This window comes from Streptococcus thoraltensis DSM 12221 (genome assembly GCF_000380145.1).
Lineage (GTDB): Bacteria > Bacillota > Bacilli > Lactobacillales > Streptococcaceae > Streptococcus > Streptococcus thoraltensis.
In genome coordinates this window covers 1-57671 of sequence record NZ_KB904588.1, presented here as the reverse complement: position 1 = coordinate 57671, position 57671 = coordinate 1, and the positions used below count along the sequence as shown (strand labels likewise).

At 38.7% G+C, this 57671-nt stretch carries 48 protein-coding genes, 1 tRNA gene and 4 pseudogenes (1 of these 53 running past the window's edge); 21 read left to right on the top strand and 32 right to left on the bottom strand.

What is annotated here, in order from left to right:
• Nucleotides 1-439: pseudogene (locus A3IA_RS0103095) on the bottom strand (sucrose-specific PTS transporter subunit IIBC); its annotated part reaches 939 nt to the left of the window's first position; the annotation flags it as partial.
• A 309-nt stretch (nt 440-748) separates the two neighbouring features.
• Between A3IA_RS0103095 and A3IA_RS0103090 the strand changes: the two are divergent.
• From A3IA_RS0103090 to A3IA_RS12920, 4 genes are all read left to right on the top strand, one after another.
• Complete coding sequence (locus A3IA_RS0103090) at nt 749-2188, top strand: sucrose-6-phosphate hydrolase (protein ID WP_018379881.1); 1440 nt, start codon at nt 749-751, stop codon at nt 2186-2188.
• Nucleotide 2189: 1 nt separating this feature from the next.
• A complete protein-coding gene (locus A3IA_RS0103085) occupies nt 2190-3155 on the top strand; it encodes a LacI family DNA-binding transcriptional regulator (RefSeq protein ID WP_018379880.1) in 966 nt (321 codons plus the stop codon).
• Nucleotides 3156-3823: 668 nt separating this feature from the next.
• On the top strand, nt 3824-6964 hold the full coding sequence (locus A3IA_RS12230) for a polysaccharide lyase family 8 super-sandwich domain-containing protein (RefSeq protein WP_018379879.1): 3141 nt from the start codon (nt 3824-3826) through the stop codon (nt 6962-6964).
• A gap of 589 nt (nt 6965-7553) precedes the next feature.
• Nucleotides 7554-7727, top strand: a complete 174-nt coding sequence (locus A3IA_RS12920) for a hypothetical protein (RefSeq protein WP_018379878.1) — start codon at nt 7554-7556, stop codon at nt 7725-7727.
• 243 nt (nt 7728-7970) lie between these two features.
• Here the strand turns inward: A3IA_RS12920 and A3IA_RS0103070 are convergent, their stop codons facing one another.
• The 7 genes from A3IA_RS0103070 to A3IA_RS0103040 all read right to left on the bottom strand — a co-directional run bounded on the left by A3IA_RS0103070 (nt 7971) and on the right by A3IA_RS0103040 (nt 15072).
• Nucleotides 7971-8972 carry a LacI family DNA-binding transcriptional regulator gene (locus tag A3IA_RS0103070; RefSeq protein WP_018379876.1) on the bottom strand — a complete coding sequence of 334 codons (1002 nt, stop codon included), beginning with the start codon at nt 8970-8972 and terminating at the stop codon, nt 7971-7973.
• Between the two features lie 214 nt (nt 8973-9186).
• Nucleotides 9187-11094, bottom strand: coding sequence for an alginate lyase family protein (locus tag A3IA_RS0103065; RefSeq protein ID WP_018379875.1), 1908 nt, complete (start codon nt 11092-11094; stop codon nt 9187-9189).
• Between the two features lie 66 nt (nt 11095-11160).
• Complete coding sequence (locus tag A3IA_RS0103060) at nt 11161-11976, bottom strand: PTS system mannose/fructose/sorbose family transporter subunit IID (protein ID WP_018379874.1); 816 nt, start codon at nt 11974-11976, stop codon at nt 11161-11163.
• Nucleotides 11963-12829 carry a PTS mannose/fructose/sorbose/N-acetylgalactosamine transporter subunit IIC gene (locus A3IA_RS0103055; RefSeq protein WP_018379873.1) on the bottom strand — a complete coding sequence of 289 codons (867 nt, stop codon included), beginning with the start codon at nt 12827-12829 and terminating at the stop codon, nt 11963-11965. Before A3IA_RS0103055 ends, A3IA_RS0103060 begins: the two co-directional genes overlap by 14 nt.
• A gap of 37 nt (nt 12830-12866) precedes the next feature.
• Nucleotides 12867-13358, bottom strand: a complete 492-nt coding sequence (locus A3IA_RS0103050) for a PTS sugar transporter subunit IIB (protein ID WP_018379872.1) — start codon at nt 13356-13358, stop codon at nt 12867-12869.
• A 79-nt stretch (nt 13359-13437) separates the two neighbouring features.
• Nucleotides 13438-14634, bottom strand: coding sequence for a glycoside hydrolase family 88 protein (locus tag A3IA_RS0103045; RefSeq protein WP_018379871.1), 1197 nt, complete (start codon nt 14632-14634; stop codon nt 13438-13440).
• A 3-nt stretch (nt 14635-14637) separates the two neighbouring features.
• Nucleotides 14638-15072: a PTS sugar transporter subunit IIA gene (locus A3IA_RS0103040; RefSeq protein WP_018379870.1), complete on the bottom strand. Its 435-nt coding sequence runs from the start codon at nt 15070-15072 to the stop codon at nt 14638-14640.
• Nucleotides 15073-16598: 1526 nt separating this feature from the next.
• Between A3IA_RS0103040 and A3IA_RS0103030 the strand changes: the two genes are divergently transcribed.
• From A3IA_RS0103030 to A3IA_RS0103015, 4 genes are read left to right on the top strand one after another with little or no spacing between them, the layout of a single operon-like run.
• The gene (locus A3IA_RS0103030) at nt 16599-17411 is read left to right on the top strand and encodes a gluconate 5-dehydrogenase (RefSeq protein ID WP_018379868.1); all 813 of its coding nucleotides are present in this window, start codon (nt 16599-16601) and stop codon (nt 17409-17411) included.
• Between the two features lie 14 nt (nt 17412-17425).
• Nucleotides 17426-18064 carry an RpiB/LacA/LacB family sugar-phosphate isomerase gene (locus tag A3IA_RS0103025; protein ID WP_018379867.1) on the top strand — a complete coding sequence of 213 codons (639 nt, stop codon included), beginning with the start codon at nt 17426-17428 and terminating at the stop codon, nt 18062-18064.
• Between the two features lie 27 nt (nt 18065-18091).
• Nucleotides 18092-19099 carry a sugar kinase gene (locus tag A3IA_RS0103020; protein ID WP_018379866.1) on the top strand — a complete coding sequence of 336 codons (1008 nt, stop codon included), beginning with the start codon at nt 18092-18094 and terminating at the stop codon, nt 19097-19099.
• Nucleotides 19100-19110: 11 nt separating this feature from the next.
• A complete protein-coding gene (locus A3IA_RS0103015) occupies nt 19111-19746 on the top strand; it encodes a bifunctional 2-keto-4-hydroxyglutarate aldolase/2-keto-3-deoxy-6-phosphogluconate aldolase (RefSeq protein ID WP_018379865.1) in 636 nt (211 codons plus the stop codon).
• Nucleotides 19747-20411: 665 nt separating this feature from the next.
• Here A3IA_RS0103015 and nusB read toward each other — a convergent pair.
• The 6 genes from nusB to uvrA all read right to left on the bottom strand — a co-directional run bounded on the left by nusB (nt 20412) and on the right by uvrA (nt 26789).
• Nucleotides 20412-20846, bottom strand: coding sequence for a transcription antitermination factor NusB (gene nusB / locus A3IA_RS0103005; RefSeq protein WP_018379863.1), 435 nt, complete (start codon nt 20844-20846; stop codon nt 20412-20414).
• Entirely contained in the window at nt 20833-21228 is a 396-nt protein-coding gene (locus A3IA_RS0103000; protein ID WP_018379862.1) for an Asp23/Gls24 family envelope stress response protein, read from the bottom strand. The genes nusB and A3IA_RS0103000 overlap by 14 nt, the downstream gene beginning before the upstream one ends.
• An 80-nt stretch (nt 21229-21308) precedes the next feature.
• The gene (gene efp / locus A3IA_RS0102995) at nt 21309-21869 is read right to left on the bottom strand and encodes an elongation factor P (protein ID WP_018379861.1); all 561 of its coding nucleotides are present in this window, start codon (nt 21867-21869) and stop codon (nt 21309-21311) included.
• 95 nt (nt 21870-21964) lie between these two features.
• The gene (locus A3IA_RS0102990) at nt 21965-22429 is read right to left on the bottom strand and encodes a deoxycytidylate deaminase (protein ID WP_018379860.1); all 465 of its coding nucleotides are present in this window, start codon (nt 22427-22429) and stop codon (nt 21965-21967) included.
• 9 nt (nt 22430-22438) lie between these two features.
• On the bottom strand, nt 22439-23503 hold the full coding sequence (locus A3IA_RS0102985) for a M24 family metallopeptidase (protein WP_018379859.1): 1065 nt from the start codon (nt 23501-23503) through the stop codon (nt 22439-22441).
• 463 nt (nt 23504-23966) lie between these two features.
• Nucleotides 23967-26789, bottom strand: a complete 2823-nt coding sequence (gene uvrA, locus A3IA_RS0102975) for an excinuclease ABC subunit UvrA (RefSeq protein ID WP_026217531.1) — start codon at nt 26787-26789, stop codon at nt 23967-23969.
• 440 nt (nt 26790-27229) lie between these two features.
• Between uvrA and A3IA_RS0102970 the strand changes: the two genes are divergently transcribed.
• The 3 genes from A3IA_RS0102970 to A3IA_RS11740 all read left to right on the top strand — a co-directional run bounded on the left by A3IA_RS0102970 (nt 27230) and on the right by A3IA_RS11740 (nt 29693).
• Nucleotides 27230-28174 carry a magnesium transporter CorA family protein gene (locus A3IA_RS0102970; RefSeq protein ID WP_018379856.1) on the top strand — a complete coding sequence of 315 codons (945 nt, stop codon included), beginning with the start codon at nt 27230-27232 and terminating at the stop codon, nt 28172-28174.
• A gap of 536 nt (nt 28175-28710) precedes the next feature.
• Nucleotides 28711-29382, top strand: coding sequence for a DUF1129 domain-containing protein (locus A3IA_RS0102965; protein ID WP_018379855.1), 672 nt, complete (start codon nt 28711-28713; stop codon nt 29380-29382).
• Between the two features lie 23 nt (nt 29383-29405).
• Nucleotides 29406-29693, top strand: coding sequence for a transposase (locus tag A3IA_RS11740; RefSeq protein ID WP_018379854.1), 288 nt, complete (start codon nt 29406-29408; stop codon nt 29691-29693).
• A 119-nt stretch (nt 29694-29812) separates the two neighbouring features.
• Here A3IA_RS11740 and rpsR read toward each other — a convergent pair whose 3' ends face one another.
• From rpsR to rpsF, 3 genes are read right to left on the bottom strand one after another with little or no spacing between them, the layout of a single operon-like run.
• Entirely contained in the window at nt 29813-30052 is a 240-nt protein-coding gene (gene rpsR / locus A3IA_RS0102955; protein ID WP_000068665.1) for a 30S ribosomal protein S18, read from the bottom strand.
• 37 nt (nt 30053-30089) lie between these two features.
• The gene (locus A3IA_RS0102950) at nt 30090-30578 is read right to left on the bottom strand and encodes a single-stranded DNA-binding protein (RefSeq protein WP_018379853.1); all 489 of its coding nucleotides are present in this window, start codon (nt 30576-30578) and stop codon (nt 30090-30092) included.
• 11 nt (nt 30579-30589) lie between these two features.
• Nucleotides 30590-30880, bottom strand: coding sequence for a 30S ribosomal protein S6 (rpsF, locus tag A3IA_RS0102945; RefSeq protein WP_018379852.1), 291 nt, complete (start codon nt 30878-30880; stop codon nt 30590-30592).
• Nucleotides 30881-31420: 540 nt separating this feature from the next.
• Here rpsF and A3IA_RS0102940 point away from each other — a divergent pair.
• Nucleotides 31421-32278: an SDR family oxidoreductase gene (locus A3IA_RS0102940; protein WP_018379851.1), complete on the top strand. Its 858-nt coding sequence runs from the start codon at nt 31421-31423 to the stop codon at nt 32276-32278.
• 291 nt (nt 32279-32569) lie between these two features.
• Here the strand turns inward: A3IA_RS0102940 and A3IA_RS0102935 are convergent, their stop codons facing one another.
• On the bottom strand, nt 32570-33400 hold the full coding sequence (locus A3IA_RS0102935) for an AraC family transcriptional regulator (protein ID WP_018379850.1): 831 nt from the start codon (nt 33398-33400) through the stop codon (nt 32570-32572).
• A 123-nt stretch (nt 33401-33523) separates the two neighbouring features.
• Here A3IA_RS0102935 and A3IA_RS0102930 point away from each other — a divergent pair, with 123 nt between their 5' ends.
• A complete protein-coding gene (locus A3IA_RS0102930; protein ID WP_018379849.1) occupies nt 33524-34933 on the top strand; it encodes an MFS transporter in 1410 nt (469 codons plus the stop codon).
• Complete coding sequence (locus tag A3IA_RS11735; RefSeq protein WP_018379848.1) at nt 34926-35813, top strand: alpha/beta hydrolase; 888 nt, start codon at nt 34926-34928, stop codon at nt 35811-35813. The genes A3IA_RS0102930 and A3IA_RS11735 overlap by 8 nt, the downstream gene beginning before the upstream one ends.
• 61 nt (nt 35814-35874) lie before the next feature.
• Here the strand turns inward: A3IA_RS11735 and A3IA_RS0102920 are convergent, their stop codons facing one another.
• The gene (locus A3IA_RS0102920; RefSeq protein ID WP_083902708.1) at nt 35875-36417 is read right to left on the bottom strand and encodes a TetR/AcrR family transcriptional regulator; all 543 of its coding nucleotides are present in this window, start codon (nt 36415-36417) and stop codon (nt 35875-35877) included.
• Nucleotides 36418-36547: 130 nt separating this feature from the next.
• Here A3IA_RS0102920 and A3IA_RS0102915 point away from each other — a divergent pair, with 130 nt between their 5' ends.
• The gene (locus tag A3IA_RS0102915; protein ID WP_018379846.1) at nt 36548-37516 is read left to right on the top strand and encodes an NAD(P)H-dependent flavin oxidoreductase; all 969 of its coding nucleotides are present in this window, start codon (nt 36548-36550) and stop codon (nt 37514-37516) included.
• A gap of 9 nt (nt 37517-37525) precedes the next feature.
• Nucleotides 37526-38890 carry an NtaA/DmoA family FMN-dependent monooxygenase gene (locus A3IA_RS0102910; protein WP_018379845.1) on the top strand — a complete coding sequence of 455 codons (1365 nt, stop codon included), beginning with the start codon at nt 37526-37528 and terminating at the stop codon, nt 38888-38890.
• Nucleotides 38891-39502: 612 nt separating this feature from the next.
• On the opposite strand, the gene A3IA_RS0102905 is transcribed toward A3IA_RS0102910, so the two are convergent.
• Nucleotides 39503-39575: transfer RNA gene (locus A3IA_RS0102905), tRNA-Thr, on the bottom strand.
• Between the two features lie 1078 nt (nt 39576-40653).
• Between A3IA_RS0102905 and A3IA_RS0102900 the strand changes: the two genes are divergently transcribed.
• Both A3IA_RS0102900 and mutY read left to right on the top strand, forming a co-directional pair.
• The gene (locus A3IA_RS0102900; protein ID WP_169333469.1) at nt 40654-41133 is read left to right on the top strand and encodes a LemA family protein; all 480 of its coding nucleotides are present in this window, start codon (nt 40654-40656) and stop codon (nt 41131-41133) included.
• 55 nt (nt 41134-41188) lie between these two features.
• Nucleotides 41189-42337, top strand: coding sequence for an A/G-specific adenine glycosylase (gene mutY / locus A3IA_RS0102895; protein ID WP_026217530.1), 1149 nt, complete (start codon nt 41189-41191; stop codon nt 42335-42337).
• Nucleotides 42338-42432: 95 nt separating this feature from the next.
• Here mutY and A3IA_RS0102890 read toward each other — a convergent pair whose 3' ends face one another.
• From A3IA_RS0102890 to A3IA_RS0102850, 9 genes are all read right to left on the bottom strand, one after another.
• The gene (locus tag A3IA_RS0102890) at nt 42433-43074 is read right to left on the bottom strand and encodes an HAD family hydrolase (RefSeq protein ID WP_018379842.1); all 642 of its coding nucleotides are present in this window, start codon (nt 43072-43074) and stop codon (nt 42433-42435) included.
• A 145-nt stretch (nt 43075-43219) separates the two neighbouring features.
• Complete coding sequence (locus A3IA_RS0102885; RefSeq protein ID WP_026217529.1) at nt 43220-44263, bottom strand: zinc-binding dehydrogenase; 1044 nt, start codon at nt 44261-44263, stop codon at nt 43220-43222.
• Between the two features lie 603 nt (nt 44264-44866).
• Complete coding sequence (gene nmlR / locus A3IA_RS0102880) at nt 44867-45220, bottom strand: stress response transcriptional regulator NmlR (protein WP_018379840.1); 354 nt, start codon at nt 45218-45220, stop codon at nt 44867-44869.
• 55 nt (nt 45221-45275) lie between these two features.
• Nucleotides 45276-45836, bottom strand: coding sequence for a DapH/DapD/GlmU-related protein (locus A3IA_RS0102875; protein WP_018379839.1), 561 nt, complete (start codon nt 45834-45836; stop codon nt 45276-45278).
• An 80-nt stretch (nt 45837-45916) separates the two neighbouring features.
• On the bottom strand, nt 45917-46741 hold the full coding sequence (locus A3IA_RS0102870; RefSeq protein ID WP_018379838.1) for an SDR family oxidoreductase: 825 nt from the start codon (nt 46739-46741) through the stop codon (nt 45917-45919).
• Between the two features lie 22 nt (nt 46742-46763).
• Entirely contained in the window at nt 46764-47282 is a 519-nt protein-coding gene (locus tag A3IA_RS0102865; RefSeq protein ID WP_018379837.1) for a mycothiol transferase, read from the bottom strand.
• Nucleotides 47283-47291: 9 nt separating this feature from the next.
• Nucleotides 47292-48818 (bottom strand): ABC transporter permease/substrate-binding protein, encoded by a 1527-nt coding sequence (locus tag A3IA_RS0102860; protein WP_018379836.1) that lies wholly within the window; start codon nt 48816-48818, stop codon nt 47292-47294.
• Nucleotides 48811-49539, bottom strand: coding sequence for an ABC transporter ATP-binding protein (locus A3IA_RS0102855; RefSeq protein ID WP_018379835.1), 729 nt, complete (start codon nt 49537-49539; stop codon nt 48811-48813). Before A3IA_RS0102855 ends, A3IA_RS0102860 begins: the two co-directional genes overlap by 8 nt.
• On the bottom strand, nt 49532-49987 hold the full coding sequence (locus A3IA_RS0102850; RefSeq protein WP_018379834.1) for a MarR family winged helix-turn-helix transcriptional regulator: 456 nt from the start codon (nt 49985-49987) through the stop codon (nt 49532-49534). Before A3IA_RS0102850 ends, A3IA_RS0102855 begins: the two co-directional genes overlap by 8 nt.
• A gap of 186 nt (nt 49988-50173) precedes the next feature.
• On the opposite strand from A3IA_RS0102850, the gene A3IA_RS0102845 reads away from it, so the two are divergent.
• A complete protein-coding gene (locus A3IA_RS0102845; RefSeq protein WP_018379833.1) occupies nt 50174-51214 on the top strand; it encodes an LLM class flavin-dependent oxidoreductase in 1041 nt (346 codons plus the stop codon).
• A gap of 424 nt (nt 51215-51638) precedes the next feature.
• Nucleotides 51639-52672, top strand: a pseudogene (locus tag A3IA_RS12470) (IS3 family transposase).
• Between the two features lie 172 nt (nt 52673-52844).
• Here A3IA_RS12470 and trxA read toward each other — a convergent pair.
• Both trxA and A3IA_RS0102830 read right to left on the bottom strand, forming a co-directional pair.
• Complete coding sequence (trxA, locus tag A3IA_RS0102835) at nt 52845-53162, bottom strand: thioredoxin (RefSeq protein ID WP_018379831.1); 318 nt, start codon at nt 53160-53162, stop codon at nt 52845-52847.
• Nucleotides 53163-53271: 109 nt separating this feature from the next.
• The gene (locus tag A3IA_RS0102830) at nt 53272-54309 is read right to left on the bottom strand and encodes an oxidoreductase (protein ID WP_018379830.1); all 1038 of its coding nucleotides are present in this window, start codon (nt 54307-54309) and stop codon (nt 53272-53274) included.
• Between the two features lie 332 nt (nt 54310-54641).
• On the opposite strand from A3IA_RS0102830, the pseudogene A3IA_RS13650 reads away from it, so the two are divergent.
• Nucleotides 54642-55637: pseudogene (locus A3IA_RS13650) on the top strand (IS110 family RNA-guided transposase).
• 275 nt (nt 55638-55912) lie between these two features.
• Here A3IA_RS13650 and A3IA_RS12465 read toward each other — a convergent pair.
• A pseudogene (locus tag A3IA_RS12465) lies at nt 55913-56896 on the bottom strand (IS110 family RNA-guided transposase); the annotation flags it as partial.
• Nucleotides 56897-57671: the final 775 nt, after the last annotated feature.

The window sequence follows — 57671 nt, the reverse complement described above, 5'->3', positions numbered from 1 at the left end:
CTTCTTGAGTTGTTCCAAACATACCCAAAATAGTATCGTTGTTGATAGCACCACGGATACCCATGAAAAGACCAGTCGCAACGATAGCTGGAAGCAATGGAACAAAGACGTCACCAAATGTACGAATGGCACGTTGGAAAGCATTACCTTGTTTAGCGGCTTCTTCTTTTTGCTCACCAGTTGATGAAGTTGGAAGTCCTAATGCGACAACTTCATCATAAATTTTATTGACAGTACCTGTACCAAAGATGATTTGGTATTGACCTGAGTTAAAGAAAGCTCCTTGTACTTTTTCAATGCCTTCGGTTTTGGCTTTATCGATCTTTGATTCATCGTTAACCATCACACGAAGACGTGTCGCACAGTGGGCAACACTTTTAACGTTATCACGGCCACCAAGGGCAACGATGACTTCTTCTGCAATTTGCTTGTTATCCATTTGCAAAAAGACTCCTTTTTTATCATTTTCTATTTAAGTTTAGTGAAAGCGTTTCACATCACACAATCATTTTATCAGATTTCAAAAATATGTCAAGCGTTTTGCAGAAATTGTTATTTTTTGACAGTAAAACATTGATTTTTAATGCGAAAACGTTTACTATATAATTGACATAATTTGACAGAAAACAACAATTCGTTTTTTTGTCACTGTTGCTAATAAAACAGAAAGGATGATGTGTTCATTCGACAACCGTCTACTGAACACGGAGCTAGTCGCACAACTGCTTAGCTCTGATATATCTTACTTATGAATTTACCTACAGAAGTCCGTTATCGCCGTTACGAGGATTGGACAGAAGATGAAAAAAATAAAATTGCTGAAAATAAAGCAAAATCACCATGGCTTGCTAGCTACCACCTAGAGCCAAAAACTGGGTTATTAAATGACCCCAATGGGTTTTCTTACTTTGATGGCAAGTTCCAGCTCTTCTATCAAAACTGGCCGTTTGGCGCTGCCCACGGCTTAAAACAATGGGTTCACACTGAATCAAGTGACCTTATCCACTTTAAAGAAACAGGAATCACACTAGAACCTGATCATGCTCATGACAGTCACGGCGCATACTCTGGTTCCGCCTATGAAATTGACGACAAGCTCTTCCTCTTTTATACGGGGAATGTCCGCGATGAAAACTGGGTTCGCAATCCCCTTCAGGTAGGCGCTTGGATGGATAAGGATGGTCATATTGAAAAATTTGACAAAGTTCTCATCCAGCAACCACAAGATATAACCGAACATTTTCGTGACCCCCAAATCTTCAACTACCAAGGACAATTCTATGCCATTGTAGGCGCTCAAAACCTTGATAAAAAAGGCTTCATCAAACTGTATAAAGCTACTAATAATGACGTTAATAACTGGGAATTTGTGGGAAATCTTGAATTTGGTGGTACTGGTTCAGAATACATGATTGAATGCCCAAATCTCGTCTTTGTTGACGGGCAACCTGTCCTCCTTTACAGCCCACAAGGTTTAGATAAATCTGAACTCAATTATGACAATATTTATCCTAACACCTATAAAATATGTCAATCGTTTGACACAAATTCAGCCCAGCTTGTCGGAGCATCACCAATTCACAATCTAGACTACGGTTTTGAAGCCTATGCGACACAAGGTTTTAATGCACCAGATGGTAAAGTTTACACTATCAGCTGGATTGGATTACCAGATGTCGACTATCCTACTGATCAATACGACTACCAAGGAGCTATGAGTTTGGTTAAGGAACTCTCAATCCGAGACGGCAAACTCTATCAATACCCCGTTCCAGCTATGAAGGATTTACGATTGGGAGCCAAAACCTTGTCCAATCTATCTAGCAGTCAAAACACTTATGAACTGGAAGTAACCGTTCCTGCAAATGATAAATCCCAGCTAATTCTATTTTCTGATGAACAGTTAAATGGTCTTAAAATCACAATTGATACTATCCAAGGACAACTTGTTGTTGATCGCTCTTCTGCTGGTCAACAGTATGCTATCGACTTTGGTCGCAAACGTCAATGTGACATTGAAAAAACAGAGACAAAACTCAACATTTTTGTCGATAAATCAATCTTTGAAATTTTTGTTAACGATGGTGAAAAAGTCTTTACCGGCCGTGTCTTTCCAAGCCAAGACCAATCTGGTATTCAAATTCAAGAAGGGCAAATTAGCGGTAGCTACTTTGAATTAAACGTCTAATATGGTCGCAAAACTCACTGATGTTGCACAACTAGCTGGCGTTAGCCCGACTACTGTTTCACGCGTTATCAATAAAAAAGGCTATCTCTCACAAAAAACCATCGACAAAGTCCATCAAGCCATGCGTGAACTGGGCTATAAACCAAACAACTTAGCGCGCAGTCTGCAAGGAAAATCCCCTCAATTGGTCGGCTTGATTTTCCCTAATATTTCCAACATTTTCTTTGCACAATTGATTGAGCATTTGGAAATTCAGCTTTTTGAAAAAGGCTACAAAACCATTATTTGTAATAGCCAGAACAATCCTGTCAAAGAAAAAGAATATTTAGAAATGCTATCTGCCAATCAAGTAGATGGTATCATCTCATCCAGCCACAATCTAGGTATTGAGGATTATGAAAAAGTCGAAGCGCCCATCATTGCTTTCGACCGTAACCTTGCTCCTCATATCCCCATCGTGTCTTCTGATAATTTCGAAGGTGGCAAACTCGCAGGGCAACTCCTAAAAAAAGCGGGATGTAAACATACTATTATGATTGCGGGTAATGATAATTCTAACTCTCCAACCGGATTACGCCAACTAGGCTTTATCTCTGAACTAGGAAAGGAAACGCCAGTCCATCACATTCCGCGGGAGTTATCAACCCTAAGGCGAGAAATGGAAATCCGCTCCATTATCGCCAAAGAAAATCCAGACGGCATCTTTACTTCTGATGATTTGACAGCCATTCAAGTGATTAAAGTTGCTCAAGAGATGGGCAAGCAAATTCCTGAGGATTTAAAACTTGTTGGGTATGATGGAACGGACTTTATTGAACAGTACTATCCACAATTAACAACCATTAAGCAGCCCATCGAAGATTTAGCTAGCCTCATGGTAGACGTCTTAATCAAGAAAATTTCCGGTCAAGAAACCAGTCGAGACTATGTTTTACCGATTAGTTACTCTGCTGGTAGAACGGTATAAAAACAGAGAAAGACAAAATCAATAATTCCGAGCGTTCGATGTTGTCCCCACCTCCGCAAAAGTCAATCTCGTAAAGAGAGTTTGAATCGGAAAATGAACTGAATTAAGGCTCACATCATATATACATCGCATATCTAGCCTATAAAAACTAATAAACTCAACGCAGATTGGAGAAAAGTCCATTTTGGACTTTTCTCCAATCTTTTTTCTTTGTAGCCAAAAAACTAGAAATAACAACCTTTCTATAGTCAAATGAATTAACTTTCAGAACAAGGGACAGAAAAGACGCAGAGCAGTACTTGATACTCTTCGAAAACCAAAAGCAAACCTTGTTGACTGGCTTTGACCAACACCAGTTCTATCATCATCGGCGGCGGCTAATCTGCTTTTGATTTTCAGTGAGTATGAGTAGGGCAAGTCGACAGTGATCATGTATCAAGTTTAATTCAAAAGGCTACACATGAAAATTAACAAAACCAACACTGTACTGCCAATCACGAAGACTAGTCTCTATCCCCCATCTACTAGCATAGAGCTTTTTAGACAGAAAGTTTACCGTTTTACTTTATTTTTCTTATATTTACCTTAAAATATATTTACAAACGCTTACAAAAGAGGTATACTGATGTTTGTAAACCGGTTTAATAAAATCTATCGGGAGGATTTTTATGTCACAACACCGTCACCAACACAAGAAAATCATGCTTTATTCCACAGTTGTTCTAGGACTTTTTCTCATCTCACTCAACGAAAAGGTTCAAGCTAATGACCTCTCCAACATCCCTTCTACTACTGTTGAAAACATGCAAACAGTAACGCCAGCTCAGGACAGCCTTCATCAAGCTGATAGCAGCCCTGAAGTTCCTGCAACCACGGAAGCTATCAGCCCTGAAGCTCCTACTGATGTCCAAGCTAACCCAGCAACAAGCCCTGATACCGAAACTGAAGCTGTTCCTAGCAATCTCACGCAAACGTCTGAAACTAGCGACAGTCCAGTTGTAAACGAGGTATCAGACCTTCCAAGCGCTGCTAATAAACAGCGCACTAATTACGATCAATTACTCAAGGACTGGAATAGTACCATTGCAGGTAATGATGTCTATGATGATAAGAATCCCTACATGGTAGCCTATCATAAAAAGTTAGAGGAGACCGTTGATAAACATATTGCTGATTACAATAGCGCTCCAGATAGAACCTATCTTTGGAAAGACAAAAGTGATTATAAGATTTCAGCCAATCTAACTGCTAGCTATCGTAAGCTTGAAGATATTGCCAAACAGGTCACTAACCCCAGTTCAAAATACTATAATGATGCAGCTGCCATCGCGCTTGTCAAAAACAGTTTAGAGTTTTTATATCAAAATGCCTATAATGAAAAGACTTATTATCGTCAGGAAAAAGGCAATGCCAGTGTTAACTGGTGGGATTACGAAATTGGCGTACCGCGTGCCATCAATAATACTCTCTCCTTATTAAAGTCGCACTTTACACAAAGTGAGATCACCAAATACACACAGCCTATTGAACATTTCGTGCCAGACCCAACATCATTTCGTACGACTAGCACTAATCCAGATTTTCCAACCTTTAAAGCTGCCGTTGCTAACATGACGGATATGGGGCGTGTCAAGTTGATTGCTGGATTGCTTCGTCACGATGACAAGACAATCGCTGACACTATCAAAGCCATTGAAACCGCCTTTACTTTTGTCACTGAAGGCAATGGGTTTTATCAAGATGGCTCACTGATTGATCATGCTGTCACTAACCCAAAGAGCCCTCTTTATAATAAAGGGCTTGCCTACAACGGTTCCTATGGCAATGTTCTCATCGATGGATTATCACAACTAATCCCAATTATCCAAAAAACGGGTTCCCCCATGTCCAATGATAAAATGAACGTCATCTATCATTGGATCAATGAATCTTTTTTACCACTCATGGCGCACGGTGAACTGATGGATATGACACGTGGACGCTCAGTCAGTCGTTCTAATGCTGAAAGCCATGTCGCAGCTGTCGAAGTCCTTCGCGCTATTTTACGGATTGCCGACATGTCAAATGAACCTCAGAAAACAGCTATTAAATCTAGAGTCAAAACAATCGTATCTGAGGGGCACAGCTTTTATGACACCTTCAAAAACTTAAAAACCTACCGTGATATTCAGTTAATGAAGGAGCTTTTAGAAGACCCTAGCATCCCTATTTTAAAAACGCACAGTTATGTCAAATCCTACAACAGTATGGATAAATTAGCAGTCTACAATGCCCAAAAGGATTATGGGATTGGCTTATCCATGTTCTCAGATAAGACACAAAATTTTGAAGCTATGAACAATGAAAACTTGCGTGGCTGGCATACTAGTGATGGGATGTTTTATCTCTACAATGCTGATTTAGGACATTATAGCAATCACTATTGGGCTACTGTTAATCCTTATAAGCTACCTGGCACCACAGAAACAAACGCTAAACGACCTGATGGAACAGCTAAGAATATCAAAGAGCAGGCAAAAATGGTAGGGATGGGAACCCTTCCTGATGGTGCATTTGTCAGAAGTCATAAGGTTGATGATACAACTGCTATGGCTGCCATGACCTTTACAAACTTCAATAAAACCCTAACTCTCAATAAAGGTTGGTTTGTACTAGATGGTAGAATTGTTTTTGTTGGAAATAATATCCAAAACACCTCCAATGATGAGGCAGCAACAACTATTGAGCAGCGTAAAGAAGATCAGAAACATCCTTATAAGACTTATCTCAATGGAAAAGAAATCAGTCTGACAGATAAAGCTCATGACTATGCTTCAACAAAAAGTGTTTTTCTTGAAACTGATGAAGTCAAACGTAATATCGGCTATGTCTTCTTTAAGCCGACAACATTATCACTGATGAAGGTACTACAAACTGGTAAGTGGTCCGATATTAATGGCAATGATAAATCTGCCACTGCTAATAAGGTTGTTAACAATACCTTTGTCACTATCTCTCAAGCGCATAAAGAAAATGGCGATAGCTACGCTTATATGATTGTTCCAAATATTACTCGCCAAGCCTTTGAAGCATTGCTAGCGAAACTTGATGTCAAACTACTTCAAAATGATAGCCATGCTGCTAGCATTTATGATGCTGCTTCAGGACGTCATCTAACCATTGACTTCAACAAAAAAACCTTTGATGTTCAAACAGTAACGCAAACCAAACCAAGCGACAAAGAAGCTGACGAAGCTAAAGTCCTCGCTAGTGCTGAAGCTGCTGTAACAGACGCTGAGACTGCTGCTAAAGCTGGTAAAGACAAGAAAGTCGCCGTTGAGAAAGATGGGCTTATTAACCCAGCTGAAAAAGCTGACATTGATGGCTTAAACAAGGCAACAATCGATAAAAAAGCTGCAGCAACAGCATTAGTTGACAAATTGTCAGAAGGCAGAGCAAAGGCCACTCTTAAAGCTCGTCTTGCTAAAGTAACAACCTCAAACGTCATTGTTAACGATGCAAACAGTAATGGTAAAGCAGATAATCAAGAAATCGAAAAGCCTGAATCAGAACCAAAACGTCACGACTCAGTGAAAGACGATTCAGTGAAAACAGATCAAACCGTTCTCCCGGCAGCAAGCAAACCCTCTGGACGAGCTCTGTCACCTCAACTAGTCAAAAAATCAACACCATCTCAAATAAAGAGTGACGAGAATTTGCCAAAGACGGGTGAAAGAAATAACCAATTGGCTACCATTTATGGTGGCATAGCAATGGTGCTAGCTGCCTTGTTTACGTCTAGAAAGCGCAAAAGAGATAGCGAAGGTTGATGTCTCATCATTTTATGGCATTAAAATAGCAACGGTTTACTACAGAAAATTAATCAAATGCATTGGATTAAGCAGTGATTCTCAGAGCCAAAGGCATTTGGTAAGCGAAACTACCATGTATAGGGTGGTAATTCCACTGGCGCACCTAATCTCTTGCTTTGATGGCTAGTCCTTCTAGAGAATGAAATCTTGCTTAATTGACAAACATACTAAAATTAGTAGTGAGGGAACCTCCCATCGGAGATTTCCTCACTACTTTTTCTTTATATAGCCAAATGAATTAACTATCAGACAAGGAACAGAAAAGACGCAGAACAGGACTTGATACTCAATGAAAATCAAAAACAAACCTTGTTGACTTGCTTTGATGAAGGCAGTTCTATCTGCAGCGGCGGCTAGTCTGCTTTTAATTTTCATTGAGATTGAGCATGAGTAGGGCAAGTCGAAAGTAACCATGTAGCAAAGATAATGCAAAAGACTATATTAGAATAAAGATGTCTTATCAAGTTGTAAGGCTCTATGGTGCTTGACATTGAGTATCGAAAATGGAATCACTAAAACAGGGAGTCAGTCAAGTCAATGAAGTATTATGCATGCGGTTTTCGGAATTGCTGTGAGTAAAGCAAGTTTAGAAGTAGCTCTTTTGGTCATGGATTTTTCGATTCCAAGTCACGTTCTTGACAAGCCTGTCGCTCATCTGGCTGATAAGCTCACAAAACTAGCTGAACAGTCTTTCTACATATCAAGAAAACCTCTCCAATGATTGAAGAGGTTAGCTATTATGCTGGTGAACGATTAAGACTTTCTAAACGCAGGCAAACTGCTTTAGACAAGATGGGGAAACTGGCTCAATCTTTACCTAAATTTAGTTGCTGGTGAAAGTAGCTTTTATAAGTCACACTGTTTCTGGCATTCAGATACGACGTCTTGACCTAACAGCCAGCCATCTGACTATATTTATTGGGGCTAAGTCAAAGAGAGCTGAAACAAGTGATTGTTAAGATATTTACAGAGTTGAACCTTTCCATTCAATATTACAATCAAAGATTTTTTGTTTTTCTTCAGACCTTGCTCCTTCTACTTCACTAATCAATATTTCAGCTGCTTCACGCCCTTCATCATAGGCAGGCTGAACAATCGTTGTTACTGTCGGAGATGAAAAATTTGTCCATTCTAAATTATCGAAACCAACTAAACCAATCTGTGGCATTTCAAATTTCAACTTTTTCATGACACCAAACACCATATGTAGCGCCCAACAATTAGGAACAAAAACCAAAGTGTTATTTGATCGATTGATATGTTTGTCCAGGAACTCTTCAACCAAAGCAGCATCGGAATCGTCTTGATTGATAATTAATTTTTGATAATCATAATTCTTTTCAGATAGTGCATCAATAAAACCTGAAGCGCGCTCAATTCTTGTGCTTAATAAACTAGTATCTGCTGTAATCATCACGAAATCGGTATAGCCTTTTTCGATACTGACTTGCACCATATCATAGACAGCATCATAGTTATTCGTTTTCACCCAATTCGTCCGATGTTCATACAATTGACTATCAAAGAACACCATCGCTTTTTCTTTTTCATTAATAATTCTTGAGTATTTCCTAAAATTAGATGTCGGTTGGATGATAAAGCCGTCAACGCCTAAATTAAGCATATTTTCAATGTAATGATCCTCATTTTTAGAGTCGTAATTACTATTACCGATGATAACTTGATAACCCTTTTCTTTGGTAACGGTTTCAATTCCTTTGACAATTTGATTAGAAAAGGTATTTGTTATATCTCCGATTAAGACACCGATTAAATGAGTCCGTTTAGAGTTCATACTCCTTGCAATGACACTCGGTTTATACCCGGTTTTTTGGATAGCTTCTTCAATACGCTGACGAGTTTCTTCTGACATCTTTTCAAATTTGTGATTTAAATAAAATGATACTGTCGTCTTGGATGTCTCTGATAATTGCGCAATGTCAGTTATGGTAACTTTTTTGGGCAAAATTATTCTCCCTCCTCATTTTATTACTATAGTCAAATGAATTAACTTCCAGACAAGGCTCTAAGACACAGAACAGTACTTGATTTTCGAAGAATGTGAGTAGGGCAAGTCGAAAGTGACCATGTATCAAAGTTAATTTAAAAGACTATACTGTCGTATATTATTTAGTATATCACATTTTCACAAGACAAAAACTTAATAAAGTTTGTAATAACTAACTTTTTAATCGAACATATTGAGATTTTTTAACATCAAATACAACTACTTTTCCTCGAACTTTATGACCTTTGATTTTATAGAGTTTATCCCCGGATAGAATATCGTTTAGCATTATCCCGACCAGATAATGATGCTCATTATCGATAATTTCCCAAGCTAAACCATTTTTCAATAGCTTTTCAGAGCCTGTCTGAATTAAAGGCAAGCGTAACACCTGACATTTTTGATCGGCTATCAAGGTATAATCTAGAATCTTATTTTCAAAGGGTATTGTTTTATAAAGTCTCTTGCTGTTTACTAATTGATTGTATTTTTTAGAGATCAAAAAACTGTCCTCACTAAACGAAATATCACTATGAAAATGTAGCTGGTTCACTCGTTGATGATCAATCGTAACATCCTTATCCAAGATAAATTGACTTTCCAACTCATGTGTCCCCGGATAGCTAACGTCGTCAACAATAAGTGTTAAAGGGTTTGGTAATCCTAAGATAAAGCGCCTATGTGTAAACAATTGCCCGTCAACATCAGCTGAGTAATGACCTTCTATCAAAAAAAGGTTATCCTGTCTCGTCAGAGCTACATGGTGCGCTAGTGGATATTTGGCATAACTCCAAGAATCGGTTATCTCTTCTAAGTTTTTGTCTTTGATAAAGCAAGTCGAATGGCTCTTTGAGCTTTTTAAAAAATAGCGCATGGGGTCTTCTCTATAGGTGTAACGTCCTGGATCGATAATAATCGGCACATCACCATCATAGAGGCAGAAACTATTTTGATCGCTATGACTATGAGCGCTGCCTAATGAACCACACTTGAAAAACAAATACCTTTGCGGTTCTTTTGAACACACATGCCCACTACAGTCAAACAGGGCTAGTTGCGCTTGCTCAGGTTCAGCGATAATCTGTTGATAGTGCTGAACAGCTGATTTACCAAAGTACATTAACGTTTCAATATTAACCGTATGATAACCATAGGCTTTTAATCGACCAGACTTGAGAACCAAGGCTGATAAGGTCAATACATCACGAGTATCGGTCACATCACTATCTCCAAATGCTATCTGATGGTGATCTGGTCCCGTCATCATCACTATATAATGAGCCATTTTGTCAAGGACAGGCTTTAAACGTTTTTTACAGTCTGGTACAAAGATGACAAGATCAAGAAGCGCCTTATAAACTTCAACATGATACATAATCGATTGCTCATACTGACTACCATCTTCTAAAATTTGCAATCTTAGTTGTTCTTCTAACTCGGATTCGGCAAATGCTTGCAAATCTGGCATATCAAAGTCCTCTTCAAAATAATACAGCCATGCTAACATTGCCGTAGTCTGAAAGACACCCCAATTGCTTAAACTATACTTTTCAATATAATGTTCCTGCAAATAACGAAGTTGTTTTTTGATGGAAACTAGAATTTTAGTTAATTCTTCTTCCTTTATTAGATGGGCACGTTGTAAGTATAGAACAACCTTCAGCCACACTAAACATCTAATACCAGTATCCAATGGACGACTGGTTAAGGAATTCGGCTTTAATTCAAAATCACAATCAATCCAATGAAACATCATTTCTTTTAACTTATCAATGTAACGATAATCATCTTCAACTAAATGAACAGTCAGAAAGTTAAGAAAATAACTCTGCCTATTTAGCATATAATTCCATTCAGGATCATTTGTTACAGATTGATCCCAACACAACTCCTGTAATTGATAAGGTAGATGACAGGGCTCCATGTCCCAATTACCATTGAATATAAATGTATTGTCCATTATTAAATCAACAGACTCTTTCATAGAATCATACGATTCCTTATGATTTGTTAAAATATACTGTCTACAAAAAGCACTATCATGATTGCTAAAAAACCATTTCGCACGTTCCTTGTTCATAACCTATCCCCCAACTATCCTAAACAAAAAAGGATCAGTCAAAAGTCCAATCCTTTTTCTATCCTATTACGCAAGCACACCTAACCAGCTACCAATAATTCCGATAATAACTGTTAAGATAACCAATTTATAGGTTGACCATTTTTTATTTTTGATAAGATAAAACATTAGTAACGTATAGAGAACTGGTAACATCGCTGGAGCGATTTTATCAAGCATACCTTGGACTGTAACAATTTTTTGAGAAGCACTTGTTACTTTGTCTGGTGCAAATGTGTATGGTATGGTTAATTTTACTTGCGTTGCTGCCAAACTTGAAATAACGGTAACCCCAACAATGTTAGCTGCCCGCGAAATAACTGACATCTGCTCACTTAGTTTGTCAATAAATGTTGTTCCCAATTTATAACCATATAAACCAGTTACAAGTTTGATGGTGGTTAGGATAAGGTTCATTGCAACAAAGAAGATAATCGGTCCTATAACCAGTCCATCAGAAGCTAGTGAGGCTGCAATTGTTGAAAAAAGTGGCGCCAAACAAAATTGCGATAAGGAATCACCTATCCCTGCCAATGGCCCCATAAGAGCCATCTTGATACCTCGAATTTCATCTTGTGGGCGTTCATTTTCTAACATCGCCAAATGCAAACTCGTTACAAATGGCAGAAAATGTGGGTTCGTATTATAAAATTCCACGTTTTCTTCTAAAGCTGCTGTCAATCCTGCCTTATCATTACCATAGTATTTTTTTAGAGCTGGGTACATGACATTCGTATAACCTAACCCTTGATAGTTACTATAATTAAAACCATTTTGTAAATAAAATGCGCGTAAAGCTGTTTTTGTGTAATCACTTTTTGCTAATTTTTTAGATCCAGTCATCTTGTGCCTCTCCTTCAGGTTTTGATTCTACCACTGCATTAGTAGGTTTTCTAAAGACATCAATTAAAGCAAATATTGTTGCAATCAAAGCCACACCAATTGTAGGTACGCCTAAAACTGAAGACGTTGTGACCGCCGTCAACAGCCCATCTTCATTGGCTGTTGGCGTAAGCACTGGCAAACCAAAGTACACCGCTAGAACATACCCCAAAATGATATAAGGAATAAGTTCTTTTTTTGCCATAACAGAGAGAATCATCGCAAATCCAATGGCGGGTAGCATTCTACCTGCAAGCGTTAAACCATTAAGAAGGACTGGTGGAATTAGAGCAAAGAGCTTGGTAAGAGTGTCCATAGATAGGGCACCTGTAATACCAAGTAAGAATCCTACAGCCGCAAAAGCCCAGATAGTGCCATTAGCTGCACGCTTAAAACCGTTTAAATTACCCTGTTGCAGAGCTTTTTTAGCTGCTTCAGGGCTACCAGCAAAAGCCGTATACGTTGCCGTTTGTAGGAATTGAATCCCTACTGCGATTGGTGTTGATAAAGCCAAAGCAGCTTCTGGAGTGATTTTGTCTTTACTTGCTGCCGTTGTAATTGCCATTAGTGTCCCAAAAATCCCCGGACCGATAGGATTAGGGGGTACAGTTCCACCAGCACCGACACCAAATCCCATGTAAGCCAATTCAGAAATAGCACCCGCTGCTAGCGCCGTTGGAATGTCTCCTAAAATAATCCCAACACCCAATGATAGGACAATACAGCGATTGGTATATAAACCAAGCAACATACCGCTAAAGCAAAATGCTGTCCACAAACCAATTAAAATAGCTTGTACAATACTAATATCCATTTTGTTCTCCCTTTATATAGATACTTCTAAATAAGTATTAAATATAATCTAATAAGTCAACGTTAACGCCACCGTCGTTTCCTGCAGGTGTTGACTTTGTATCAAACGTCACTTGATAGTCATGATGAAGTCGTCTTAAATATTCCTTGTCATCCGAGCCTAAAAAAATCGAACGGCTAACTTGCTCTTTACCCTCAGCATTGTGAATGTTACCAATGTTAATAGCTTTAATGGGAACTCCACCTTCTACTAAGCGATAAGCATCTTTTAAATCCTTCACAATGATAAAAATAGTCTGGGCTGGATTTGCTTTATGAATAAGATCAATAACTTTTTGAATGCTAAAAAATCTCAATGCAATGGATTCTGGAACCACTGTTTTCATCAATGTTTGTTGGATGCTATCTTGTGAAACCACGTCATTAGCGACAATAACGGTGTTACAAGATAAAAATTTCACCCATAATTGCCCTTGACCATGAATCAATCTCTCGTCGACACGAGTCATTACAATATTTGGTACTGCCATTTATTCTCCTTTTTAATCCCTTTAAGGATCTCCTCATTTTTTTGTTGCTAAGATTGATAATCTTACCAAGATGATTGATTTACCAGTAAAGCTCCCAATCTTTATAAAACCGAATAAGCGCTTCTAAATAATAGTAATCTCCCCAGATATTTCCTTCATCAACTCCTTTTCCTGAATGCCAAGAATAGACGCCATGTAATAACAATGGTCTTCCTGACTCTATGTCACGATTTGAGTAATGCTCAATGAGACTTCTTAACATTGTATGCATCGCATGCTTATAAATATCCTTATCTTGGTCTACTTCTGGTAGATATTTTAACATCTCATGAATTCCACAAACAGAAATAGCGGTAGCCGATGAATCTCGTGATTGATCTGAGCCGTCGTTAAAGATAAGATCCCAATAGGAGACATTATCCTCTGGTAAGCGGTTTAAGAAATAATTCGTCATCCCTTTAAATAAGGAAATCTGCTGAGGATCTTTCATCTTTCGATAACTCAATGGAATGCCATAAATTCCCCAAGATTGCCCCCTAGCCCAAGATGAATCATCGCTATAACCTTGTCGTGTTACACCTTTAATAGGTTGACCAGTTTGAGGGTCGAAATAGTAGGTATGGAAAGCCGACGCATCATCACGAATGACTGTATTGGCAGAGCTATAAAAGTGAGTTTCTGCTATCTCTTTATACTTCATGTCTCCGGTTTGTTCATAAGCGAAGAAAAGAAGCTGAATATTTAAAAGACAATCTATAATCAAGCGATAATGATCTTGATGACCTAACTCGCCCCAAGCCTGAATAAAACCACCTTTTTCTTGGTACCGTTCGATTAACTTATCTGCAGCTTTTAGAGATGCTTCAAGCGCTGATGCATTTTGATTAATACGATACTCAGCCATGCAAGAAGGGGTGTAGAGAAAACCTAAATCATGATGCTCCAATTCGATTTGCTGATTAACACGTTCCAAAAAGGATAAGACATTAGTGTGAGCTAGGTCTTTTATAGTCTCATCTTGACTGTATTCAAAAGCTAACCACAAACATCCCGTCCAAAAAGCATTCGTCCATTCCGTGTTGTCCATTATTTGATAACAATTATCAAAAGTTGCCGGAGTTGGGTAATTTTCGCCAAAATAGTCAATGTTACATCGCAACTGCGCCAATGCCTGATCAATCGCTGCCTTAACTTCTTCTTTCGTAAGTAATGGTTGAGATAAAAACCTCTCCGTATCCTTGATTTCTTCAATCAAGATATGCTTTATGGTTGGCATGATTTAAATTCCTCCCTCGAATTCAACCTGTTCGTCATCTTCTTTCAAGCACTTTGAAAACTCCGAAATACCTAATTGAGCTGATCCAAGAACTTTTTCTGTCAATGATTCAAGGTCTTGAATATTATCACGTGCAAAGACTGCTTCGATTAGCATTGCTAGATTTAAACCACTTAAGACTTTAATATCCCTATCTTCTTCAGAAACGGATAAGGTTGATGCAACGTTAAATGGTGTTCCCCCTAGCAAGTCTGTCAAAATTAAAATACGCTTGGATTCCCCAAAGGCAGATAGCAAACGATCTTTTAAATCAACCGAAGACATTGAGGGTAAAAAGTCTATTCCAATAATATTTTCTTGTTTCCCCGCAATCAATTCCAAAGAGCTTAAAATACCGCTTGGAAAGTTTCCGTGGGCTAAAACAATAATTTTCGTCATATCTTCTCCTTTTTAAGTTTACCGGTTTACTACGCAGATTAATTATAGCGCTTTCAAAAAGAGCTGTCAATACTTTTTTTGATAAGAATCATTCCTGCTGTTTCGGATTGCTTCACAATTTTCAAATAGCATGTCATGCGTGTTAGCAATCCTTCTATTTTTAAAGGTTATGCGACCGTTTCTGAATAAGTATTTTTGCTTGAACAGCAAATAAGGGCATCATACTCCCTTATTTTTCAGTCTATTTTCTAATCGTCTCTACTAAATACTCAACTAGCCAGTCTGGGCTTTCGGTTCTTGATGGACTTTTCAAGGCAAAGCCAGCCATCGCTAAGAAACTTGTGGCTATTATAGTCTTTTGAATTAACTTTCAGAACAAGAAGTTGAAACACGGACAGTACTTGATGCTCTTCGAAAATCAAAACCAGACCTTGTTGACTTGATATGATGAACTTTAGCTCTATCTGCTATCTGTGTCGCCTAGTCTACTTTTGATTTTCATTGAGTATAAGTAAGCGACCATATCTCGAAGTTAATTCAAAAGACTATAACTATACTAGGCTCATCTTCATCGTCTCTCCAATCGTCTGGTTTGTTGGGCTTGACTATAATGGGCAGAAGAACAGCTGCTTTCTTCTATAACAATGTCTGAAAAAGTGTGCCGCGGTTACCAGTATTTGTTAAAGGACATAGTAGCAATCATTCACTATTTCCTGTCTGTCACAAAAGACCTCTACAAACACACATGCCCAAGAGGAATCGTCAATAGCAACATGAAGGTGGGGTTCATAATTATTGAACCAGAAGCACTGACTGACCTCTCTCTATTTAAGTTTACCTCTCTATTTCTTGCGGGAGTTACTAGGATGTGTTTTTTGAAATTCATCTAGGAAATCCTGAGATTTGGGAAGTGCAATACTTCGCCTCATCTCAATTTGCCTTTCTTTAGCCTCTTCCTCAAGGTTTTTGACAGCTTTTCTCTTAGTCTTAGGCGAGACTAAGCCCATCTTCTGTAGAATAGCTTTCTAACCCGCGTATCGGAGTAGTGAATGGCGTTATCTTCCTCTAAGAATTCATCGAAGCCAAGGATAGTGGGCTTATAAGGATCATAAATGCTATAGTGCACAATAAAGGCTTGTTTGATGTCCTTGACATGGCGTGTGTAGGCTTTCTGCTTCAGTTGCCATGTAGAAAGACTGCTTTTTTTCGGTTACTGGTAACCTAAGATGTGGCGATTAACTCACCTTTTGATAAGCCAAGCTCCAGTGGGACTCGTTTTTCTTTTTCTGCTCGTAGTCAATAAATTCAATGACCTTATTCTCTTTAATTCAGCCATAGTTAGTCCAATATTTTTCATTCTATAAGGTAATAAACAAGATAGTTCTATCTTTGACCTAACTAAAACATTATCACTTTCGAATGATACTTTTTAGAAAACGGTAACATTAAATCATTGACAAAACCGGTTTACCATGTTAGTATTCTTGTAAACGGGTTTACTACTACTTTTTTGGAGGTATCTTAAGATGACACATCATTTTTCAATGGAACATTTTTCGCTTAATGGTAAAATCGCTCTGATAACCGGAGCATCCTACGGCATTGGTTTTTCTATTGCAACTGCATTGGCAAAAGCTGGTTCGACAATTGTTTTCAACGACATTAACCAAGAGTTGGTAGACAAGGGACTTGCCGCCTATAACGAATTGGGAATTACAGCTCACGGCTATGTTTGTGACGTTACCGATGAAGACGGCATTCAAGAATTGGTTCAACAAATTAAAGACGAGGTAGGTATCATTGATATCCTCGTTAATAATGCAGGTATCATCAAACGAACACCAATGTTAGAAATGAATCCTGCTGATTTTCGTCAAGTCATTGATATTGATCTAACAGCACCTTTCATTGTATCTAAAGCCGTTATTCCAGGAATGATAGAAAAAGGACACGGTAAAATTATCAATATCTGCTCTATGATGAGCGAACTAGGTCGAGAAACAGTAGCTGCTTATGCGGCAGCTAAAGGTGGACTAAAAATGCTAACTAAAAACATTGCCTCTGAATTTGGGTCTGCCAATATTCAATGTAACGGCATCGGTCCCGGTTATATTGCAACTCCTCAAACAGCACCCCTACGCGAACTTCAAGAAGATGGTACAAGGCATCCATTTGACCAGTTTATCATCTCGAAAACACCTGCCTCTCGATGGGGAAATCCTGATGATTTAAGCGCTCCAGCTGTCTTTTTAGCAAGTGATGCTTCAAATTTCGTTAACGGACATATTCTCTATGTCGATGGTGGTATCTTAGCATATATTGGTAAACAACCTGAATAAAAAGGAGTACAATCGTGAAAATAGCTTTAATTAATGAAAATAGTCAAGCCGCAAAAAATAACATTATCTTCAATGAACTAAAAAAAGTCGCCGACCAAAAAGGTTACGAACTCTTTAACTACGGTATGTATGGTGAGGAGGGGGAAAGTCAATTGACCTACGTGCAAAATGGTCTTTTGGCATCTATTTTACTTAATAGTGGCGCGGCAGACTTTGTAATCACAGGCTGTGGAACTGGTGTAGGGGCAATGTTAGCTTGCAACAGTTTTCCCGGAGTCGTCTGTGGTTTAGCTGTGGACCCTGTTGATGCTTACCTTTTCTCTCAAGTAAACGGTGGAAATGCCCTATCATTACCATTCGCCAAAGGCTTTGGCTGGGGGGGAGAGCTTAATCTCCGCTATATGTTCGAACGTCTTTTTGAAGAGGAAAAAGGTGGCGGCTATCCAAAAGAACGCGCTATCCCAGAACAACGAAATGCCCGTATTTTAAATGATGTTAAAGCCCTTACTTATAAGGATATCATGACCGTTCTGACTGACATTGACCAAGACTTCCTAAAAGAAACCATTTCAGGAAAACACTTTGAAGACTATTTCTTTTCTAACTGTCAAAATGACAAGATTGCTGACTACTTAAAAGCACTCTTAGCCTGAACCAAACGAAAGGAGGCTTTTCCTCTTATGTCCAAAGTACTTCTATTTGGTGAAGCACTCATTCGTATTAGCCCATCAGCATACCAACCGTTTACAAATCAGGTTCCGACTAATCTGTATTACGGCGGGTCAGAAGTTAACATCGCAAGAGCTCTACAAGGATTTGAGCAAGATACTCGGCTATTGACGGCGCTACCCCGCAATCCGATTGGTAAAACTTTTATGAATTTTTTAAGTTCCAATCATATTGATGTCTCAGCAATTCAACAACTCGATAACCGTTTGGGCATTTATTTCGCTCAGCCTCCTTATGGTTGTCGCCAAGGTGAAATTACTTATGATAGAGACTTGACCTGCCTCCATTATTTAAAGACCGATAGTATTGATTTCGATGCGCTTTTTGATAATGTTAGTATTTTTCACTTTAGCGGTATCACGCTAGCACTAAGCAAAGAGTTAAGGGATATTACTAAATTACTAATCAAAGAAGCTAAAAAAAGAGAGGTATTGCTCTCCTTAGACCTCAATTTTAGAAGCCATCTTATTGATCCACTCGAAGCTAAACATGTTTTTTCAGATTTTGCAAAAAACATTGACATTTGTTTTGGAATAGAGCCACTGATGCTATCAGAAAGCGATACAAGCTTTTTCGATCGTTCTACAGCTAGTCAAGAGGATATTAAAAAACGAATGCTTGACTTAACAAAAGCATTCGACCTGCAAACTATATTTCACACCAGTCGGCTACAAGATGAGTGGGGACGTAATAGCTATCAGGCTTATCTATACAATAAATCAGCACAATTCGTTGTGTCAAAGCAAATAACAACGCCAATCTTAGAACGCATTGGTAGCGGTGATGCCTTCGTTGCTGGCGCACTTTATCAGTTGTTACAAAACGCTGTCCCTCAAGACATCGTCAATTTTGCTGTTGCAGCTGCCAGTCTCAAATGTACTATTTCTGGAGACAATATGTTTGAGTCGCCAGAAAACGTCAAAAAAGTACTTCATCAAACTAATGATATTGTCCGTTGAGGAAGAAGGTTATGATAAAATCTGAAATACTATTAAAACTTGAGCAACAAAAAGTTGTTGTCGTTATAAGAGGAAATACCAAAGATGAAGCTATCCAAGCAGCCAAAGCCTGTATAGAAGGTGGAATCACTGCTGTTGAAGTAGCTTATACCAACTCTGAAGCCAGCCAGGTCATCAAAGCATTGAATGACCTCTACCAAGCTGAACCACATATCATTATTGGAGCAGGAACCGTTTTAGATTCAGAAACTGCCCGATTAGCTATTTTGTCTGGCGCTAAATTTGTTGTATCACCCTCTTTTAATGCCAATACAGCAACCATTTGCAATCGCTATACCGTTCCTTATCTACCTGGATGTATGACTTTATCTGAAATTACAACCGCTCTTGAAGCTGGGTGTGAAATCATTAAAATTTTTCCAGGCGGTAGCTTAGGAACTAGTTTTCTTAAATCTATCAAGGGTCCCTTGCCACAAGTTCGCCTTATGGTGACAGGCGGTGTCAGCTTGACTAATGCCCAAGATTGGTTTAATAGTGGCGCCTCAATCATTGGTATCGGGGGCGAATTTAATCAGCTAGCAGAAAAACAACAGTTTAGTGAGATTACAAAAATAGCTGCTGAATTTATACAGTTAGCTAAAACCTAGAACAAATCGTCTTATCAGCCATATGCAACTATAGCAGATGACGATAACTAAGCGTGAGAGAATCAGATTGGTTCTCTCTTTTGTATAAGTATTTTACAGTCAAATGAATTAACTTTCAGAACAAGGAGTTGAGACACAGACAGTACTTGATACTCTTCGAAAATCAAAAGCAGACCTTGTTGACTTGATTTGATGAGCTTCAGTTCTATCTGCATCGGCATCATCTAGTTTGCTTGAGTAGGGCAAGTCGAAAGTGACCATGTATCAAAGTTAATTCAAAAGACTATAATTCTTCTCTTGAAAATGCCATAACAGTAGCTGATAGAGGTCCTAATAATAACGAAGCTCGTTTGAGAAAGCTAGAGCCCTATTTATAATCTCACGCGGTGTTTTGTCTAAATTTTCGTGAATAGAAAGGTTTATAAGAGAGCTTTCAACTATCTTTTTAAAAGAGTCGCCAATGCTTTTTAAAAACCCGATAGGCTAGAGACTGCTTGACAAATGATTCCATAATAGCAAGTAGTCATCATGACACGGCTCAGGTGTTGGATGAGGTAAAAGTGAACAGGACAATCTCTTCATCAAAATTTCTATGTTAAATTCTACTTGTGAAAACCTTCTAAAAGCCTTCCAAGACTAGCTTGAAAGGCTTTTTTACTATTCAATTATTCAACAATAAATTGGCTCAAGAGACCATTAATGAACTTAGCAGAGGTTTCATCTGAGTATTTCTTAGCAATCTCGATAATTTCATTTAAGGCAACGCGTTCAGGTGTTTCCTCAAAAAACTTAATCTCATACAAACCAAGACGAAGCATGGTCTTATCCGTTAGGGTTAGGCGCTCAATAGACCACCCCTTACGCAATTTTTCTGAAATCAAGGCATCTAATTCACCCTTATGGCTTTCAACGCCATTAACAAGATTCAATAAGAAGGCTGGGACTTCGACATTTTCCTCAGACTCAACTTTCTTGTCATGAAGATAGGCTGATTCAGATGCTTGTAAAAATTCACCACCAAACTCCATGCTAAATAAGGCTTGAAATGCACGTTCACGGAGATCACGTCTTGAGCCAGTAAAACTACTAGTCTTGCTCATTCAAAAAATCCTCGCTGAAGAGACTGTTCAAATCAGGTTTTGGAGTCTTTTCAGGGACAATTCCAACTACATGAACATTTACTTGAGCAACTGTTACTTCAGCCATATCATAAACAGCTGCTTTGACAGCTTTCTGTACAGCGATGCAAACAGCTGGTACACTGACACCATATTGAAGATAGACATAGATGTCGGCAATAACATCACCACTCTCATCATTCTTCAAGTAAACACCGCGACCAAGACTCGCTTTACTTAGCGTATCTGCTGCTTTTTTGTTGTGCAATGAGTGAACACCTTCAACCTTAGTTGCAGCAATCCCTGTAATAACTTCCAATACGCGTGGCGAAATAACGATTTCACCAATATTTTCAGTAATCATAGCTTTTCCTTTCGTCACTATAGTTTAAACAGGTTTTTTCATAGTGAAAAACCTCAACTATAAGTTTCTTTACCTTGGCATTAGGCACGTGAAACGTATGTACCCTCAGCAGTGTTAACAACAAGTTTTTGACCAACTTCGATAAAGTCAGGAACATTAACCACAAGACCTGTTTCAAGAGTTGCAGGTTTACCTGAACCAGTAACTGTTGCCCCTTTGATAGATGGTTGTGTTTCAACGACTGTCAATTCAACAGTTGTTGGTACAGTCACACCAATAACTTCTGTTCCATAGAATTGAATCTTCACTTCTTCGTTTTCTAAAACGTACAGCAATTCATTTTCAACGTTTGCTACTGGGATTTCGTATTGGTCGTAGCTTTCAGTATCCATGAAGAATGCTGTATCATCCATTTTGTAAAGGTATTGAGCAGGACGAGTTTCAATGATTGCTTGCTCAAATTTTTCATCTGGGCGGTAAGTCGTGTCAAATGTTGACCCTGAACGCACATCACGCAATTTCATACGCATGATAGTGTTACCTTTACCAGGTTTATGATGACTCGCATCCAAAACTTTAATCAATTTGCCATCAGATGTTACGAAAGTCATACCTGCTCTAAGCTTACTTGCTTCAATCATTCTATTATTACCTCTTTGTAAAAATTATTTATCACTTCATTTTAGCACAAATACTAGCTTTTGTAAAAAATCAAAATATTTTTCATGGCTTATGCTCACATTTGCGACTCGTCCTCAGTTCCTAGGGTCAATTCAGGCACATCATGTTGAATATAAGCCACACCTTTTTTCTCCAAAAGCTCAATAGCAAATGAATGTGGTCGGTAGTTAGCTTTATAAGTGATTTTCTTTATCCCCGCTTGTAGAAGAGCTTTAGTACAGTTTAAGCAAGGAAAATGCGTCACATAAATCTCAGTGCCATCTGTTGAAATTCCTTCTTTGGCACATTGGATAAGAGCATTCATCTCCGCATGAACCGTTCTAATACAATGCCCATCTTCCATATAATGGCCTGCTTCGTTACAGTTATCTGTCGCTGAAACGCCACCATTATAGCCAGTCGCAATAATGCGATTATTTTTAACCAAAACAGCGCCTACAAAAGCTCTATCACAGGTTGAACGCTTAGAAATCAACTCAGCATTCGCCATAAAATAATCTTGCCAGGATAGTCTCTCCATCTTTCTCTCCTATTTCAATACGATCAATTCTTTAGGGGCTTTGGTCAATACTTCGCACCCAGTTTCTGTAATGACCAAATCATCTTCGATACGAAGCCCATATTTGTTTGGCAGGTAGATTCCTGGTTCATCCGTTACTACCATACCAGTCTCCAGCTTATCCTCACTACCACGGAAAAATGGATTTTCATGAATATCCAAACCAATGCCATGACCGATACCATGTGTGAAGAATTCTCCATAACCCGCATCCTCTAAAATCTGGCGAGGAATGGCATCAAAATCTCTATAAGTCATACCTGCTTTTGCTTGGTCAATCAAGGTCTGATTGGCTTTAAGGACAATATGGTAAATCTCTCGCTCTTCATCCGTTACATGTCCAATATGAATCGTACGCGTCATATCACTGACATAATGCTTGTAGTAACAACCGAAGTCAAGGGTTAAGGATTCACCCGACTGAATGACCTTGTCACTGGCAACCCCATGAGGCATAGCAGAGCGGTAACCAGAAGCCACGATAGTCTCAAAGGACACACCCGAAGCACCATAGCTACGCATCTGAAAATCAAGGAAATTAGCCACTTGCAACTCTGTCGTTTGACCAGGTTTGATAAAATCAAGCAAATCTAAAAAAGCCCTATCAGAAATTTGACACGCCTGACGAATAGTCTCAATCTCCGACTTGTCTTTTATCACGCGCAAGGTTTCTACAAAATCCGCCTGAGGCAACCACTCCGTAGCAGGTGACAAACTTGTCAATTGCCCATAAAAAGCATATGAAACCTGACTATCAAAACCAACTCTGGACAGTTGATCTTCCTTAATTATTTTAGAAACTTCAGCCAAAGCCGTACGCGTTTCAATAATGTCAAATCCCTCAACGACTTCCTTGGCAATCAATGTATAGCGAGCATCCGTCATAAAGATGCGACGATTTCGAGTGATGAAAACAGTGCTTTCAGTCCCCCAAAAACCAGTCAGATAGTAAATATTATTTTGCCCTGTCACTAAAAAAGCATCCAAACCTGATTGAGCTAATTTTTCTTCAAAACGAACAATCCTAGAATCCATGCTAACCTCCTGAATTAAACTTACCTTATTTTAACAAAAAATCCCCCAAAAACGGGGAATAATTCATTTTTTAAAAGAAAAGGAAGTCAAGACAAACTCTACTGACCCGAAAGGTCTCTTAATCATTTTACCCATCCAGATTGCAATAGCTGCTGTCAACATAGTACTTGTCATATTTCCTTAGTCATTTCCAATGAAAGTATCGCTCCTTCTTTAACTTTGTCAAAATAAGTCTAACTATCTTGTGTGATAGCGCCCGAACCAATAAAGGCTGCACCTGCAACAGTCATGCTACCGAATGAGTTCAGATGAAATTGGTGAGAGATAAGCGCAGCAACGGTAAAATGCAGATAGAATTGAAGTTCAGCAAATCAAGTCAATAAGGTCTGAATTTGATTTTCAAAGGGGATAAGTAGATATTTTGAAGAAAAACCAAGCCCTTAAAGTGAGCTTGGTTGTCATTTTATAATTTGGTTTTTAAATATTGCCCTGTATAAGAAGATTCCACTCGTGCCACTTCTTCTGGTGTTCCTGTTGCGATGATTTGTCCTCCACCGACACCACCTTCTGGACCAAGGTCGATGATATGGTCTGCTGTCTTGATAACGTCAAGATTATGCTCAATGACAAGAACGGTATTTCCTTCATCCACAAAACGATTCAAAACGGTAATCAATCGGGCAATATCATCCGTATGAAGTCCTGTTGTGGGTTCATCTAAGATATAGAAGGATTTGCCAGTCGAGCGTTTATGCAATTCACTAGCCAGTTTCATCCGTTGAGCTTCCCCACCTGATAGAGTAGTTGCTGGCTGACCGAGTGTCACATAGCCTAGACCAACGTCTTTTATGGTCTGGATTTTACGGGAAATCTTCGGAATGGCTGCGAAGAATTCCACCGCATCATCTACGGTCATTTCTAAAATGTCCGCAATCGTTTTTCCCTTGTAGTGCACTTCCAAAGTTTCAGAATTGTAACGTGTACCATGGCAAACCTCACAAGGAACATAGACATCTGGCAAAAAGTGCATCTCAATCTTGATAATCCCATCACCAGAACAGGCTTCACAGCGTCCCCCCTTAACGTTAAAGGAGAAACGACCTTTTTTATAACCACGAATTTTAGCCTCATTAGTTTGGGCGAACAGGTCACGAATATCATCAAAAACACCTGTGTAAGTCGCTGGGTTGGATCGAGGCGTGCGACCAATTGGACTTTGGTCAATGTCAATCAAGCGTTCAATATGCTCAATGCCTTCGACAGACTGATGTTTACCTGGTTTATCAGAATTGCGATTTAATTTTTGTGCGATAGCTTTTTTGAGAATGCTATTGACCAAAGTTGATTTTCCAGAACCTGAAACACCTGTAACGGCGATAAATTTGCCAAGTGGGAATTTTACATCAATCGTTTGAAGATTATGCTCACTGGCACCTTTAACCTTGATAAAACGTCCATTCCCTTGACGGCGTTCTTCTGGGACAGGGATTGCTTTTCGACCGGATAGGTATTGACCGGTGATTGATTTTTTCGATTTAGCAACTTGTTTAGGCGTTCCCGAAGCGACAATCTCACCACCAAGCGCACCAGCTCCTGGACCTACGTCAATCAACCAGTCCGCTTCCATCATCGTATCTTCATCGTGTTCCACGACAATCAACGTATTTCCAAGATCACGCATTTTTTTCAAACTGGAAATTAAACGGTCATTATCCCTCTGATGAAGTCCGATAGAAGGCTCGTCAAGAACATAAAGGACTCCACTAAGATTCGAACCGATTTGTGTCGCCAAGCGAATACGTTGACTTTCACCGCCTGATAGGGTTCCAGCCATTCGAGATAAGGTTAGGTAATTAAGACCGACATTATTCAAGAAAGTCAAACGGTCAGTGATTTCTTTAAGAATTGGACGAGCAATCATTTCGTCATTTTGCCCGAGGGTTAACCGTGAGATTTGCTTTAGATGATCTTCGATGGACAGTTCTGAAATCTGTCCAATATTCATCCCTTCCGCTCCTCCAACACGCACCGACAGCGCAGCATCATTGAGGCGATAGCCGTGGCAGGTCGAGCAAGTCAGCTCATTCATGTACTCACGCATAACGCTGCGTGTATACTCCGAGTTAGTTTCGTGGTAACGGCGATTAACATTAGTCACCACTCCCTCAAAGGGGAGGTCAATATCACGTACCCCACCAAAGTCATTTTTATAATGAAAATGGAATTCACGGTCTCCAGAACCGTAGAGAATCAAGTCCTTATCCTCATCAGACAAATCCTTCCAAGGAGTATCCATATCAACACCAAAGCTAGTCATTGCTTGCTCAAGCATGGTTGGATAGTAATTTGACGAAATGGGGTTCCACGGTGCTAAAGCTCCGTTTCTAAGGGTTTTTGTCACATCTGGCACGATCATATCCAAATCCACCACCAGCTTCATTCCCAAGCCATCACAAGTTGGACAAGAACCAAATGGCGCATTGAATGAGAACAGCCGAGGTTCTAACTCGGGGACAGTAAAGCCACAAACAGGACATGAGTAATGTTCTGAATATAGCAACTCATTACCATCCATAGTATCAATTATAAGATAGCCATCGCCTAGACGCAAAGCCGCCTCAACAGAATCAAAGAGACGTGAGCGGATACCGTCTTTATTGACCAAGCGATCAATGACCACTTCGATATTATGCATTTTACTCTTAGACAACTCGGGAACTTCTGTCACATCAAAGATATCGCCGTCTACACGAACTCGAACATAACCGTCTTTTTGTATCCGTTCAAAAATAGATTTATGTTGCCCTTTTTTGCGACGAACGATTGGGGCAAGGATTTGCATCCGGGTGCGTTCGGGCAATTCTAAAACCTCGTCAACAATCTGTTCAACAGAAGAGGCTGAAATGGCGCCATGTCCATTGATACAATAAGGTGTCCCCACACGCGCATATAGTAAACGGAGATAGTCATTAATCTCTGTTGCCGTACCAACAGTCGAGCGAGGATTTTTGCTGGTTGTTTTTTGGTCAATAGAAATAGCTGGACTAAGTCCATCAATCGAGTCAACATCAGGCTTTTCCATGTTGCCCAAAAATTGACGGGCATAGGCAGAAAGACTTTCCACATAGCGTCGTTGTCCTTCAGCATAAATGGTATCAAAAGCCAATGAAGATTTCCCAGAACCAGACAGCCCCGTCACTACGACCAGCTTATCTCGTGGAATCTCCACATCAATATTTTTTAAATTGTGGGCGCGTGCCCCATGAATCACTAACTTATCTTGCATAATATAAGATACAAAACCCATCAACTGCATCGTAGAAACAAGAAACGACTACAGAGAATTTTCCTCCAAGCCCGTTTCTTTTTTCATAGCTTTTAGGGCGTGTTCAATTCCTTTCATTGTTATTCAGAAGCTAAACAAGCATTTTTCAAAACCTAATAACTGAGTGACTTTTTCTCCTCATCTTTTAAAAAGAGCTCCAAGAGTTTCAAAAGTTTAGGAAGATTTAGCTTTTTTAAAGCATTTAAGGCATCTTCCGATAAATTCTTTAATCAGATTTTAAAATGTCATGATTTGTTAAGAAACTGCTTAGGATTACTCTATTATAACAAAATCAGATTTTTTTACTGTAAAAAGAATCGTCAGACTCTGCTTTTTTTTAAAGCTAAAATAGAGTATAATAGGTGAGTATGGCTAAATTCTAACTTAAGGAGGGAATGCACATGAAACAAATGTTTCTGTCAACTGGAATTGACTTCAAAGAAATCGATACATTCGAGCCAGGTGCTTGGATTAATTTGGTCAACCCTTCCCAGGAAGAATCCCATCAAGTAGCCGAGCGCTTCAATATCGATATTAGCGATTTACGAGCTCCTCTCGATATTGAGGAAACTTCTCGTATCACCGTTGAGGATGATTATACCTTGATTATCGTCGACGTCCCTACCTATGAAGAGCGTAATAACAAAAACTACTACATGACTATCCCCTTGGGAATTATCGTAGCTGAAAACGCTGTTATTACCACCTGTCTGGAAGAACTATCTATTTTTGATCAGTTTAAAAATAATCGCGTTAAAAGTTTCTACACTTTTATGAAGACACGATTCATTTTTCAACTGCTCTATCGCAACGCCATTTTATATCTAACCGCCTTGCGTTCTATTGACCGTCAGAGTGACCGTATCGAAGCTCAATTGGAAGATGCCACTCGTAACGAACAGCTGATTGACATGATGGAATTGGAAAAATCCATCGTCTACCTAAAAGCCTCACTCAAGATGAATGAGCGAATCGTTAAAAAACTCTCCAGCAATACATCAAGCCTCAAAAAATACGTTGAGGATGAAGACTTACTTGAAGATACCCTAATTGAGACCCAACAGGCTATCGAGATGGCTGGCATTTACGAAAATGTCTTGAATGCAATGGCAGAAACTTCTGCTGCTATCATCAATAATAACCAGAACACGATCATGAAAACCTTGGCTCTGATGACCATGGCACTGGATATTCCAACCGTAATCTTCTCAGCTTACGGCATGAACTTCCAAAATAACTGGCTACCTCTAAATGGTCTGCCACATGCATTCTGGTACATTGTCTTTATCGCTTCTGTACTTAGTATGATGGTTGTGGTTTACTTTATTAGAAAAAAATGGTTTTGATATTTGCTATTTATCAGCAGTAAAGCCACTCGTCAAATCAGGTTAGTCAAGAAACAATTGATAGCGATTTTGCTTTTTGAGGTCATAACCTCTTTACTAATCAGACCCTCCCAAAACATCTTACTAGCTTTTTACGCAAAATAATATAGCCAAATGAATTAACTTTCAAATAAGAAACAGAAAAGACGCGGACAATACTTGATACTCTTCGAAAGTCAAAAGCAGACCTTGTTGACTTGATTTGATAAGCTTCAGTTCTATCTGTATCGGGATCGCCTAGTCTGCTTTTGATTTTCATTAAGTATGAGTACGGCAAGTCGAAAGTGATGCTGTATCAAAGTTACTTCAAAAGACTATATCATCAATTTAAGGGTAAGATACCATAGCCTAGACAACTCAATTCTAGAAACTAACTAGATAAGATGAGGCGACACATTTATTTCTAGCTGGCTTAATCTTGTTAACAATCTGATGCTTTCTACGCATTTTACAAAATTAACTATCAGTTAAATATTCCCATTTCTGAAAGGATTATCATGGATTTAAACAATCTCACTCATAAAAATCAAGAATTTATTCACATTGCAACTAAACAACTAATTCAAGATGGTAAAACGGATGCTGAAATTAAAACGATTTTGGAAGATATTTTGCCAAGTATTGAAGAAAATCAAAAAAATGGCGTTCCAGCTCGCTCTTTCCTCGGCGCTCCAACTTCATGGGCAGCACAATTCACTAAATCAGCAGAAGAGGAAAAGGCTGCAGCTCAGGAAGCTAAAAACACTAATCCTTGGCTCATGTGGATGGATGCTTCTCTCTTTTGGCTTGGTTTTCTTGGCTTAATCCTAGGTATCCTTGCGCTCGACAACAGCAAATCCCAATCTTACGGGATATTAACACTGATTGTTGTTGGTCTTGGGGGTGGAGCCTTTCTCTATGCAACCTACTACTATGTCTACCGCCATATGGGCAAAGAAAAAGCCCAACGTCCAAGTTTTTGGAAAAGCATCATTCTCTTAGGACTTCTCATGGTCGGCTGGCTCCTTCTATTTAGCGCAACTACCTTGTTACCAGCAGCTATCAACCCACAATTACCGCCACTCTTACTCATTCTAATTGGAGCAATAGCCTTCGCAGTACGCTACTACTTCAAGAAAAAATACAACATCTTGAGCGCCATGTCCGCACAAGCTGCACCTAGAAGATAATTAATAACTAAAAGACTTCGTTGATGAAGTCTTTTTTCTATTCAAAAGCCCCTACACTTTTCGGATTCATGGCAGAACACGCTACGTCAGGAACCACTATATTTCAGACTGTCTTCAGGACGTCTAAGAATTACAAAGACTATATCACCATAGCCCTTCAATCACCCTATTTCCCCTATTCCAATGCTAAACACGAAACTAGCAACAAACTCACCAAAGCCATTAAACGCCCAGCTCTTGGTTTTCGAAATTGTGCTAACTTTAGAAGTAAGATACTCATCACTTTAAACATACAAAAAGCGATAAGATAGAGACATCTCCTCTCTTGTCTAGCTATAAGTCACCTACTGCAGTTGTGACAAAGAGCCATGTAAATCGTCCCCCACTACAAGCAAAAAACGCTCCCCTAAAGAGGGAGCGTTCTAACGAATTAGTCTTCGTTAACGTAAGGCATAAGAGCCATAACGCGAGCACGTTTGATTGCAGTTGTCACTTTACGTTGGTTTTTAGCTGAAGTTCCCGTTACACGACGAGGAAGAATTTTTCCACGTTCTGAAACGAAACGGCTAAGAAGTTCAGTATCTTTGTAATCAACGTATTCAATTTTGTTAGCTGCGATATAATCAACTTTTTTACGGCGTTTGAATCCGCCACGACGTTGTTGAGCCATGTTATTTTCTCCTTATATTATAGTGTTAATGTCCATCCTAGAACGGCAGATCGTCATCTGAAATATCCATTGGGTTTGAATTGCCAAATGGACTCTCATCTCGACCGAAGTTTGGTGTTTGTGATGAAGGTGAAGGACTACTATTTGATGATTGGCTATTATAGCCACCACCATTATAAGCGCTTTGTGAACCACCTTCACGTGTAGCACGGCTTTCCAACATTTGGAAATTATCCGCAACAACTTCAGTTACATAGACACGTTGGCCTTGTTGATTTTCATAATTACGTGTCTGGATGCGTCCAGTGACACCAATTAAGGCACCTTTTTTAGCCCAGTTAGCCAAATTTTCAGCTGGCTGACGCCAAATTACACAGTTAATGAAATCAGCTTCACGTTCACCATTTTGACTCTTGAAGTTACGATTAACTGCAAGGGTGAAAGTTGCAACAGCAACATTACTTGGTGTGTAACGAAGTTCTGCATCTCTGGTCATGCGACCAACAAGTACTACATTATTAATCATAAACTACCTTCTTATGCTTCGAGGTTAACGATCATGTGACGAAGAATGTCAGTGTTGATTTTTGAAAGACGGTCAAACTCGTTAAGAGCAAAGGCATCTTCAGCTTCAACAGTAACAATATGGTAAAGACCTTCGCGGAAATCTTTGATTTCGTATGCAAAGCGACGTTTTTCCCAATCTTTTGATTCAACGATTGTAGCACCGTTGTCAGTCAAGATAGAATCAAAACGTTCTACCAAAGCAGTTTTTGCTTCTTCTTCAATGTTTGGACGAATAATATAAAGAATTTCGTATTTAGCCATTGATATTTCCTCCTTTTGGACTAATGACCCCAAGACCTAGCAAGGGGTAAGTGAGGTATTCTCACAAGATGTTATTATACCAGTTTGGAAATGAAATGGCAAGGATTTTCTTTTTCTATTATTGGTTAAAATTTTTTATGAAAAAAACTATCTCCCAGAAATTTACATAAAGGTAACAGATTAAAAGCACTGATAACTCAATGTTTAAATTGTATTGTGATGTCTTTTTAAAGTAAATTTAGGCACAATAAGTCATTAAAAACAGCCAGATTTTAAGATAATATCACAAACTGAGTATTTATTTAATTAGACGCTTCATACAATTTTTTTAATACTCTCTTCAGTCTTTACTTCTTCAAATTCCCAAATGATAATATATTGCAAAAATAATAAACCCTCATCTACAAATCTCTTCCAATATTGATATTATCCCTTTCTAAAATAACAAAATCCCTTTCTTGACGTTATTACTATATAGGTGTATGATGGTCTACATTCAATTGTCATACTTAACTTGACAATATAGAAAAGGAGAATGATATGACTTATTTAATCACTGGTGTCACAGGACACCTTGGAAAAGGTATCTTGGACAATCTTGTCCTTCAAACACCAAAAGAAGATATTGCTGTTTTAGTGCGTTCTGAAGAAAAAGGTCAGCCTTTTGCAAAGGACGGGTTTGATGTCCGAATTGGAGATTATACAGATAAAGAAAGCTTGGAAAAAGCTTTTCAAGGCATAACAACCCTAATGTTTGTCTCTGGCGAACCAGGTCAAGAAACTCCGCGCAATGTGCAACATCAAAACGTTATTGCTGCAGCTACTAAAGCGAGGATTAAAAAAATTGTTTATACAAGTATTCCAAAAGGTGAAAACTCTGACTCTATTCTAGCTCCTGATCACATCTTAACTGAAAAACTCATTAAAGAATCAGGAATAACATATAAGATTTTACGAAATAACTGGTATCTTGAAAACGAATCTGGTATTTTCCAAACTGCTTTAGCAGGAAAAGGATTCGTTTATGCTGCTGGAGAAGGACAGGTTGGGTGGGTGCTTCGCCGTGATTTAGCAGAAGCCGCAGCTAATGCCTTGGTACAACCTTTTGATGAAAACCACATCTTAGAACTTTCTGGTAAAGCAATCACCTATCAGAATCTCTATCAAGCTTTTAAAGAAGCGACAGAAAAAGACGTTGAGGAAGTCTCACTTAGTTTGGATGATTATAAAAAGGGTCTTCTCGCAGCTGGTGTTCCACAAGATGAGGCAGATTTTGCAACAGCGATTCAAAATGATATTGCAAATGGTGCTTTGGAGGTCACACGTACAGACCTTGAGACACTTTTAGGACGCCCACAAACCCCTATCGCAGAAGCGATTGAAGAGCTTCTAAACTAGTATCTTATTGAGTATGATAATCACCTTGAGCCATTAAACTCAAGGTGTTTTTTCGTCTATTTTTAAAAACTAAAATGAACAGTACTTCCGAAATTAGTGTCTGCCTTAGGTAATAGTACAAAAAATTAAATGCTAAAATTTCTGTAGTATTTATATTTGATAGTCAATTAAATTTATTGAAGCTTATATATTAATATCCGCAAAAGATAATATATCGGAAAAATCAAGCACAAAAATGGAAGCGCTTTTATTTTTGTGTTGATATTATAAGAACATGATCAGTTTGGTTGGTTACACTGTCAATAGTTGCTTAACATACTCATTTGGGCTACAATGATGAATCTTTTGACACCAATAGATCATATTTTTTTCGGAAGCGAAACCTGCTTCTAATGCACATTCTAAAGCAGTACTTTGTTTTTGTGAGAGGAGTGACAGTCCTGCATTCAATCTAACGTTGTTGAGATAATAAGTAAAAGAAACTCCTGTCTCTTTCTTAAATTTCCGACAAAAGTAATTCTTTTGAAAGCCTGATATAGTTGCTAAATCATCCAAAGAGAGTGCTTCAGTATAATGACTATTGATATAATCAATGATTTCTCCTGAAAAGGATTCGTTATCAGTGGTTTCTACTGTAAAATTGGAAAACAATAAAAAAAGTACTTGATTAACCAAACTAGCCAATGCAAATTGTGATATGGGAGTTTGTGCCGTAAGGTGTGGAACGATTTGATGTAATGTTTCTACCAGTTCTTGATAAGCGGTGTTATCTTTTTGGATGAGAAAAGTAAAATTTTGATTGTGAGGTAAAAGATTTTTTAAATAATTATCAGAGATTTGAAGGACTAGAGCCTGTATCTTACCAGAATTTTGTTTGACGGCAGAATGAATGGCATTGCTATTAACGATGTGGCATTGGTTTTCTGCTATTATATCAGTTTTACCATTAACGATTGTTTTTACGCATCCCTCAAGTACGAGGACAATTTCGAGGCTATTATGCCAATGTAGGCTCGTATCATTGTTGGCATCATTACGATTAATGATGGATGCAAAACTGTCAGCTATACCCTTTATTGGTATTGGAAGAGAAGTGTTTTCAAAGTAGACACTACTTAACATGGTATCTCCTTTTCTACTTTGTTTATTGTAGAAAATTGTAAAAAATTACAAATTAAAAGTCAATTTTTAAAGTGAAGTCAAAAGTCATTTTGAAAGGTTTCAGTTTAGAAAGGAAAATGTCTCATGAAGAGAAAAAAATCAAACGATAATTTCTCAGCTATTTTGGATAAAGATGGTATTCCTAAAGTTGTTTCGACGAAAGAATATTTAGGAGATGCATCCGGCATGGCTGCTATAAATTGTATAAGTCAAATGTGTAGTAATATTTCCTACTTTTACACCGATAAGGTCGGTATATCGGTTGCTTCAGTAAGTTTAATTATGCTTATTTCGACTCTAAGTGATGGGATTTCCGATTTAATAATGGGAAGACTATTTGATAAAGTTCACTTCAAAGAAGGAAAATCACGGCCTTGGTTAAAACTAATGATTGTTCCGGTTTTTCTATCCATTATTTTACTAACCTTAGTACCAGATATTAGCCCATTCTTCAAAAATCTTTATGCTATTATAACAATGTTTTTTGCAAGAGCAGTTGTTTTTACTGGTATCACAATTCCATACTTTGCATTGATAAATTACACAACTAAAAGTTTGGAAGAACGTGGTAAAATGGGAAATATGCGTACAGTGTTTAATAATGTTGTCGGTATATTATTTGGTGCAACGGTTCTCCCTATTACCAATCTATTAGGTGGGACTCAACAGTCATGGATAATATTTGCAGCAGGTTTAGGACTCTTGGGGTCTTTACTATTAGCCATTTGCTACAAATGCACGCATGAACGTTATGTTGATAATACTGAGTCAACTAAAAATAGTGATGATGGTTTGTCACTTTTAACGTCACTTAAGTTTTTACTCCACAATAAATATTGGGTATCTACAGTGGTGGCACAATTTTTTCTATTTGTTATTTTTGTATTGCAAGGAGCAACCCTTCCTTATTATGCAAAATGGATTTTAGGAAATGACAATTTGGTCGCAGCGATTACATTATCGACTGTTCCAATCATTATCATATCTTTCTTACTAATGCCCTATCTTATTAAAAAAACAAGCTTAAAAATAACAGGTATTATTGGAGTCGTTGTTGGTATTATTGGAGTTTTGATTCGATTGATTGACCCGTATAATCTTTATATCTTTATGATTGGTAATTCGGGTGTTACATTTGCAACGTCGGCTTTGAGTACTGTTTTGCTCCCTATGATTGTGAATACTAGTGAATGGAATGAGTACAAATTCGACTATAAATTAATTGGTATGACTAATAGTGCTGCTTCCTTTGGTAGTAAAGTAGGAGCAGCTTTAGGATCAGCAGTTATGGGGATGGTACTGTCAATAGGAGGCTACAATCCTAATGTCATTGTTCAATCACAGTCATCAATTAATAGTATAAGTTTTTTAAATATTCATACCTTAGGGATTTGTTTTGTTATTATTTTGTTGTGTTTCTTATTTTATAATTTAGAAAAGAAATATCCAACAATTGTTAAAGAAAATGAAAAAAGGAGAAATAGAAATGGTTAGTTCAAAAACAAAAGAATTTATGGATCACTTAAAAAAAGTCTATGTCCCTATAGCTGACTTTCATCATTTAAATGTTGATATGATGCGACAAAATTTTGAAAAAGGAATTGTTTTAGAACCTCTTCCCGAAGATACGTCACATAAAGAATTGAAAATTAATGGTATTCAAGTTGAGAAAATTACAGTTGAAAATCATTCTGAAAAAATTATTCTTCATATTCATGGCGGAGGAATGGTTATGGGACACCATTATTCAGGAAGATTTATGTTAGCGAATTTGGCATCTTTAACGAAAAGGAATACATATAGTGTGAACTATAGATTATCTCCGGAGTTTTCACAGCCAGCAGCTATTGAGGATTGTGTCAATGTTTATAAGGGGCTGTTAGATAGGGGATATGAAGCCCAAAATATTGCTCTCATCGGAGAGTCCGCTGGGGGTGCTCTGGTCATGTCGTTATGTGCTTACTTGAAACAGGAAGGGATATCTATGCCAGGTGCTGTTTGCGCTATTAGTGGCAGCGTTGATGCTTTATACCAATCAGATAGTATGACTTCCAATGCTTCTACAGAAATAGTTGTTAATCTTAATCTTCCAGAAATGATGTCAGAAATATACTATAAAGATGGAGATCCTAATAATCCTGTGTTATCACCTATTAAGTCAGATTTACGAGGATGGCCACCAGTTTTACTTCATGCATGCAAGGAAGAAATTCTATTAGATGAATCAACTAGAATGTATGCTCAGTTGAAAGCAGCTGGTGTAGATGTTAAATTAATCGTAAAAGAAGGTCTTTTTCATACTTATATGATGTATGATTTACCAGAAAGTTATGAAGCATACAAGGAAATTGCAGACTTTTTTAATCGTTATTAATTATTAGAATAACCCCCTCAAGTCTTTTTGTGAATAACTTGAGGGGGTTAAAGCTGAATGTCTATTTTTGAAAACTAAAATGAACAGCTTGATGCAATTCTTCTTGAGCAATGTCCAAAGAGATACTAGTCTTCAGCCAATGGTGAATGTAGCCCACAATACCGTGGGTAAAATAAATCAAATGTGGCAGATTGTATGTCTGATTAAGTTTCTCAGCCTCCTCAATGCTTGCATTAAGTAATACCTCACCCAACTGTTGCGAAAAATGCCAGTCTTTTTGACCAAATAGTATGTTAAGTGCTATTTTTTGTTCGGCAATTGCTTCTAAAATTTGATCTGTAAATTGGCGGGATTCCGCTAGACCAATTTTGCTAAATTGTTTGACGACAGGACGACAACTTTTTTCAATGTTGGCAATAATATCGTATAGTAAAGCCGTCATTAAGTGCTCCTTGCTATCATAGTGAAGGTAAAAAGTATTTCTAGAACAGTCAGCCTTGCGACAAATATCGCTGACCGTTATTTTAGCGTAACTGCTATTTTTCAACAATTCTAAAAATGCTTGGCAAATATTTTTTTCACTTCGTTCAAAGCGTTTATCCATTAAAAAATCTCACTTTCTATGACAGTTAGATGTTATTTGTCACTTATAGGACAAATGGTGATTAGCTGTCCTTGTTTCGTTTTTATGACAGGTGTACTATATAGTCTATAAAAGAAAGTGAGGAATTGCAATGAAAAATCGTGTAACAGAAATTTTAGGAGTCGAAAAACCAATTATCCAAGGACCAATGAGTTGGTTAACGGATGGAAAATTTGTTGGAACTATTAGTAAGGCTGGTGGTCTAGGAGTTTTAGGTATCAACGCTGGTCAAACAACTCCAGCGACGACTCCTGAAGAAACCGTTGAAAATATGCGTCGTGAAGTGAAAATCGCCCGTAAAATCACTTCAAATCCAATCGGTATTAATGTCATCCCAACTGTCAATGGTCATGATATTTATACCCAACCGATGCTCGATATGATGATTGAAGAGAAGGTTGAAGTGGCTGTGATGGTAGGAGCTTTTTCAAAAGAATGGGTTCAAAAGTTTAAAGCAGCTGGAATCAAGGTTATTTACCGAGGAGAACCAACTGCTGAAACCACAGAGGAAGCTATCAACGGTGGGGCAGACATCATTGTGGCAACAGGATTTGACGAAGGTGGTCAAGTACCAAGTCAAGTCATTGGAACTTTCTCAATCGTTCCTCTAGTTGTGGATGCAGCTAAAGGACGTGTCCCAGTTCTCGCTGCTGGAGGGATTACCGATGAGCGAACTGCAAAAGCGGCTATGGCATTGGGAGCAGAGGGACTTTTCGCAGGAACGGCTTTTCTTGCAGCTGAAGAATCTCGAATGGCTGATAATATCAAAGAACAATTATTAAAATCGGATGCAACTGATATGTTATTGTATCGTACCAAACCAGCTTATTATCGTTCACTTCCTGGGAAGTTGCCAAATAAACTTGCAGAAATGGATCACAATCTGGAAAGCAACGAAGATATTTTCAAAGCTTCCAACCCAGCCTCAGGTATGCGTAAGGGTATGCTTGACGGAGACTTATCTGATGGCTTTGCGTCCTTTGGTTTAGGGATTTCAATGATTCACAGTATCGATCCAGTAGCTACTATTATCGATCGTCTAATGAATGGAATCAAATAGGGGTATGATATGGAAGATTATTTAAATAATAGTAACAAACAGCTAAAATTAGCTATGATGTTAGTAACGGGCTACGGTGGAGAGACCTTATCTTGGCGCTATTCAGATTCAGATCCCAAAGCCTTTACCAATATTAAAACATATATTGAATTAGCAAAGTTAGCTGAAAAAGGAAAAATTCATACCTTATTTATCGCAGACACACCAGCAAGTGTAGGTGCTGGTGTTAGTGGTGATGTGGATCGTAAATCTCCGATGTTTGTCATGGAGCCAATGACACTACTCTCAGCAGTTGCATCTCACACCGATAAAATTGGATTGGTCGCAACATATTCAACCACCTACAATTTACCTTATAACTTAGCACGACAATTAAAAGCTCTAGATGTCATGAGTGGTGGACGTGTTGGGTGGAATGCTGTAACGACAGGAACTCCTGAAGTTGCTTATAATTTTGGGAATGCCTCACTTACTGATACAACAACTCGTTATGAAATGGCTGACGAAATGATTGAAGCTGTTCAATCGTTATGGGGAAGCTTCGGAAAGGAAGCTTATCTGGCTGATCAAGACTCTGGAGAATTCATGGATAGTAAAGCTATTAAGCCAGTTCATTATCAGGGAGAATACTATCAAACAAAAGGTCCTCTTCCAATTCCGCCTAGTCCACAAGGACAGCCACCTTTATTTCAAGCGGGACCAAGTCAAGAAGGGATTGAAATGGCTGGTAAGTATGCCAGCGGTGTTTACGCTAATCCTTTTACTATTGAAGAAGCTAGAGATTATAGAAGTTTATTGAAAGAAAGTGCTATCAGGCATGGCAGATCTGCGGACGATATCAAGATGTTTTCTGGCTTTATGGTTTCGGTGGCAAATACCTATGACGAAGCGATCACTCGTCGCCGTGAATTGCTTGATTTCATGACTGAAGATGAGTACAAAGGACAAATTCGTTATTTATCAGCAATGATTGGCATTGATTTAACAGGAGTGGATACGACGAAACCATTATTGGAATCCGTAAGTCGTTTTGCAGTCCCTAATCCACTCGATCCTCGATCACCAAAAGCTGTTGAATTAATCCAACAAGAACTGAGTCCAAGAGATGTATTAGCACACGGAGCTATCTACTACCACCCCGTTGTCATTGGAACAGCTGATGATGTAGCTGATTTTATGGAAGAATGGTTTAGAGCAGGTGCTACCGATGGATTCTCAATTGTACCAGATAGTCAAAAAGGTGTTAAAGATTTTGTCGAAAAAGTGATTCCCGTACTTCAAAAACGTGGCCTTTTTCACGACGACTACGAGGGAGAGACACTACGCGATCACTTAGGAATAGATTTGCAATACGGTCTAAAAAATAATCTGTGAGTAACAGTCGCATATCCACTAAGGCTAATTAGGAGTATAAAAAAACGAGACTCAAGATACTATCTTATGATAAATATTTCTTGAAATGATTTTTGCCCAAAATAAGCACTAATCATGTACACGATGATATGGATAAAAAGATGAACAAATCATAACCATCCGACGGGTGGTTTGGGCAAGGCCTATAAGCCCATAATACCAGCCAGCGCCTAAAGATGTTGGCTTTCATCCATGTCCACTTTGCATGCGATAAACTATTTGTTTTATTTCCCATACTTCTCCTTTCGCTATACAATGGGCTTAAACACCTCTCTTTTATAGCGTTTGGAGATTTTTTGTATGACAGCTAAACAATGCAAACACAAACCATTAAAATCCATCATAAAAGACTTTATTAGACAAAATAATAAACATAATAAAACCTACTAACCTTTAAAATTAGTAGGCTTTATTATGTCAATTTAGTCTACATTAACCATTGGTCAGACTCTTGGTCAAAATTTGGCCTAACATTTCTGACTTTCTAAAATTTTATTCAATCTAGTAAAAATGATAAGTCCCTGATATACATAGAATGTAATACTAGTTTGATATTAAATGATTAACTATTTATGCCGATTGCAGGGCTCGAACCTGTGACCTACGCGTTACGAGTGCGTTGCTCTACCAACTGAGCTAAATCGGCTTAACATGATTATTTTAACACTTTGGCTAGCATTGTCAAGACTTTCACAAAATTAAAAAGATACTTACTGCACGCTTGTAAGTATCTCTTTCATTTCAATGTGTAAAATATTTGCCTAAAATATAATTCTCCTTTCATACGAGTGATTTCATAAGGAGTACATAGCGTCATTAAAACCTTTGTTAATTTCGTTTTTTATATTCTGGATAATATTTTCCTCCTCTAATTTTTCATTAAAGGGATTTGTCTCCGTTTTTATAACGGCTAATATTAAATCTTAGCATCGTTCACCTCATTTTAACATTCATTAACCTGAGTGACTGTGATAATCTTTGACTTAATTGTCACCGTTCTTGTAACGTCCAATATCAAATTTTAGCATAGGCGTTCCTCCATATTGTCCTTAAACAAGTCTGAATTTACGATTTTTATATATGCACAACCTGAGTGACATCAACAATATTTTATTTTTTCAGCACACCCTGAGTAACGCGACGACTTTATTGAGCTCAATTGGTGATTTACCACCATTATTATCTAAATAAAACTAATGCAAATCTCTCATTTCGAGAAATAATTAATACCTATTTACATCGGATTCACTTCTTAAATTATTTTCAAGAATAGCTTAAGTTGTCTCCGTTTTTATAGCGTCCTTTGTTGAATTCCATCATGAGTATTACCTCCTAATTGAAAACAAGTTCTAGAAACTTTGTAATTAAAGTACTTTAGTCAATCCTTATACTTAAGGTTTCATCAGTGATCACTTTGATACGCAAAAATGTAAAGTTATAATGTGTAAAGTCTGCCTACTATTTATCCGGAGACTTAGCTATCTCCGTTCTTGTACCGTGCGACATGTGGTTTCATCATAAGATTACCTCCTATAAATCTGTTTCTTCTGTCATCCTTCTTTATAGTTTTATTATATTGTATGCGCTTACTTTTGTCAAGAAAAAACTTGACTTTAGAAAAATGTAGCAACTTTTATGTTATACTATTTGTAAACTTTTACAGACCTTTAATATAAGGTTTCAGCTTTATGACTTATCCTTTCATTTTAAGTGAGGTGTTTTTTGTGATTAGAAAACATGCCAACCCCAATGTTTCCATACTCCGATTTCTCCTAAACATTGCGGTATATTGGGGCATCTATATGATTGTCTGGAATATTATCATGCCTGATGAACATTCGGTATGGCAACCTTTAGGAAATAGTATCGTTTTTGCCTTATCTATTATAACAGCGACAAGTAAGCTCTACTTCAAGCAAAAATATTACATCAAAAACCTTGAGCAAGATGTTTGGCGTTTTGCCAATGATATTGAACTAACCCGTGAGCATCTAGCAGGGCTTAAGCGCAATATGCTGACCTATCAAGAAAGTGCACCACCTGCTTTGATTAGCCAAATACACCGCTATGAAGACCAGCTGACACAAGCTAAGATAGATTACAATCAAGCTGTTAAAGATTACAATTTAGGTATTACCATAATGCCCTACGCTTTAATTAAGCGCCCTAAAGAACTAGATTATTTTTCAGACTTCTTTATCTAGTTGACACCCCTGTGGTATTTTCAATGTTATATAGGAGAACCCTACTGCACTTATGATGGTAAATTTAAAAGATTACGGTATCGAGATGTGGGACAATGATAAAATTACTTCATTTCGACGCACACTTTTAGCATGGTATGATCAAGAAAAAAGAGACTTGCCTTGGCGACGTACGAGCAATCCCTATTACATTTGGATTAGTGAAATCATGCTGCAACAAACACAAGTAGTTACGGTTATTCCCTATTATGAGCGCTTTTTAGAATGGTTTCCCACGGTAGCCGATTTGGCTAATGCGCCAGAGGAAAAATTACTAAAAGCGTGGGAGGGGTTAGGCTACTACTCTCGCGTGCGAAACATGCAAAAAGCTGCCCAGCAAATCATGTCGGACTTTGACGAAACTTTCCCATCAAAATATGAGGATATCGTCTCACTAAAAGGAATCGGACCATACACGGCAGGAGCGATTGCTAGTATCGCTTTCAATCTACCTGAACCAGCCGTTGATGGTAATGTCATGCGTGTTATGGCTAGGCTTTTTGAAGTGGATTATGATATTGGCGACCCTAAGAATCGAAAAATTTTCCAAGCTATTATGGAAATCTTGATTGACCCAGAGAGACCTGGGGATTTCAATCAGGCTTTGATGGATTTGGGAACAGATATTGAATCTGCTAAAAATCCTCGACCTGATGAATCCCCTATTCGTTTTTTTAACGCTGCATATCTCAATGGTACCTATGATAAATATCCTATCAAGTTACCTAAGAAAAAACCAAAACCTTTGGAAATTCAGGCCTTTATCATCCGAAATCAAGAGGGAGAATTGCTCCTTGAAAAAAAGACGCAAGAACGATTGTTGGGTGGCTTTTGGTCCTTTCCGCTAATAGAAACCTCCTTTATAAGTCAGCAGACTAGTCTTTTTGAAGATGAAAATACCTTTTTAGAAACCATTTCACAAAAAGATAATTTCGAAGAAAGCTATGCCATAAAACCGACCTGGACTGAGCGAAATTTCAGACAGCTCAAGCATACTTTTAGCCATCAAAAATGGACAATGACATTGTTTGAAGGCTTAATTAACAAAGAAGAATTACAAGAAAGTCAGTATCTACATTGGGTTAAGATAGATGATTTAGATAGCTACCCTATGGCAACTCCTCAAAAAAAGATGTTAGCAGAATATCTAAAAAAAGAATCATAACCCCTGCCATGGCGTTACCCACTACAGAAATTAGAGATATAAAAACAAGTCATAAACAAAACAGCCTTCCGCACGAAAGGCTGTTTTTCTAGTTTCTAATCAAGAAAATCAAATAGTTGCCCTAAGTGGTCAATAGAAAAATCTGCTTGACTCTGGTCAACACCGAAGCGATTATCTTTAAGAGCAAGCACTTTTAATCCAGCTCTTTTTCCCGCTTCTATCCCTTTTTGGCTATCTTCGATAACTAGGGCTTGATCTTTCTCAAGACCTAACTGTGTAATGGCTTCTTGATAGATAGCTGGGTGGGGTTTGCTTTCTGGAAAATCTTCCCCTGACAAGATAACTTCAAAAGCTTGATACAGTCCTGAACCCTTCAGAGCACGTTCAATATCAAGAATAGCCGAGCTTGAGGCTAAAGCCAAACGATAGCCACTTGCTTTTAAGTCGTCAATGACTGTTTTTGCTCCAGACATTATTAAATCTGGATAGGGAGCAGGTTGCTCTTCTTTTTGCCGACGATACTCCTCTTCAAGTTTAGGAATATCCCATTTATCATAATCATCACCTAGAACTAGTTGCCAGGTTTGTTTAACATTGCCTCCGATAAAGTCTTTTGGCGCTAAATGATCAATACTAATCCCTCTTTGAGCCAAAAAATGTTTTCGACGTTCAAAATAAAATATTTCTGTGTCAAAAAGAACACCGTCCATATCAAAAATCACTGCTTTTATAGTCATAAAATCACCTCATGTCTATTGTAACATAAGGAAACCAGACAGCCGAGCCACCTGGTTTTAAGAGATTATGATTGAGTGAGGGTATCACTCGAAAAAGAAAAGGTTTAGGATGTTTAGAGTATATCTAAATTCCCTTAAAGTTTTCTTAAGATACTACGAGCATGGATTTAATGGTTTTTCGATCAGCCATATCTTGATAGGCTTGGTTGATGTCTTCTAATTTATAAGTATCCGTGAAGACTTTTCCTGGATTAATGTTTCCATCTAAAACTGCTTTAAGTAAAAATTCTTTGTCGTAAGTTGTGACAGAAGCTGACCCTCCACCAAAAGAAATGTTTTGGGCAAAAGTTGATCCAATTGGACGGTTGCTATAATGGGGAACACCAACGTAGCCGACTCGACCTCCATTATGAAGGACTCCGATGGCTTGCTCAATAGCACCTTCAGTTCCAACACACTCTAAAGCAGCGTCTGCTCCACCACCTAGAATCTCACGGACTTTGGCAATACCTTCTTGACCGCGCTCAGCTACTACTGCAGTTGCACCGAGTTCAAGCGCCAATTGTTGGCGATCTTCGTAGCGACTCATGAGGATGATTTGAGAGGCACCTCGCATTTTAGCAGCTATTACGGCACACTGTCCGACAGCACCATCTCCAATCACGACAACCTTATCTCCTTTTTGAACATTAGCACAACGAGCTGCATGATAACCTGTGGGCATCACATCAGCTAGGGTAAGTAGGGACTTGATCATCCCTTCTGAATAATCACTTGGTTGACCGGGAACTTTTACAAGTGCCCAATTGGCATAATGAAAGCGAATGTACTCTGATTGGAAGCCACTTGACCAGTTAGTTGGCATTTCATGATTGTCACAGGTTCCATCAAAACCAGAACGACAGGCATCGCATTCCCCGCAACCATGAGTAAAGGGAACAATGACAAAGTCCCCTGGAACGAGGGTTGTAATGTCAGAACCAACCTCTTCCACAATTCCTAAAGCTTCATGTCCAGAATTTTCGGAGTGGCTTCCCTTGTCATCGCCATGAGAGTAGGACCATAAATCAGACCCACAAACGCAGGCACGAACCACCTTGATAATCACATCATCGGTAGCTTGAATAGAAGGTTTTTCAACTTCTTCAATAATCATCTGACCAGCAGATTCAAAAATAGCTGTTTTCATTGTTGATTTTGTCATAATATCCTCTTTCTATTATTTTTCGTCATCTAACAAAGCCCACTCGAAATCTTGGTGACTATGTTTACAGGGGAGTTTCGCTAAGTCTTGTGAATTAGCCAATAATCAACTTTCAAAGTTATAGTCAAATGAATTAGCTTTCAGACAAGGAACTGAGACGCAGACAGTACTCGCGTACGGCAAGTCGAAAGTGACGATGTATCAAAGTTAATTCAAAAGACTATACTAGGTCAGGTTGATTACTTTTTAGATGTAAAGCTGACTAGAACAATTTTGACAATAGTAGTGAATCTTCCCATGCAACGATTCGTAGGGCTTAATTTGTTACTTCTTTCTAAAACTCTAAACGTGCTTTTCTCAAGCGTAAACTCGATTGAAAAAGCTACACTTGTAGTTTTGTGGCAAAAGAAGTAGTGGCAATAAACCAAGGCAACTGTAACTTACACTCAATGAAAATCAATAGCAGACTAGGCGACACCGATAGAACTGTCTTCATCAGATCAAGTCAACAACGTCTGCTATTGATTTTCCAAGAGTATTGATTGACTTGACAGGCAACTTGTCCACATAGGCAAGAACCTTTTAGCATTAATATCTCCCTTCCTTGTAGCCTTTGATTTTATATTCAAGGCGTTGGAGTGCCTTGCCTAAATCATTATACCGCTCTTGCATTTTGTCATGTTCGCCTTGAAGAATCTCCAGCCGTGCTTGACTAGTGCTATCTCCCTTTTGAAAAAGCGCCATATAATCTATAAGACTTTCCACAGATACCCCTGCCGCTCGAAAGCATTTGACAAATTCAAGTGCTTCTAAATCATTTTGCTGAAAATCACGGATACCAGATTCTGTTCGAGTAATTGGAGGGACGAGCCCAATTCTTTCATAATAGCGAATCGTGTCCGCTGAAAGTCCTACTTCTTCAGCCGCTTTTTTTATATTCATGCCCTACTCCTCTTTTTTCTATTATAAACCTTAAAGTAAACTCTAAGTCAAGCCTTTACAATTTTTTCATTACTTTAGCTGGAATTCCGGCTACAAGGGTATCTGCTGGAACATCCTTAGTCACTAATGCGCCTGCAGCGACTACAGCATTTTCACCGACTGTCACACCTGGCATAATCGTTGCGTCAGCGCCTATCCAACAATTTTTCTTGAGAGTAACCGATTTGAGCTCCAATTTATGTCGGTCACTAGGTTTTAAAGGATGGTTAACCGTCAAAATCTTGGCGCGTGGAGCAATGAGGACATTATCTTCAATGGTAATCCCCCCCAAGTCTGTCATGAAGACGTCCATGTTGACGTAGACGTTTTTTCCAAAGGTGATGTGGCGCCCAAAATCTGTCTGAAAAGGAACATTGATGATAGTTGTTGGGTCAATCTTTTGACCAGTGATTTTTTCCAACAGTTTTCTAGCTGAATCATAAGTTTGAATGTTGGTATTTAATTCCTGAACAAGAGGTTTATTTTCGACTTGAATCTGACTAATCAACTGACGCAAACCGTCTTTTTCAGGAACCATTTTCTCGGTATTAATATAAGGTAAGAATGCTTCTTCCATAAGTCCTCCTCGTTTGATGATGATTTCATTATAAACCTTGAAGTAAACTCTAAGTCAAGAAAAAGCAGGCAAAATATTGCCTACTTCAAAAATTCTCTTAAGGAAGTTGCTGGACGTCCTAGAACACGTTCGATGTCCTTAGAGACAGCTTCTAGTTCTCCTTTTTCAATAGCAGTATAGGTTGATACCCAGCTATCGTATTCCCAATCTTCTGCCTGCCAAGCTTTTCTAGAATCATATGCTTCTTCCACCGTCTCTTCCACATATGAGATTTCTTTTCGCCAAGCTCTGCCCACTATTTCAGCAATTTCAGCCATAGACAAGCTCTCAGGACCCGTCATATCAAGGATTTGATTTTCAAAGTTTTGAGGATTTTGCAAAACCTTAAATGCCACTGCTGAGACATCCTCACGAACAACCGCCGAAACTTTTCCACCACCAGCTGGACCCTTGATTTCGCCATATTCTTGACATAATTCTACGAAAAAATCCATATAAAAATTATCACGGATAAAGGTATAGGTGAAACCTAGTTCTTTAATATAGGCTTCTGTCGCCGCATGGTCACGCGACAAGGTAAAAGTGGCATCCACTGCTGCTTGATAGAAACTAGTGTAGACAATATGCTTAACTCCTGCACTCTTCGCAGCATCTAACAAAGCCTTGTGCTCAGCCACACGATCAAGAGCTTCACGCGCCGACACCATAAATAGAACTTCAGCACCTGTCAAAGCGTCAATCGTTGTCTGACTCTTGTCATAGTAAGATTCGTAAACAGTCATGTGTGGTAAAGTCTCAACTGCTTGTGGTCGACGAGCCAGTAGTCGTGCAGGTATTCCTTTTTGTGATAAATCTCGTGCTAAAAGCGAACCTAACTTTCCTGTTACACCTGTGATTGCTAACATTTTTTCTTCTCCCTTCACTTGTTTAATCCTTTAATCCCAACAATCGTCTTGCATAAAAGACTTGTCCCGAGTGCATGGCGACATCGTCTAAAGTAGACACTAACCGTACGCCGCGAGTGACAGCTGGTGTCCATGACTCATCAACAATATCATTTAGATCCGTTTCTTGTAGCGACTGAATATACTCTACGGCAGCAACTTGGGCTTCTTTAAAATAAGTAAATAACTCATCAAGATTATCAACTCTAATCTGCTGCGCTTCTTCTAAAGTATGAAGCCAGCTTGGGCTGGAACTTGATGGTAATTTTTGCTCCCAACCGTTTTTCTTAAGTAGCCCTTCTTGGTCTGCCAATTCAGCAATCTGAATATCCAAGACCAATGCTGTGTGCCAGAGCAACCAAGTCATGGACTTAATCTGTGGTGCTTTATCAGCAAGTGGAAAACGATTAGCCTGCTCTGGGCTGACACCCTGAAAAGCACGTTCAAATCGAGCCACTGCACGGTTTAAATCATCAATCAATAAATCTTTAAAGTTTGTCATCTGATTCTCCTATTTTTTAAGCAATCCTTCTTTGTCTAAATAATCATGTGCTACTTGGGCTGCATCTTTTCCTTTAACGTCCACTTGATAGTTCATTTCAGACATTTCGGTTTCGGTGATTTTGCCAGCCAGTTGATTGAGGATTTTCTCAAGCTCTGGATGTTCTTTCAAGAGCTCATCTTTCATCAACGGAGCGCCTTGATAAGGTGGAAAGAGTTGTTTATCGTCTTCTAAAACGACCAAATCATACTCCTTAATCTGACTATCAGTAGAGTAGGCATCGATGATATTGACATCACCTGTCTGGATAGCTTGATAACGCAGAGCTGGCTCCATGGTATTGACCGTGAAATTAAGGCCGTACAGACGTTGCAAGCCTGGATAGCCGTCTGCTCGATCATTGAATTCCAGAGAGAATCCTGCTACTAGCTTATCTTGCACTCTTGCCAAATCAGAAATCTTAGACAAATTATTTTCTTGAGCAAACTTCTTGGTGACTGCTAGAGCATAGGTGTTCTGATAGGCCATCGGTTTCAGCAGAGCCAAAGCATCTTGCTTTAAAATCTCATCACGAGCTGCGGTGTAAACCTCTTTGGCATCATTGGAAAGCTTCGGAGGATTTTTCAAAAGACTCCCCGTCACCGTCCCCGTAAACTCAGGGTAGAGGTCAATATCGCCCGATTTTACAGATTCATAAAGAAAACTGGTCTTACCAAAGCTGGGTTTGAGCTCGACTTTGAGTTCGCTCTCATCCTCAATCAGCTCCTTGTACATGTTAATCAAAATTTCCGGTTCAGCTCCCAATTTGCCAGCAATGACAAGGGTATCCTCTCGGTGGCTAAGGTTTTTGAAAATAGCTGGCGCATAGGTCATAAAAAGTCCAAAGACCATGATCGCAAAGGATAGCAGAATAGTTCTCAGCTTTGCTTTTTCCAAAAATTTCAAGACGGCGTTAAAGAGTATTGCCAAAATAGCTGATGAAATCGCCCCAATCAAGATGAGCGAACTGTTATTTCTATCAATCCCCAACATGATAAAGGAACCAAGACCACCGGCACCGATGAGGGAAGCCAGAGTTGCTGTTCCGATAATCATGACGGCAGAAGTCCGAATTCCTGACATGATGATAGGCATACTAATCGGCAGCACAAAAGTTTTAAGCCGTTCCCAACGGTTCAGTCCGAAAGCTGTCCCCGCTTCAATCAGGCTGGGATCAATGCTGGCAATAGCCGTCACCGTACTCTGCATAATGGGAAAAATAGCATAGATAACCAGTGCCACCACTGCTGGCAAGGTACCAATCCCCATAAAGGGAATAAACAACCCTAAGAGTGCCAATGACGGAATCGTTTGAAAAACACCTGTCACTTGCAAACTCGCCTCAGCCCAGCTTTTACGCTTACTGAGAAAGATAGCCAGAGGCACAGAAATGAGAATAGCCACCAACAGGGCAATCAAGGAAATCTGTAAATGCTCTACAAGGGCTGTCAACCAATCGCCAAATTTGGCTTGGAAAGTCAAAATCAAATTAGTCATGGCGAACACCTCCAAATAATTCAGCCACAAAAGCATCTGCTGGGTGGTCAAGAATTGCTTGTGGGCTAGCTAATTGCACGAGTTCTCCTTGATTGAGGACAGCGATACGATCTGCTAATGCTAGAGCTTCACGAACATCATGGGTGACAAAGATGGTCGTCATTCCAAACTCTTCATGTAATTCTTTAGTCAAAACCTGCAACTGCTCACGGCTGATGGGATCCAAGGCTGAAAAAGGCTCATCCATAAGCAAGTACTGCGGTTCATGAATAATGGCACGCACAATGCCTACACGTTGCTGTTCCCCACCGGACAAATCCTTAGGATAACGGTTTAGATACTTGCTTGGAGTTAAACCAACCCGCTCCAGTAAGTATTGTGTCCGCTCCCTAATTCGCTCTGGTGACCACTTTTTCATCTTGGGAATAAGGGCGATATTTTCAGCAACTGTTAGATTGGGAAAGAGAGCAATCTGCTGCAAGACATAACCCATAGAGAGACGAAGTTGCCGCATATTCAGTTGATTTTGCTGCGTGCCATCGATGACAATTTTTCCATCTGTTAAATCAATCAAACGATTGAGCATTTTTAGAATCGTTGTTTTTCCAGAACCAGATGGTCCAACTAAGACCAAAAATTCGCTGTCAGCAATGGTAAAACTCTGGTTTTTGAGGACAATTTTGTCACCGAAAGACTTACTGACATGGTCAAATTCAATCATACATTTTCTCCATTTCTTGTTTGAGGGCTGTATTATATTTTATAGTCAATTTATTCAATAGACCTTGTTCTTCTTTTGAAAGTTCAGCTGTTGCGCGATTCTCCATAAATGATATTTTTTGGTAAATCTCTTCAGCCCACAATTGGCCTTCAGGCGTCAACTGAATCGACTTATGCCGTTTATCTATCGGATTTTCCAATAATCGAATATAGCCCTTTTGACGCCAAGATTTGATGGTTGCGTTGACCACTTGCTTGCTCGAGTAGGTTTTTTGCGCCAAAATTTTTTGAGTAATATATTCCCCCGTCATCTCAGGATAATTTTTAACCCAAAATAAAATCTGCATAGACTTTCTCTGTAAGCCGTATTGACGGGCAAACCATTCATAAAGACTGAACTGCTCATCCATACTTCTAATATAAGGATTAAAAGTGAGTTTCCTCGTCATAATCACTCCTCTAGTCAAATTCTTTTATTGTATCGAGTTTAGCTAATTTTCTTTTATTAGTCAATTATTTTGACTAATTCTGGTATCAAAAAACTGACCTATTTTCGTAAACATGATAAGATACTTTTTACAACATCAAAACAAATGAACAAGTTTTTTTAACAAAATCTAGTTCAAAGGAGTATTATGAAACTATCCGTTTTAAATGTGGTTCCATTGCGACAAGGACAAGAATTTTACCAAGCCGTCGACGACATGATTACACTTGCGCAAAAAGTCGAATCTTATGGCTATCACCGCTACTGGGTTGCTGAACATCATAACAATCTCAGTCTGGCTTCTTCGGCGACACAACTATTGATTCAAAGACTCTTAGATAAAACCAAACGCATTCGTATTGGGGCGGGAGGGGTTATGTTGCCCAATCACAGCCCCTATCTGGTTGCTGAACAATACGGAACACTTGATGCTCTTTACCCCAATCGCTTAGATTTAGGACTTGGACGTGCTCCCGGTACAGATGGGGCGACTGCGAAAGCCATCCGTCGTAAAGAGCCTTGGGATATTGATTTTGAAGGGGATTTTGAAGAATTACAGAATTATTTTGACGGTGTCGGAGAGGTCAAAGCTTTTCCAGCCGATGGTCGGAAAGTTCCTTATTATATCCTAGGATCTAGTCTAGACAGCGCTCATTTGGCAGCCCGTCTGGGACTACCCTATGCTTTTGCTTCTCACTTTGCACCTGCTCACTTGCAGGATGCTGCCGATGTCTACCATCATGAATTCAAACCATCAAGATATAGCCAAGAACCTTACTTTATTCTGACCTTAAATATTTTTCTTGCTGATACAGATGCACAAGCCCATCGCCTAGCAACCACACAGATTCAAGCAAATCTTGATTTAATTACTGGTCAGCTAACTGGTTTAAAACCTCCTAAAGAGAATGAAGAAGAAATTTGGGAGAATTATGTAAAAGCCAAAAAGGTTTCTAATTTTGGGCCTGTTTTACTTGAACCGCATCAGCTAATCCGAAACGAAAAAGCTGTCATCAAGCAAATGATGAAAGGCAGCCTTATCGGTTCTAAAGAAACGGTCTTACAGGGGTTGAAAGACTATCAGAAAAAGTTCTCATTTAACGAACTCATGGCTCATTCCTTTATTTACGATCCCAAAGCTCAAGCCCATTCTTATAAGCTGCTAGCAGAAATCGTAGAAGAATTGTAACCAAGTAGACCGTTCAATGTCATAACAACCAAATTCCATTCGCACAGAAAAAAGAATGGGATTTTTTCTTACCTCCAATGCATATTAGACAAATACCGACAGACAAACAACAAACTTATAAAGTATCTAAACAAGGTCATTCTGACTGGAAAAGTGTAAATTTCAGCAATGCTGAAGATTAAGAACCTAAACTTGTCCAAATCGTTCAAAAGAAACTGACAAGATGCCGTTTCAAACCAATCAAGCTACCACAATTTCTCACCACATTAAAGAATTGAACGTCCAATCCTTTTGCTCCATGGTAAGGACTTGAACAAGTTACACTAAACTAGACAGCAGTTATAAAGCGTTCTACACTAAAAACCAAGGCGAAAATGATGTCTAAAAACCACGTCATCATTTCACCGATGATTTCAAACAACAAATCGTAATAAACCTTTACAAAGCAGGTAGAAAGCGCAATGAGTTAATCAAAGAATATGATTTAACCCCTTCAACTTTCGAACAATCTGACACAACTAGCTCGTTTAAACCCATTGATAAACTAACAGATGAGCAACGTAAACTGATTGCCCTCAGGAAACGTGATAAAGAGCTAGAAATGCAGGTAGATATCTTAAAGGAAGCGGCAGTGATTATGGCACAAAAAGGCAAATAATCACTGCTAACAAGGATAAATACAGCATTTCAGCCATGTGTCGCTGGTTGAACATTCCCCGCTCCAGCTATTACTACCAAGCCGTCGAACCTGTGTCAGAAGATGAGCTCGAAGAAAAGATTAAGCGTTTTTTTCTTGAAAGTAAGGCTATACGGTGCTAGGAAAATCAAGAAGTGTCTGGAAGTTGAGGGAATCAGACTATCTCGACGTCGGATCATGAAGAAGCTAAATTTGATTTCTCTCTACCAAGAAGTTTCTTTTAAATCGCATTCAAAAGGTAAGAGTGACGCGGCTATGTCAAATGTCTAGCTAGACACTTTGACCGACAACAACCACTTGAAGCTCTTGCCACTGACTTGAACTATGTTCGAGTTGGTCAGTGGTGGGCTTATGTCTGCTTGATTATTGGCTTCTTTAATCGTGAAATCATTGGGGTGTCCGTTGCTTGGCATAAGACCTCTGAATTAGTTAAACAGGCGATACGGAGCATTCCTTATGCCCTCACCAAAGTCAAGATTTTCCACTCTAATCGTGGCAAGGAGTTTGATAACCAGCTGATAGATGAGAGGTTAGAGACGTTTGGCATCACACGCTCATTTAGTCAAGCGGGTTGTCCCTATGACAATGCCGTGGCTGAGAGTACCTATCGTGCTTTCAAACTTGAGTTTACCCAGCAAGAGCTCTTCTCCTCGCTGGAGGAGCTGACTATTAAAACCGATGACTATGTCCACTGGTGGAACCACCACCGACTTCACGGTAGCCTCAATTACCACCTCATGACCAAGCGAGTTATCGCTTGAGAAAAACACTTTATAAAAGTTGAGCAGAATAGTGTTGCCTTTTCAACTCGGGAAAATAGGTTGTAAACTTACTTCCTTTTTTAGCTATAAGAAAAGAACCTCCTTATATGAACAGTGTATAACTTTTTATACTGTTCATATAAGTGGTTCTTCTCAACCGTTTTTATCTTATTTACGCACTTAACTCTGCAACAATAGCTTTGATTTGATCTTTGGTGTGAACACCAGCAACTTGCTTAACCACTTGCCCATCTTTTTTGAAAAGAAGGGTTGGGATTGACATAATACCAAATGATTGCGCTGTGTGTGGATTTTCATCAACATCCATCTTAACGATTTTTAATTCATCTTCGTCAAACTCTTGAGACAATTGCTCTAAGATTGGCGCCTGCATGAGACATGGACCACACCATGTTGCCCAGAAGTCTACCAAAACGAGACCTTCTGCAGTTTCTTTTTCAAAGGTTGCATCTGTTACAACTTGAGTCATATCTTACCTCTTTCTTTTTTAGGAAATATAGCAGAGCTAGCTTCCTAACGGTTAATGTAAAGCCATTTTAACGAAATCTTAAGAAAGATACAACTATTTACTACGAAAGTTATTTCATTTGACCTCTTTGGTAAGAATCATTATAGACTTTATAATCATAATCATGAAGAGTGGCTGCAGCATCTGCTAACCAGTTAACATTACGCAAAATCCCACGCCCAAGTAAAATTAAATCGGCTTGAGCGCTTTGTAATAAATGCTCACCTAACTCTGGGCTATTCAAAAGACCAACGGCTGTTACTGGAATTGATACAGCTTCTTTCATCCTTGCAGTAAACCCTGCTTGGTAACCTCCATAAATTGGGATATTAGGACGAACATCCATGAGACCACCTGTTGAAATATCCAAACAAGCTACCCCAAGTTCTTCTAACCATTTACCAATTTGTTGGTAATCTTCGATAGTGTTTTGTACACCAGTTTCATCATAAGCTGACATAGACAAACGCACCCAGATTGGTTTAAAAAATACTTTCTTAATCTCTTCAACCACTTCTTTCAAGAAACGGAAACGATTTTCAAGGGAACCACCATAGTTGTCGCTCCGTTGATTAGACTGAGCTTCTAAAAATTGGTTAATTAAATAACCATGTGCCCCATGAAGTTCAATCATGTCATAACCTGCTTTATCAGCACGTTTAGCCGCATCCACAAAGGCTTTCTTGACACGCTCAATATCTTCTAGAGTCATCTCACGTGGCTCTCTGAAATCAGCTCCATAACCGATAGCGCTTGGTGCGATAGGGTCAATAGCATCATGGGCTTTACGGCCGCCATGTCCTAGTTGTACACCAACTTGAGTTCCTAAATAGTGCAAGTCATCAACCATCTGGGAGAGAGCGTTTGCCTGCTCATCTGTCCAAATCCCCAAGTCACGATTAGTCAAACGTCCATCCGCTTCAACCGCAGTTGCTTCTTGAATAATAAGACCGACCCCAGCAATAGCACGCGATCCATAATGGGCACGGTGAAAAGCAGTCGGCAGACCGTCCTCCTTGTGAACTTCGTACATACACATCGGTGACATTACCACGCGGTTTTTTAAGGATAATCCTGCAATCTCAGCAGTTGAAAGCAACATTGTCATTGTCGAATCTCCTCTTTCCATCCAAAATTGCTATTATTCTAGCATAATCCTATAAAAAATACAGTTTTTCAATACCAAAAGAGGTTGGAACAGAAATTCATGACTACTTGGTCATCACCCACGATATATGAAAACTAAACTACAAATCCGTCATTGAGTGTATAATTCTAGTAAAGTTTTTGTGGTTGTTACTTTGTTGGCCTTAAACGCCGAGGGACAAATAAATCCACTCTACTGACGAGAACCCAACATTATCACTATGAGCATGAGTATAAAAATACGATATGAACTCAGCAGATAAGTCCTCTATATTTGATAAAAGAGGGAAAACTATGGACATCTTATATCAGTCTTGTCCAGGTATTGATGTGTATCAATACAATACTGTTGTGTGTCTTGCATAGTTCGCTCACGTCAACTCACCCTAAGCGCGAAGAATCTCATTTTGATGCAACAACGAGTGTTTTAAAAAGCTGCTTTCTGTATTGCCAAGTTGACTTGAATTGACCTGCTTCCTAAAAGTTTTGTGCCTAATGAAACGATTCAAGAAATGAGAAAGTTATCGCGACAACGAAAATATCTCGTTGAAGATCGAACCAAGGAAGTCAATCGCATTCACAAAATCTTACAATTCGTTGTCATCAAGTTGACCACATATATTGAGGATATTAAGGGAAGTTCTGATCGGAATTTGATGCGACTACTTTGTGACAAATCTGCTATTGATGCGGGAATTGTCCGACAGGCTGTGATACTAGTCTGAAGAAAAAAGTGCCAGACTTACTCAAGGCACTGGATGGTTATTTCCCAGAACAGCATCGATTTAGGCTTAACGAGTCCTCCGAATTTATCCCCATTATCAAAGGGAAATTCAATTCTTGGAAGAACAGATTGATAGCTATCTAAACACCTTTCAAGAAGAAATGGAAATTTTAGGCTCTATCCCAGGCATTGGCCGTCTAACAGCTTCTATCTTTATTGCGGGAGTAGGTAGCGACATGGATCAGTTCCCGACAGCTGGATATTTGACCTCATAGGTAGGGCTTTACCTAGGAAATCATGAAAGTTCAAGAATAACGCAGTACTAAGATTAGGCATGGGAATGCTTATTTGAAACGCTGTTTATGCCAATCTGTCTATGCCACACGGTGACAGAATGATTCACCCATCCCAAACGATTTTCTCAGTTAAAATCACGACGAGAACCACAGGAAGCAACCATTGCCATAGCACACGACCTTTTAAAATTAGCCTATTATTTACTAAGCACTCACCAAACCTACCAACAGGCACGAGAAAAAGAAAAAGGACTGTTAGGAGCGAGCTGACAATCCATAGACAAAAAATTCACTCTTAGAGCACCGTAAGAGAGGATTTTTGCACTTTTTTAGGTAATTTTCGTATAAAAAAGTTTGGCATTAACTTCTCGTTTGGTGCCATCTATAAAGAATACCTCATCTTTAATAAGTCAATTGTCTAAAAAGACAAACTATAAGAAAAGTCAATAGTTTTGACAGAAATACTTTTTTGTTTCAATCTGTATGATTTTAGAGTAGACCAAAAGCCTTTGAAAAATGGCTATTTTTCAAAGGTTAAAAGTTGATTATCTCACTTTTTGTTCCTCAAAGAATGCTGTTTTTGAGGAGTTTAAATAGTACTCTGATAAGCTTTTTAGCGACGTGAGTGATGGCGATATTATAATGCTTCCCTTACTGAGATAGGCTTAGAAAGCAAGAGAAAAGCGAGCCGTTGCCTTAGCAGCCTGTAAGATTGCCCATCTCAAATGAGGCGGCCCTCTTTTCACCATTTTTCCTGATAAGTCTATCTGCCCTAATTGGTAAATGGCGGGTTCAAGTCCAGCGAAAGCCTGAAGTTGTGCAGGATTATCAAAGGTATGAATGTTTCTGATTTCAGCTAGAATAACAGAAGCTAATTGATTTCCAATTCCAGTAACAGTAGTGATGACCGAGTTGAGCTCAGCCATCAGCTCATCGACTTATTTTTCGGCTTTAGCGGTGAGCCTGTTATAGTGCTGAATATTCTCAATGATTTGGATTAGTTCAAACTCACGGGCTAGCGAAGTTGTCCCGATAGCGTTTGGTGCGACCTTTAGAATATCTTGCATTTTAGGTACTGTTAATTGTTTAATGTCTATTAGCTTCTCAAATCTCGCATCAAGCATTTTTTGAGGGCTAGGGTTGCGTGAGAGGAGCTCGTAAGCACAGTCAGAATGCTTTCCTATCAGTTCATCTAACTCAGGAAAGACGACGTCAAAACAACGTGTATACTGTACTTTCCAATCTGACTGCTTCTTCTTTAGACGGTGGATATGTCTGGTAAGAATTTTTAATTTTTCTTGTCTATCATCATGACGGAATTGTTCGCGATTAGGGTCAGAGAGGAGCTTCAGTGCGATGACACGAGCGTCTTTCTTATCAGTTTTTATTTTACGAAGTGAGAGTGATTTGGCGAATTCCTTGATGAGTAGAGGATTGTAGGTATAAACCTGATAGTCTTGTTCATGAAGGAAGTTTAAGAGATTAAAGGCATAATGTCCTGTATCTTCCAGAGCGATGATAGCGTTTTGCTAAGGAAAATATTGATGTTTTTATAACTGATAATAGGTGTCCTGAATCATCCATTTCACCGAAATTACTTCATCGTTCATCTGTGCTGTTTTACAATCTGAAAATACTTCACATGCATAAGTAAAGCGTGTCTCAGAGCAGGATGAAAGACAGGGCTCCCTATATGTGATTTGTTCTCAAGTAACACTTCACTCGGGTTATTGTCTACAACTAGTTCATTCTACCTTCGTGAGTCATAGGAAGATAGAATATGAGATTTAGATTTAAAATCAGTTGACTTATGCTATGCTCTTTATACATAGTTATGGCTCTCTAGTTGTTTTAGGGATAGTATAATTATGAACCATGGTATTAGAAAAAGAGCATCTCCAACTGTGGAAATGCTCCCTTTTTAGACTATGAAACCAATTTTTGCCCCGCTTTTTGTTTTGTTTTTGCTCCTTGAAACCATTGTTACATCAAAACTTCTAGATATAATATTTTCAATTCTATTACTTATCTTATGCACAGTATTCTTTATGACTTACCTTCTATTTATTTTTCAATTGATTTTTAAGTAAGCCATACCCCAAAATTAAGAAGTATTCAACTTGTCATGGCTGGTATAAATTTGAATTCAAGTCAGATGGATTAGACTCTAAGCCCCCAGCTCAAGCAAAAAATCAAACTAGGTTTCTTCTATCTCTCTGAAATTTCCTTCAATTGTCTTAAGAGCTCACTACGTCCCTTGAAGCGTTCACCACTTAACAATAAGCCAACAAGATGCTTCTTTTG

Excerpts from the sequence above, each read along its gene's own strand:
- A3IA_RS11735 (WP_018379848.1), top strand. The coding sequence starts at position 34,926 with ATGGTTAGTTCAAAAACAAAAGAATTTATGGATCACTTAAAAAAAGTC.
- A3IA_RS0102965 (WP_018379855.1), top strand. The coding sequence starts at position 28,711 with ATGGATTTAAACAATCTCACTCATAAAAATCAAGAATTTATTCACATT.
- A3IA_RS0102950 (WP_018379853.1), bottom strand. The coding sequence starts at position 30,578 with ATGATTAATAATGTAGTACTTGTTGGTCGCATGACCAGAGATGCAGAA.
- A3IA_RS0102935 (WP_018379850.1), bottom strand. The coding sequence starts at position 33,400 with ATGTTAAGTAGTGTCTACTTTGAAAACACTTCTCTTCCAATACCAATA.
- mutY (WP_026217530.1), top strand. The coding sequence starts at position 41,189 with ATGGTAAATTTAAAAGATTACGGTATCGAGATGTGGGACAATGATAAA.
- A3IA_RS0103060 (WP_018379874.1), bottom strand. The coding sequence starts at position 11,976 with ATGACTGGATCTAAAAAATTAGCAAAAAGTGATTACACAAAAACAGCT.
- A3IA_RS0102990 (WP_018379860.1), bottom strand. The coding sequence starts at position 22,429 with ATGGAGAGACTATCCTGGCAAGATTATTTTATGGCGAATGCTGAGTTG.
- A3IA_RS0102970 (WP_018379856.1), top strand. The coding sequence starts at position 27,230 with ATGAAACAAATGTTTCTGTCAACTGGAATTGACTTCAAAGAAATCGAT.
- A3IA_RS0103050 (WP_018379872.1), bottom strand. The coding sequence starts at position 13,358 with ATGGCAGTACCAAATATTGTAATGACTCGTGTCGACGAGAGATTGATT.
- A3IA_RS0102890 (WP_018379842.1), bottom strand. The coding sequence starts at position 43,074 with ATGACTATAAAAGCAGTGATTTTTGATATGGACGGTGTTCTTTTTGAC.
- trxA (WP_018379831.1), bottom strand. The coding sequence starts at position 53,162 with ATGACTCAAGTTGTAACAGATGCAACCTTTGAAAAAGAAACTGCAGAA.
- A3IA_RS0103030 (WP_018379868.1), top strand. The coding sequence starts at position 16,599 with ATGACACATCATTTTTCAATGGAACATTTTTCGCTTAATGGTAAAATC.
- A3IA_RS0102870 (WP_018379838.1), bottom strand. The coding sequence starts at position 46,741 with ATGTTAGCAATCACAGGTGTAACAGGAAAGTTAGGTTCGCTTTTAGCA.
- A3IA_RS0103085 (WP_018379880.1), top strand. The coding sequence starts at position 2,190 with ATGGTCGCAAAACTCACTGATGTTGCACAACTAGCTGGCGTTAGCCCG.
- A3IA_RS0102830 (WP_018379830.1), bottom strand. The coding sequence starts at position 54,309 with ATGACAATGTTGCTTTCAACTGCTGAGATTGCAGGATTATCCTTAAAA.
- A3IA_RS0102940 (WP_018379851.1), top strand. The coding sequence starts at position 31,421 with ATGACTTATTTAATCACTGGTGTCACAGGACACCTTGGAAAAGGTATC.
- A3IA_RS0102985 (WP_018379859.1), bottom strand. The coding sequence starts at position 23,503 with ATGGATTCTAGGATTGTTCGTTTTGAAGAAAAATTAGCTCAATCAGGT.
- nmlR (WP_018379840.1), bottom strand. The coding sequence starts at position 45,220 with ATGAATATAAAAAAAGCGGCTGAAGAAGTAGGACTTTCAGCGGACACG.
- A3IA_RS0103045 (WP_018379871.1), bottom strand. The coding sequence starts at position 14,634 with ATGCCAACCATAAAGCATATCTTGATTGAAGAAATCAAGGATACGGAG.
- A3IA_RS12920 (WP_018379878.1), top strand. The coding sequence starts at position 7,554 with ATGCATGCGGTTTTCGGAATTGCTGTGAGTAAAGCAAGTTTAGAAGTA.
- A3IA_RS0102860 (WP_018379836.1), bottom strand. The coding sequence starts at position 48,818 with ATGACTAATTTGATTTTGACTTTCCAAGCCAAATTTGGCGATTGGTTG.
- rpsR (WP_000068665.1), bottom strand. The coding sequence starts at position 30,052 with ATGGCTCAACAACGTCGTGGCGGATTCAAACGCCGTAAAAAAGTTGAT.
- A3IA_RS0102875 (WP_018379839.1), bottom strand. The coding sequence starts at position 45,836 with ATGGAAGAAGCATTCTTACCTTATATTAATACCGAGAAAATGGTTCCT.
- A3IA_RS0103090 (WP_018379881.1), top strand. The coding sequence starts at position 749 with ATGAATTTACCTACAGAAGTCCGTTATCGCCGTTACGAGGATTGGACA.
- A3IA_RS0102885 (WP_026217529.1), bottom strand. The coding sequence starts at position 44,263 with ATGAAAACAGCTATTTTTGAATCTGCTGGTCAGATGATTATTGAAGAA.
- A3IA_RS0102845 (WP_018379833.1), top strand. The coding sequence starts at position 50,174 with ATGAAACTATCCGTTTTAAATGTGGTTCCATTGCGACAAGGACAAGAA.
- A3IA_RS0103000 (WP_018379862.1), bottom strand. The coding sequence starts at position 21,228 with ATGATTACTGAAAATATTGGTGAAATCGTTATTTCGCCACGCGTATTG.
- uvrA (WP_026217531.1), bottom strand. The coding sequence starts at position 26,789 with ATGCAAGATAAGTTAGTGATTCATGGGGCACGCGCCCACAATTTAAAA.
- A3IA_RS0103015 (WP_018379865.1), top strand. The coding sequence starts at position 19,111 with ATGATAAAATCTGAAATACTATTAAAACTTGAGCAACAAAAAGTTGTT.
- nusB (WP_018379863.1), bottom strand. The coding sequence starts at position 20,846 with ATGAGCAAGACTAGTAGTTTTACTGGCTCAAGACGTGATCTCCGTGAA.
- A3IA_RS0102865 (WP_018379837.1), bottom strand. The coding sequence starts at position 47,282 with ATGACAAACTTTAAAGATTTATTGATTGATGATTTAAACCGTGCAGTG.
- A3IA_RS0102920 (WP_083902708.1), bottom strand. The coding sequence starts at position 36,417 with ATGGATAAACGCTTTGAACGAAGTGAAAAAAATATTTGCCAAGCATTT.
- A3IA_RS11740 (WP_018379854.1), top strand. The coding sequence starts at position 29,406 with ATGAAGTCTTTTTTCTATTCAAAAGCCCCTACACTTTTCGGATTCATG.
- A3IA_RS0103020 (WP_018379866.1), top strand. The coding sequence starts at position 18,092 with ATGTCCAAAGTACTTCTATTTGGTGAAGCACTCATTCGTATTAGCCCA.
- A3IA_RS0102855 (WP_018379835.1), bottom strand. The coding sequence starts at position 49,539 with ATGATTGAATTTGACCATGTCAGTAAGTCTTTCGGTGACAAAATTGTC.
- A3IA_RS0102850 (WP_018379834.1), bottom strand. The coding sequence starts at position 49,987 with ATGACGAGGAAACTCACTTTTAATCCTTATATTAGAAGTATGGATGAG.
- rpsF (WP_018379852.1), bottom strand. The coding sequence starts at position 30,880 with ATGGCTAAATACGAAATTCTTTATATTATTCGTCCAAACATTGAAGAA.
- A3IA_RS0102915 (WP_018379846.1), top strand. The coding sequence starts at position 36,548 with ATGAAAAATCGTGTAACAGAAATTTTAGGAGTCGAAAAACCAATTATC.
- A3IA_RS0103065 (WP_018379875.1), bottom strand. The coding sequence starts at position 11,094 with ATGAACAAGGAACGTGCGAAATGGTTTTTTAGCAATCATGATAGTGCT.
- A3IA_RS0103040 (WP_018379870.1), bottom strand. The coding sequence starts at position 15,072 with ATGACGAAAATTATTGTTTTAGCCCACGGAAACTTTCCAAGCGGTATT.
- A3IA_RS0102930 (WP_018379849.1), top strand. The coding sequence starts at position 33,524 with ATGAAGAGAAAAAAATCAAACGATAATTTCTCAGCTATTTTGGATAAA.
- efp (WP_018379861.1), bottom strand. The coding sequence starts at position 21,869 with ATGATTGAAGCAAGTAAGCTTAGAGCAGGTATGACTTTCGTAACATCT.
- A3IA_RS12230 (WP_018379879.1), top strand. The coding sequence starts at position 3,824 with ATGTCACAACACCGTCACCAACACAAGAAAATCATGCTTTATTCCACA.
- A3IA_RS0103055 (WP_018379873.1), bottom strand. The coding sequence starts at position 12,829 with ATGGATATTAGTATTGTACAAGCTATTTTAATTGGTTTGTGGACAGCA.
- A3IA_RS0102910 (WP_018379845.1), top strand. The coding sequence starts at position 37,526 with ATGGAAGATTATTTAAATAATAGTAACAAACAGCTAAAATTAGCTATG.